Below are 57,671 nucleotides of genomic sequence, written 5' to 3'. Positions count from 1 at the left end.
TATTTTCACGAATATGTTCTAACGGATTTGGAGTAAGTTTAGTTTCGACATTGTGTTTAATTTTCTCTTTAGTCCAATCAAAACAATAGCAAACCGGTGTACTTAATGAGTCATCCTTTTGATGCACAGATATCTTTATAGCAGAAAGAGTGTATTCCTTATTTCTCGTATCAAAATAAACGACATGACAACCTTTAGTAGAACAAAAATAGTGATTTTCCATCGCATTTATAGATTCTAATACAGATGGTTTAAGCATGGATTTAATTGTTATTAGCTGTATGTTTTTAGCTTTATTTTTGCAAGACGGACAAATAATAGTGTTTGCATTACTATTTTTTTTAGGGCTACTACAACAATTTCCCATCTTTGATTCACCTCGAACAGTTTATTTTCTACAGCTAATGTTTCAGTAGTAGAACATTAGTTTGGACTCATAATTCATCTTCTTTAAAGTATAAACCATGTACTTAGGAAAAGAGGGAAGGAATTGTATCATTATCAACAAGTCAGTGAACATTCAAAAATGATTAGAGCCAACAGCTTTTTTTGAAAATTATTAATCATTATATTAAAATGGAACTAATACCAAAAAATACGAGAACTTTTTTAGGCACTCATAATTAAACTGCATCCAAATTGTAATTTCGTACTAACTGGGATGCAGTTCAAATTGTCGTTTGGGTCTAATGAAAGAAAATACTAAAAGGTGATAATTTTATGTTAGGATTTGAATGGTTCCCTAAAAGGTGGGGGAAAAGAAAAGTTTCGGAACGTTTTCTTCAAGCAAAATTTACTGAAAAAGGTAAAGGGATTACGATTACTACATACGCTGTAGATTTATATGTACTATCTATTCCTTTAGAAGTGAAAAAATATAATTCATTGTAATTTATGAGTGTCACCAAATTTTGTTGACATTTTTTTATTTGAAATTCGTGTATTTAAATAGGTTGTTTTTGACTTAAAATGTGAAAATAAATAACATCCTAAAATAACAATCAATCCTCCAATCCCTTGAGTCCAAGAGATGCTTTCTCCTAAAAATAAAAACGCTAAAATTGCCGTGAAAATCGGATTGAAATTAAGGAAAACACCCGATGTTGTAGCCCCTAATTGTTGAATACCAATACTCCAAAGTACCATACAAACAACAGTGGAGATAAGACCTGTATATAAAAGAGAAAGAATAAAAGAATGATTTACATTGGAAATGGCAAAATCCTTAAGGTTAAACGGCAATAGTACTAGAAGTCCAAATATTCCTGAATACAAAGTGGACATTAGTGGCGAGGTAGTCTTCATTGCCCATTTACTACAGACGGAATAAATTCCCCATACACAAACAGCTGCTACCATCCATAAATCACCCAAATTAAAATGAAAAGACATTAAAAAATCGATATTTCCCTTTGAAAGTACGAGAAGCACACCAAACAACGAAAATAACATCGAAAATGCTTGAAGTTTATTCATTTTTTCATTTAGAAAAACAAATGAAAAAAACGCAATAGAAATTGTATTTAATGTTGAAATGAGACCAACATTTGTCGACGTAGTTCTTTCTAATGCTAAAAATTGAAAAATATTGAACAATACCACACCTGTAATGCCCATTAAAAATAAAGGGAGAAGGGCAGCTCGAGAGGGAAGCATTTTTTTCTCTTTCCACCATACCATTGGAAGAAGTGCCACTATAGCAATGAGCCACCTTAAGCTCGTCAGTGTTAACGGAGAGGCATGGTCAACAAGAGATTTGGCCACTACAAAATTGCCACCCCAAAGTAAACTAGTTAAAAGCATTAATAAAACATAGACATTCTTCAAATCATTATCTCTCCTTTGAGTGTCTTATGTACAATCAAGTTACATTTAATAAAAGAATCATAACACTTTTGCTAATTTGGCAGTATAATATTTCGTAAGAATAATGAAAATCAAAACAATGGAAAGAAAAATAAAGTTTTACAGAATAAAATTAATAATAGCTGTCAAAAGTGACTATAATTTCGAATAAAAAAAGGAGAAAAAAATCATGAGAGATGTGGAAAGAAAATTATTAGATCGTGTTGATACTCAAATACTGGATATTTTGCAGAGAGAGGTTCAGATAAGTAATGCAGAGATAGCGAGACGGGTGAATTTGTCTCCGCCGGCAACCCACACGAGGATAAAACGTTTAGAAAGTGAAGGATTTATTGATAAACAAGTTGCCATTTTAAATCCTGAGAAACTTGGATTCGATTTACTGTGCTATGTTTTCATGAGTACCAATATTCATCAAGCTAAGGAATTAGAAGTTTTGGAAAATACCTTAAAAACAATGACCGAAATATTAGAATGTCATTGTTTAACAGGAGAGTATGATTATCTTTTAAAGGTCATTGTTAGAGATCGAAAAGAATTAGATAGCTTTATTAGAAAATTAAATAGGATGGGCATATCCCGTATTCAAACTAACTTATCATTAAGAGAAATTAAATATTCTACAGTCTTACCGATATCAGAAGATTAACAGTAGAAGTTCTTCAGTGCAATATGGATTTTAGCTTCACACAAAAAGGGTTTAGGTCAAAACTAAATTTTAGGAGGCATTATGAAAACAATCATATATATGGTGCGACATGGAGATTCACCAAAAGACGGAAATGAGAGAACGAGAGAATTGACTGAAAAGGGTAGGTTAGATGCTCAACGAATAACTGATATTTTACTAAAAGAAGGTATTGATACTGTTATTTCAAGCCCGTATAGTCGTTCAATCCAAACTGTTCAGGAAGTAGCAAATCAAATAGAAAAAGAGGTAATTATATTTGAAGATCTAAAAGAGCAACTATTTATTGCTGGAGATAAGCGAATTGCTGACGAGGAATTATTCCCTTTTTTACAAAAGTCATTTTCTGACCCAACCTATGCTTTAGAGGGAGGCGAGTCAAATGCTGACTGCCAGAAACGTGCTATAAAAGTTTTAGAAAAAATAGTGAACGAATATCAAGGTCAGAAAGTAGTAATGGGCACACATGGGGCTGTAATGACTTTAATGATGGGTTTTTATAATAGTAGATATGATTTGGACTTTTTATTACAAACAACGAAGCCAGACATTTACAGAATGGAATTCAATGGGCAAGAATTAGCCGGTGTAAAAAGGTTATGGGAGATTTAGGGAGAGGTTTTTGAAGCAATTCACCTAATAAAGTTAGGAAATCAGTAGGTGTAGCTTTGGTATTAGAGATAATATTCATTACACTAAAAGAGAAGAATGATTAAATAACTGAAGACAAAACAATGTTTGTAGGGGTGAAAATTAAATGGAGGACAAACTAAATCAGAAGTATGAAATAAAAAATTATATGAATAAACAAATTAATAAAAATCGATATATTTTAGGTGTTGCAGCTGGTTCTGGAATGACAGCTAAATATGCAGAACAAGGTGGCGCTGATTTTATCCTTGCGTTAAATTCAGGGCGGTTTAGATTAATGGGAGTAAGCTCATTAGCAGGTTTTTTACCGTATGCCAATAGTAATGATGTTGTAATGGATTTTGCATGCAAAGAGATCATTCCTACGATTAAAAAAATTCCAGTTTGTTTTGGTTTATGTGCAACAGATCCAACAATTGAATTAGATAGCTATATCGATTTGATTCAGAAAAAGGGATTTGCAGGTATTAATAATTATCCAAGTATTGGCCTGATAGATGGGCTTTTTGGAGAAGCTCTAGAAGAACAAGGGATTACATATGAAAAAGAGGTAGAAGCTATTCGTATCGCTAGTGAAAAAGGTTTGTTTACAGTAGCTTTTGTATTTAATGAGGAACAAGCTATAAGGATGGTAGAAGCGGGTGCAGATATTATTTGTGTTCACTTAGGTTTAACGAATGGGGGATCACTAGGCGCTAAAAAGATTTTATCTTTATATGCTGCCAAAAAGATGGCTGTAACTATTTTTAATAGATGTGATGAACTGAATCCAAACATTATTAACATGATTTATGGAGGTCCGGTCAATAAACCTATAGATGTTCAGTATATGTACGATGATACTACTATTAAGGGATACATCGGAGGTTCCGTTTTTGAAAGGATTCCAAATGAACAAGCACTTATACATATTACGAAATCATTTAAGCAGACGAACGATTTTCAATTGGATGAATTAATAAGTAAAATTACTGATGGTTTAGGAAGCCGAGATGATTATATTAATTTTGCAAAGAAGTATATCAACCTACATTATATGGACGAAATTTCATTGAATGAAGTCGCTGAAATATTAAGTTTGTCTCGCTCTTATTTAAGCACTTTATTTAAAAAAGAGATGGGTATTTCATTTACTGAATATCTTATTAATTTTCGGATAAATCGCGCTATCGAAATACTGAAATTTGAAAAAATACCGCTAAATAATATCGCTGAAATGGTAGGTTATCCGGATTACACTCAATTTAGTAAAATATTCAAAAAATATAAAGGTGTGTCACCTAAAAACTATTTAACTTCTATCAGCAGGTGTTTGGACACCCACTGAAATAGAGGAACTCAGTCTAAGAACGCCACGAGCTGTGGCAACGCTTGATTGACCAATATCATGTTGCTGCTGCTGCGCTTTCGCACAGACAAAACCAGTCAGTTGTTGCTGCCGCTGCGCTTTCGCACAGACAAAACCAGTTGTTGCTGCCGCTACGCTTTCGCACAAAAAACATCTGCATGCCTAAATACAAAGCCGTGTCCAGACGCAATAATGCCAAGGCATAATTGATAATATAACAAAGAGACAATTTTATAGAACAAAAACACATTAACTCACCCAAAAGAAAACGTTATTATGGAATGGAGTAATAAATGTAATCGCTTTCTTATATGATTATTTTGACGATTTTAAGATCTAGAAGGGAGAGAGATGATATGAAAACAATTGCTTTGGCTGGAACATTTGATTCAAAAGGAAAAGAATATTTGTATGTAAAAGAGTTGATTGAATCGTTGGGTTTCAATACTTTTACGATTCATACTGGTGTTTTTAATCCAGCATTTGAGCCTGACGTATCAAATGCTGAAGTAGCAGCTGCAGCTGAAGAAGATATACAGGACATTGCGACAAAGAGAGATCGAGCAAATGCAACCGCAGTTCTTGCAAAAGGGATGGAAGTGCTTTTGCCGAAACTGTATGAAGAAGGTAAATTTGACGGTGTACTTTCCTTTGGAGGTACTGGAGGGTCATCTATCGTAACAACTGGTATGAGAGCACTACCGATAGGTGTTCCAAAAGTGATGGTTTCTACAGTTGCTTCTGGTAATACGGAGCCATATGTAGGAACTAGTGACATCATTATGATTCCATCGGTAGTAGACGTTGCTGGTTTAAATGTAATTTCGACTAAAATATTTACAAATGCAGTATTTGCAATAGCAGGTATGCTTAACTTTGACAATAAAACGATCGTAAAAAAGAAACCACTTATTGCTGCAACTATGTTTGGTCTGACAACACCTTGTATTAATCAGGCTAAAGATTTCTTAGAAGCTAAGGGATATGAGGTATTGATTTTTCATGCTACTGGTGTTGGTGGTCGTACAATGGAGAATTTAATAGCTAATGGATTTATAGATGGTGTCCTTGACATAACGACCACTGAATGGGCTGATGAGTTAATTGGCGGTGTCTTGAAAGCTGGACCGAATCGTTTAGAAGCAGCTTCCAGAAAACAAATTCCTCAAGTTGTATCGGTGGGTGCAATTGATATGGTTAACTTTGGTCCATTTGACTCTGTCCCTGATAAATTTAAAGGTCGAAAATTTTATAAGCATAATCCAACAGTTACTTTGATGCGTACATCCGTTGAAGAGAATAAACAAATAGGTGATGTAATTGCAAAAAAATTAGCTTTAGCGACAGGGTACACAGCATTATTTTTACCGCTAGAAGGGCTCTCTGGTCTTGATGTTGAAGGGCAACCTTTTTATGGGTTAGAAGAAGATAGAATGTTATTTGATACATTAAGAAAAAATGTTGACCAAAGCAAAGTGGAAATGATTGAAATCAATGCGGATATTAATAGTGAAGAGTTTGCACTAGCTGCAGCAAGGAAATTGATTGAATTAATAGAAAATAAAGAGAGGGATAGCAATCATGTCAAAGAGACAAGAAATATTGAATCGTTTTAAAGAAGAAATAAAAAAAGGTAATATTCTGTTAGGTGTTGGAGCTGGTACAGGAATTACAGCTAAAAGTAGTGAAGCCGGTGGAGCTGACATGTTAATTATCTATAATTCTGGCCGTTATAGAATGGCTGGTCGTGGTTCCCTAGCCGGATTATTATCGTATGGTGATGCCAATCAAATTGTTGTTGAGATGGGGAATGAAGTATTACCAGTTGTAAAGGATACTCCAGTACTAGCTGGTGTTAATGGAACAGATCCTTTTAAAGTGATGGAAGTTTTCTTAAAGCAGTTGAAAGAACAAGGGTTTAGTGGGGTTCAAAACTTCCCTACAGTCGGTTTAATTGACGGTGTATTTCGTCAAAATCTAGAGGAAACAGGGATGGGCTATGATTTAGAAGTAGATATGATTAGAAAGGCAAATGAATTAGACCTACTAACTACACCTTATGTCTTCGATGAAGAGCAAGCAAAGAAAATGGCTGAAGCGGGTGCGGATATTTTAGTGGCCCATATGGGATTAACAACAAAAGGAACGATTGGTGCACAAACTGCATTAACTCTAGATGATTGTGTCGATCGAATTCAAAAAATTATTAATGCTGGTAAGTCTATAAATCCAGAAATATTAGCAATTTGCCATGGAGGTCCAATTGCAGAACCGGAAGATGCTGCTTATATTATTGAAAGAGTAGATGGGATTGTTGGATTCTTTGGTGCTTCTAGTATTGAGAGATTTGCTGCGGAAAAAGGAATCAAGGAGCAAACTGAAGCTTTCAAAGGTTTATAATTGAAAGTGTATTCTTATCAGAAGAAAAGACAAAGTGCCGGTTGTAACATTGAATTAAAGTTTGATTTAAATAATTTAAATAAAAAAGACGAATCCATTTTGAAAAAAGTTTGTTCAAATTGGATTCGTCTTTTGATCTCTTTTTATTTGAAATTTATTATTTTTTAGGTATCTTTGTTGCACTTTTTCTTAGCATAGTCTGCTTCATTTCGTAAAGTTTTTTACTGTTTTGTCAGGATTAATAATTATTGTTAGTGTATTTAATAGAATTGTACTGATTAATAATATGTTTACAGCAAATACGGAACTACTAGTTATATCCATAAGAGCAGACCAATCCTCAATCTTAACAAGGTGGTTATTATAAAATAATTGGAAACTTATCGATATAGCACAAGCACTGAAACTTAAAGTGCAAAAGATTAATCTATAATTGTGGACTTTCTTATTAGTACTCAAAAGACTACAAATTGGTAACAGTATTGCTATTACACCAAGTACTAGGCTTCCCAGGTTAAGAAAACCGATCATAGAACATCTCCCCCTTATTATTAAAGGACGAAAGTAATTGGAAATTGTTTCTTGTTTATGATGAATGAATTATAAAATTTGTTAGATTGTTTTTTTAATATTGAGCAATACGAAGAGTAATCTTTTTGAAAGAAGGTCTGCAAAAGTCAGCATTCTAGATGTGACTCTTGCAGTAATGATTAATATTCGCATTTTAATGTAATCCGTCTTTTAACACAAAGTCTATAACAGATTTTTGTTGAGAAAGTTTGTAATAAGCATCAAAAATTTCCGTAAGTGCTTTGGCTAAATTTTCATTTTTTACATCATGTTTCTCTAGTATTTGATTAATTAGAAATTCCATTGGTTCTAACATTAATACCACCTACCTTTCTTATAGTAGGTTAACATTTAGGTATAAACATTTTCTGAACAAAATAGAAAATGCCGCAGCGCCGTCACAAGATACAGCTCAGAAATTAAGCCAAGGGATAATTGGTCGGTTTGCAATGAATACATTATTTCAAGCACCATACATATTGAGGCGAAAAATAAACTCGAGTGACCAGCAGATTTTTTTGAATATACTATTTGAGACTAAAACAATTAAGGAGATGGTGTAGTGAGCGAAATAGATAAACGAAACAGATTAAGCGAAGAACCATTTGCTTATCAAATAACGAAAAAAGGAACGGTAGTAATAGAATACGAGGGTAAACAGATAAAAATTGTAAAGGATAGGGAGGGCGAGCGACTTATCGCAAAAATCAAAGAAGTTGCAGACAATCAAACAGCAGTACAGTTATTGTTAGCTAAAATTACAGGTAATTTTAAACGAGGTAACGAGAAAATTGGAAAAAATAAAAGAAAGTAATCTAAGACCTCGTAGTTTCATATTTCCTCTTACCAGTTTCAACACCTACTTCATAAATAAAGAGGATCATAATAAAGAAAAGAATAATTTCTTGAGTAGAGCTAGCTGACCAAAAGCCCAAATAATACATGAACACAAGAAAGATAGCTAAAAGGGTTTTAATAATCTTTAGCGTCATCCTAGATACCTCCTAATAGTTGGATAGATGATCATATAGTCAGGAAGTCTTGCTGAATAATCCGTTAAAAATGATGAATAATTATTTTACTAATCCAAACTGCAAAGATAACCCAAATAATAATAAAAAGAATACCAACAAACCAATTCTTTGGTTTTCCAGATTGTTTTAACTTATCCGCAGCTTCCTTATGATCATCAATCACATGTTGTGGAATTAATTTTAAAGCGAAGATAATTCCAAAAGGTACAATTATCAAATCATCAAGATACCCTAAAATAGGAATAAAATCCGGAATTAAATCTATTGGGCTAAAAGCATAAGCAACTATTAGTATTGCCACAAGCTTTGCATACCAGGGGGTTCTTGGATCTTTATAAGACAAGTAAAGTACAAATAAATTTTGTTTTAATTTTTTAGCAAAGGCTTTGAACTTTGATAGTAAATTTTTACTCATTGAAAAATCTTCCCCCATTCCTAGAAAGTATATATCATAAAAATACATCGAGGAAGAGAAATACTTACTGTACTTCAAATGATAATATGGAGTTAGATTTTAGTATTTATAAATTCCATTAACAAAGCACAATCATTATTAATTGTTTTAACTTTTGTAAACCCGCATTTTTCGTAACATCTAATAGCTCTTTCGTTAGAAACTTCAGGGTCTACTATTATAATTTCAGCGTCTGTAATTTTAATTATGAGTTGAATAAATTTACAAACCATAATAGTTCCATAGCCTTTATTAAATTGATTAGGATTACCGATAAATTGATCAATTCCAATAACCACTTCATTATTTAAGTAGCCTAATTCTTTTAATTCTTCCGTTTGAAGTTTATAGTATTGCATAAATCCTATTGGGGAACCGTCTAACTCAACAATGAAGGGGAGAACTAGAATTTCACCACGAACGCGTGGCTCATATTTTTTCCTTACTTGTTCTATTGAAAATGGTGAATTAATATCCCCATAAAATTCTAAAACTTCTTTCGTACTCAACCATTTAGCCATAAAGCCATAATCATTATTAGTCATTTTTCTGATGTGTATATTGGTGATAACCAAAAAAATCCCCCTTTAACTACTAGTATTGAAAAAATTTTATTCACTACCTACTTTAACATCTTTCAGCAGGTGTCCAAACATCCGTTGAAAGGAGTTTAAGCATCCTGCCGATTCCGGACGCAATTATGTCGAGGGATAATTGATATTTAGAACAACCACTCTATCTGTGGTTGGGAAGTTTCTGCATGATATCAGACCGACGACAGACTTTCCGGGCCAAGATTTCTTTGTAGTACTCGTAATCGCATGAATTATTTACCAATAGTTAATAATGGATAAAATACGTATAATAAGGATGCTATTAATATCAATTAATAGAATATTAATGAAAGATTGGAATGAATGAAGTATGGGTAAAATGAAAAGGTTAGTAGTTTGTTGTTTAATAGTAGTTATAGCAACATTCCACTTCAGTACAGGGAATAGTACTGTATATGCAAGTGGAACTGATAATCTGATTTATAATGGTAAGGTGTTAAACGGGAGACTTTACGCACCTATTCGAGCTGTAGGCGAAAAGATAAATGCGCAAGTGAGCTGGGATGGGGCAACGAAAACAGCTACTTTAACCAAAAATAAGAAAATAATCAAAATGACACTTGGCTCCAAGATACTAAAAGTCAATAATGAGCAACTCCAAATGGATGTATCGTTACTTTTAGATAATGGAAGCATTTTTTTACCGATAAGATTTATCGGTGATGCACTAGATTACAGAACTATTTGGTTGAAATCGAATCGATATGCCAGTATGTATTCAGAGCAGGAGCAGGCTGGTATCGTTGTCTATGCTCAACCACTGTTCTATGAGGACGGCTTTAAGCTGCTTGATGAAGCCATTGCTAAAGTAAAAAATGTTTCAACTGTCGCTCAAAAAAGACAGTATTTGAAGCCATACTTCACGGATGAAGTGATTAATTTAATTATTATGAGAAACTTAACCTTTACGGATATGTCAGAAACAAGTTATTATTCGTATTCTTATCCAAAAGAAACGAATATGAGCATTAGACGTTTGGTTCCTGGATCTGGAGGAAATGTGATACAAAATGTTTTACTTACAAAGAGAAATAATCAATGGCTAGTGGGTTCTCTTGAAGAAGAATTTGTTCCATACAGGCCATAGAAATTTTGTTTACTAACTACGCTTACATCTTAGGGCACTGACTGTCGTTTTTGAGACAGTAAGAAAACAACTTTTTACAGCCAGTTGTCGCTATTTAGCGTGCGACTGGCTGTTTAGTTTCGTTTGAAAACCGATAATTTGTTAGTGTCGTCGAGCAAATGATGAGGTAATTGATAAAGGGCTTAATTATCCATTTTTATACATGCATATTAAGGATTAACTTTTAGGAAGGAAGTAATTTATAATTCAAAACCGACCAATTTCTAGTTAGTTGCAAAGCCGTGGGAATTGAAGCAATCGTTGCTCCAAATACTGCAGTGTTAGTGAACGAAATAAATTAAAAAATTAACTTTTATTCGACAATTCATTGCTAACTAATAAAACTGTAAATGTAACAGATGTATCAAAAGGAAATGTAAAACATGTAGCATCTTTTGCTATCAAAGAGTTGTCTATAGCTAAAGGAATTTTAATCCGCATCAAATACACTTGAGAGATTTTGCGTGTGTCGAGGTCATTCAAATTCCGAATGCTTCAAGAAGTGCATAATCAGCATGGTGTTCCAACAAATCATTTGCCGACTTATGTTGAAGAAGAATTAAAAGTGTCTTTACACATTACTAAAAGAACATGAAGTAAAAATGAGCGCCGCAAAAGCAAATACAAGATTAATTTAATTAGGTCTACTAAAGATTAAAATGTCTCAAGAAAATAAAGCTTCTAAGCTGCAACTTAAACATGACATAAACTTGAATAGCGTCCACTCATTTCATTTTTCAAAGTAAATTTTAACGTATAGTTGTTACAATTTGAGGTCGATGTTACTCTCAATAGGAGGGCGTACTATCGAAAAACCCAAATGAAAAGTGTTTAAAAGCCATTTTAAACTTCTCCGAGTTTATAATTTTACTCCCCCACAATCAATAATCTTGGTGAGTGGTGGAGTAAAGCAGTTAATGAAATGACAAAAAGAGATGTTCAATTATACTTTTTTGCTATTCAAGGTGCATTAAACAATAACTATATTCTCATAAAATAGTTTCTAAAATGTTTTCTGAACTTGAACGACGTAAAAATCAGAGATAGATCATTCATATTACGTAATTTAATTATGTCTAACACTCCCATTCGGGGGTGTTTTTTCATTGGCAGGGGTGAGAAAAATATAAAGGTATGAAAATAGTAATAGAAATCTCTCCATTTTTTATGTATATTTATGGTTGAGGAGGAATATATAATGAAGAAATTTTTAGTGTTATTATGCATGTCTTTGTTCTTAGTTGCTTGCGGTAACTCAGAAGAAAAAAGTGCTTCTGAACCTGTCAAAAACCAAGAAGATGATTCAGAAGAAGCAAATCAAAAAGTGTCTAAAAAAGAGGGAAATACAAAACCTGAAGAATCAAAAGCCCCAACCCAAATAAAATTAGGTGAAGTGATGGTTGTTAATGATTTTGCGGAAATCACTTTGAATAGCAATAATTTTGGTCAAGTTATTAATCCGCCAAATCCAGGTGATTTCTACACATACTATGAAAATAAAGAACCAAATCAAGTGTATTTAGACAGTGTTATTACGTTGAAAAGTTTACAAACTTCGGGAAAAGTTGCAAGTGATTTTGTAAGTCTAAAAATTATTTACGATGATAAATATGAATATACAACATTTTCTACGCTAGAAGAAAATGGGGGTAAAGACTTCACTTATTCAAATATTACTTATATTGAGCCATTACAAACTGGAGTGTTGCACTTTTTAGCATCTTTACCATCTGAAACAGAGAATGATGGCAAACCATTAAAAGCCGTTTTTACAGTTAATGGTGAAACATTCGAACAAATAATTAGATAGATTCACCTTTTAAAGACACTCACCTCTGTTGTGTACCCCAATTTGTATCCCAAATAAGTAATGCATAACGGGTAAAAAAGGATAACACTATTTTTTTCCAAATAAAGAATTGGATAAAAATTCTTTTTATTGTAAAATTAAATATCCTATTTTTTTAATATCTAAAATGCAAATACCCCGCCAAATCAATATTTTTACGCTATAATGTAGGACGAGGTGAAGAAAATGTTTGTAAGTGAAAAACAAATTGAAATTCGATATGCTGAGACCGACCAAATGGGCGTAGTGTATCATGCGAACTACATTATTTGGATGGAAATAGGTCGTTCACAGTTAGTTAATGATGCAGGCTTTGAGTATGCAGAGTTAGAAAAAGATGGTTATGTATCGCCAGTGATGGATTTATCCATTTCTTATAAGGCAGCAATGCATTATGGCCAAGTGGCAACGGTCCGTACATGGGTGGAAAAGCACGATCGTCTACGTACAACTTATGGCTATGAAATTTTACATGAAGATGGCACGATTGCAGCGACTGCTCAGTCCGTACATATTCTAGCGCAAAAAGATACGTTACGTCCGGTGTCCTTAAGTAAAATTGATCCGGCATGGGATGCAAAATACAAAGAAATCGCATGCGAGACGAAATAGGAGTAACATATATGGAACTATTATTAGCGATAGGTGCAATTATGGCATGTCTTGGTGTCGTGCTAGGCGCTTTTGGAGCACATGCATTAAAAGATAAATTTGCGTCCCCACACTACGCAGCCATTTGGGAAACTGCAGTGCAATATCATATGTACCATTCATTAGGTTTACTGGGGCTTGGTATTTTATCGAGTGATGCTCTTTTAGGAGCTTCTAGTATGCTTTCTTGGGCAGGTTATTTAATGTTTGCAGGTATAGTGTTTTTCTCGGGTAGTTTATATGTATTGGCGGTTACAGGTGTGAAAAAGCTTGGAGCGATTACTCCGATCGGTGGTCTGTTATTTATCATTGCCTGGGTGCTAGTGGCTATTTCCGCATTTTCTTAGAATATCCACTATAAATCGAGTGAGGTAGTTCCTATGGAGCTATCTCATTTTTTATAAAGAAGTAAAAAAATGAAACAAATTGGTCTATTTGTGCGTATTACATAATGATTAGATTATTTTAGCATTTTAGCTTATTTCAACGGTTGCTCAAACATCCGCTGAAATACAGGAATTCAGGTTAAGCACTTCATGTCTGAGAATATGCCTGAGTGACCAACGTCGTGTGGGTATAAAGCCTGCAGACGCAATTGTATCGAGGTATATTTGATATGGTAAAATAAGTCTTAAGTATATAAATTGAAGGTGGGAATAAATATGGGTTTATTAAAAGCAGGAGTTGGTGCATTAGCAGGTGTTTTAGAAGATCAATGGCGTGAATATTTCTATTGTGAATCACTGTCCGCTGATGTTCTTGTGGCAAAAGGTTTTAAACGTACTTCTAAACGAGGGTCAAATAAAGGTAATGACAATATTATTAGTAATGGTTCTATTATTGCTATAAATGAAGGGCAATGTATGATGATTGTCGAGCAAGGGAAAGTAGTGGAGTTTTCTGCTGAATCTGGGGAGTATGTTTATGATACATCAACAGAGCCTTCGATTATGTATGGCAGCGATTTGTCTGAAGATATTATGGAAACATTCAAGCAGATTGGTAAACGCTTCACTTTTGGAGGAGAACCTGCAAAGGATCAGCGTGTGTACTATTTCAATAAAAAAGAAATCGTAGGTAATAAATATGGGACACCAGCACCGGTCCCTTTCCGCGTGATCGACCGTAATATCGGCCTAGATATTGATATTGCTATTCGTTGTCATGGCGAATATTCATATAAAATTGTCGATCCATTATTATTCTATACAAATGTTTGTGGAAACGTAGAGCGTGAATTTACAAGAGATGCCATCGATAGTCAATTAAAAACGGAGCTGATGACTGCGTTACAGCCGGCTTTCGCACATATTTCTGCAAGCGGGGTTCGCTATAGCGAAATTCCGGCTCATACTGTAGCTCTAGCGGATGCCCTAAATAAAGTATTATCAGAGAAATGGCTATCAACTCGTGGTTTAGCAGTTGTATCTTTTGGCATCAGTTCTTTAAAAGCATCTGAAGAAGATGAAGCAATGATTAAACAACTACAACGAAATGCAGTGATGCGTGATCCAGGTATGGCTGCGGCTCATTTAACGGGTGCTCAGGCAGAAGCAATGATTGCAGCATCCAAAAATGATGGTGGAGCAATGGCAGGATTTATGGGCATGAATATGGCAGCTCAAGCAGGCGGTGTTAATGCAGGACAGCTTTACCAAATGAATGAGCAAAATAAACAGGTAGCCCAGCAACAACAAACGGCGCCGAATTCAGGTACATGGAAATGTGCATGTGGCAACGAAAACACTGGTAAATTCTGCTCGAATTGTGGGACACCAAAACCTGCAGAAGAAGGATGGACTTGTACTTGTGGTGCTGTCAACAAAGGCAAATTCTGTGGCGATTGTGGTGCTAAAAAACCTTCAGGAGCATTACAATACGTTTGTGATAAATGTGGATGGCAGCCAGAAGATCCTGCGAACCCACCAAAGTTCTGTCCTGAGTGTGGCGATGTGTTTGATGAGAATGATGTTAAGTAAGGAGATGGCTAATGATGCCAACGCAAGATGCAGAAAATTTTAAACAAGTAAAGCTTGATTTTGATGCTGAGTGTCCATCATGTAGTGCATCTATTGAATTCAACCCCGCAACTGGCAAACTTACGTGTCCGTATTGTGGCTATGAGACTGAAATTGCAGCCCCAGAAAAGCAAGAGGAAAAAGTTGCCCAGGAAATGGATTTTGCAATGGCTGAAGAACGTGGGAATTTTAACTGGGGTGTTGAGAAAAAAACAGTTATTTGTAAAGCCTGTGCGGCAGAAACAATTTATGATGCGTTACAGGTAGCCGATAGTTGCCCGTATTGTGGTTCTAATCAAGTTATGGAGGCAAGTGCTAAAAATACACTAGCTCCGAACGGGGTATGTGCATTTGAAATAACAGATAAGCAAGCAGGAGAGAACTTTCAAAGTTGGATTAAGGGAAAATGGTTCACACCAAAAGCAGCAAAAGAAAGTGCAAAGCCTGATTCATTTAAAGGTGTTTATCTTCCATATTGGACTTTTGATACTAAAACAAGCTCAAGGTATTCTGCAAGTTACGGTAGACATCGAACAGTTACAGATAAAGAGGGAAATACCCGAACTGAAACAGATTGGTATTCCACAAGTGGTTTTTATCAGGAATTTATTGATGATCATTTGATTAGTGCAACAGCCCGTTATGATCGAAATATGATGAGAAAAATAGAACCTTTTAATTTACTCAACAATAAAGCTTATAAACCAGAGTATGTATCAGGCTTTTTATCAGAACGCTACAGTATTGGTTTACAGGACGGATGGAGTCAAGCGAAGAGGGAAATTTCAGATCATCTGGAGGCACAAATTACTTCGAAAATACGATGGGAACATAATGCGGACGTAGTATCTAGTTTACATTTCTCAACAACGCATGATGATATTACATATAAATATCTAATGTTACCAATTTGGCTTTCTTCATTCCGCTACAAAGAAAAGGTTTATCGATTTATGGTGAATGGACAGACAGGTCGAGTAGGTGGAGATGCCCCGATTTCACCACTTCGTGTAACAATTGCAATAATCTTATCATTAATTACAATTGCTATTATTTGGTATTTCTTTATGTCAGAATAGTAAGGAGCAGTATTCCTGTGGGTTAATCCATACGTTGGAATGCTGCTTTTTATCTACTTTCTGGCAATAATTGATTTAGTAGTAAATGCGTCTGCACAAAAAATAAATGGGTGAACGGCTGAATCATTGTAGGAAATAGGATGAAAACTTCTAGTTATCACGGCTTTCACATCAGATAGTTGCATAAATTATAATAGGAAGAAATTCTAAGGGGTTTTACACATTACTGCATGAAAAAGGCGAATCCATGTGTTCGTGTGGCGCTAAATAAAAATATATGTACTTAAGCAACCTATTTTATGGGTAAGTCGTTATGAAAGATGGAATGTCAGAAAAACGCACGATATAGAGTACGTCTGTGGTATGAAAAAGAAATGTTATTTCGTCAAAGTAATGGTACTTCTTATGACCCTTTATTGTTAAGTACTGATGAACATAAAGCGTATGAAAAAAATGATTAGGCACTAATTCTTTTTATTAATACATCATCTTGGTAGGATCTTGTTAAACTTCAGGACAATTTATTCCATAAAATAACGTCATGTGAAGTTGCCAATTTACTTTAAACAAATTATTATACATTCAGAGAGCTTTTTTCATGAAATGAGCTGTGAATGTAATGTTATTCTTGGATAACATCATGTATGGAGGTTTCGACAATGGATGCAATTGAAGTGTTAACAAATTTAGATCAAATACATGGGTATTTTCAACCTATATTTAGCGCGGATGCGCATACGGTGATTGCCTACGAAATTTCCGGACAGTTAGAAATTGAAGGTCAACAAATTAATTTAAAAGACTTTGTGAATAACGAAGATATTCCAGAAGAATATCGTATCGATATGGAACATAAAATTTTACACGCTGCATTAGCAAAAGTAAATGAAATCGGACAGGATATTGATATTTATATTCCAAGTAACCCGAACTTACTGATGGAGGATTTCGGTGAAAGTCATTTTAATATTATTCAACAATACATCAGTGAAGAGGATTTACATCGTATTGTGTTAGTTGTTTCTGAGCATCGTTTTTTAGGTGACATTAATAAGTTGCACCATGCAGTACGATACTTTACGACTTTTGGTGTCAAAATTGCTATTCAGGAAGTAGGAGCGGAGAGTCATCTAGAGCACATTGCTTTATTATCACCACAAATCTTAAAGGTCAATATTCGTGACCTAAATTATGATTCTTGGTCCGCACAGTCAGATATGATATCAGCAATAGGTAGCCTAGCTTATAAAATTGGTGCAAATCTTTTATTTGAAGGAATCGAAACAGTTTATCAATTACAATTTGCCTGGAAAAACGGAGGCCGATTTTATCAGGGCCGATACTTGGCAAATTCTGCATTAACATTCGTAGAGAAGGATATTTTAAAAGAGCGTTTTAAAGAAGAATGCCAACAATTTATTACCTCTGAAAAGAAAATTTTGGAGGCACAATATTTTGAGTTGAAAAAGTTGAGGGAGGAGCTAGAAGCGATCGTCCATCGTGTTAAGCCTTCTAGTGACAACATCACACATTTAGAGCATCTAGCGCAGTTGTTGGATAGTTATTCGTTCCGAGTATATATCTGTAATGAAGATGGTTTCCAACTATCCCCAAACGTCATGCGTATTGACGGTCAGTGGGAATTGCAGCCTAGGGCGATCAATAAAAACTGGAGTTGGCGACCATACTTCCTACAAACAATCATTAAAATGCGCAACGATCAAAGCGGAGAAATTTCGGAACTTTATCGAGATATCGAGACAGGAGAAATTACAAGAACATTTTCGATTGCAATAAACGAGCATGAGTACTTGTTCGTCGATCTTTCGTATGATTATCTTTATGAGCATAACATCTTTAGATAGTGCAACAAATGCTTATATATCAAGGTTTCTGGGGTACAAGATTAACTTGTACCCCTAATTTGTGTAAAGATGATTACTTGAATTTTATTGGATAAAAGAATTGTTTTTTTTTGCAACGGCGTAACAGTAACTTCAGCAAATCAATTTATGGGCAGGAAATCTTTTGATTGAATGCTTATTTTTTATGGTAAAAAACGATGTAACTCTACCAATACATTAAAAGCATTGCTGTTAAGAGACTTAGAAAAAAGCTAAATGTAGGGGAAATTAAAGGAAAGAGATGAAAATAGATATGAGTACCACTCACATTGTTACTAGTTATTTTGTTAGTAGCGTGTAACAAAGAAAGCGACAGTGGTAAGAAAACCGATAATGCTGATCAAACAGCAGAGGAAACACCATTAAAAGTCGATAAAGGACTTTTAAACGTTGAAGTTACAATACCAGCTTCGTTTTTGGAAGGTCAGGACATCGAAACTGCGATTACTGCAGCGAAAGAAGAAGGGGTTAATGAAGTCATTAAAAATAGTGATGGCTCTTTAACATACAAAATGCCTAAATCAGTTCATAAAAAAATGTTGAAAGAGCTGGAAGAAAGTGTTTTAGAAACGGTAGAAGAAATTAAAACTAGTGATGATTTTACTTCTATTAAAGATGTAACTTATAATAAGTCCTTTACGGAGTTTACACTAACTGTAGATAAGGAACAGTTTGACAACGGATTTGATGGTATGTCATCTATGGGACTTGCTATAGTGGGTATGTATTATCAACTTTTCAATGGAATGGATCCGGAGAAGTTTAAAGTTACTGTTAACTTTAAAGATGAGGCAAATGGAGATGTATTTAACTCAGTTGTTTATCCTGATGATTTGAATGATAAATAAACTGGAGAACACTTAGTATGGAATGATCCTCTTTAAATTGGGCATATAAAAATGACTATATAATTCTAGTCACTTACATGTCCTTTTGAAGGGGATATTTTTATAAGGTACGCAATATTTGAGTGAAAAAAATTTCAGTAGCTAAATAAAAAGCTAAAAGGTCAATCTATGTGGGAAAGCCACCGAAAAAGTCGATTAATACCAAAATTTTCGGTATTAATCGACTTTTAATACTTAATATAATTGAAAAACTTAATCAGTTATAATATCCAATTATTTAAATTGGATTGAGAAGGTTTGCGTTTTTATTGTCCTTTTCCCTGAATTTCTTCATTGAAAAAGTGGATACCTGTATGTCCTCCACCTTCAGCAACCATTTCGTTTGATGCTATTTTTGTTGGAGATGTTCCAGCTCGTGTCGCTGCTTGAGCAGTTATCCGCTCTGATATGTTTTCGTCCATTTCCGCAGTAGTTAAATAGGATCCTAATTTAGTTTTTGCATTATTGAGCATACTTAATGCTTTATCACGGTTTTCTTTTTTACTTAAATAAGTAGCTATTAAAGCTAACCCTGTAATTACAACACCTGTTCTTCGTTTCGCCATTATTAACCCCTCCCCAAAATATTGTACCTGGTTCTATATTTTTTCTTTCCCCTATTTTAAGAGGACTAAACATAGTGAATAGAGTACAACAGCAAATTTCGACGTGAATTTGAAACGAATCATTACAATTTTAGAAGAAAAAGGTAGTAAAGGAGAATAAAGAAGACCAATTCTTGTTCAAGTTCATGAGCAAGAATTGGTCTTTTAGCATTAAAAACTGGATGTTTTTCAGTCCCTTGAATATACAGACAGCATCTTTAAAAAACAATATTAAAAAGTTTTAAACATTATTGATATTGCGATTTAAGAACTGTGTTGTCATTACATTCTACCTGGATTAAATGAAGAATCAAAAAAGGATAATGATATTATGAAATTTATTAACGATGCACCAAAAGCAGTGATATGAGAATATCTCACTAACATCCGCTGAAAAGTCTAAGAACGCCACGTCCTGTGGCAATTTATTTGTGCGAAAGCAAAGCGACAGCAACACGGTTTTATCTTTGCGAAAGCGAAGCGTCAGCAACAACAACAACAACAACAACAACAACAACAACAACAACAACAACAACACAACAACAACACACGACTGAGTGGCCAACATCACGTTGGTCCAAAGGCTCTGCGGAAGTCACAGAAATCGAAAGGGAGTTCGCAAATAATGTTAGCCTAAAATCATCGCATAATTGATGTAAATTATTTTAACGGAATTCCAAGTCCTAATGTAGAAGCGATCGAGACAATAGAGCTAATAACACCTAGTATACTAGTTAACTTCTCTAATGGTTTTTTAGCTTTCTCATTATCTCCATTTTCAATATGAGTTTTAAGAAGTTCAAAATGAGCTTCTGCAATTTCTCGTTGTTCATCTGCTAGGTGCTGAATTTCTTTTTGAAGCTGTTGTAAAGCATTGATAATGTCACTTGGCGGGCTAGCTATCCCTTGACTGAGTGTACCATTGTTTTCAATAGTTATATTACCTTTGTTTTCTCCAAAAGTTAGACCACCATATTTACTAGATTCACCCATATAACCATCTCCTAATATAATAGTAACTTTCCCAAGTTTTGATACTTTATCCAATACTTGATCGGAATTTTCTTTTGTTAAAATATCGATAATTTCTCTTAAACTCTCAGGTTTATTGTGTTTAGTTAACCCGACATTTTCCTTTTTATTAGTAATTTTTTTTTTGAAAAACTTTGTCTGAAATCCTCACTTAATTCAATGATTGGAATAGCGTTTAAAGGATCAAAACAGTTCTCTGTACCACAATATTTGCATGTAACGGAATCGATATTTTCAAGCTCGGATTTACTAGCAGTTAAAATACTTCTACTACATTCCTCACATTGAAATTCTAATTTTATAATGAGCGCTTCTTGTTTTTCTAATTCAGATAATTGATCAATAACTAATCCAAGAGGCAAGTTAGTTATTTTTGCAATATAACTATGGTAAAATTTATCAATTTTACTGATAGCGATTACCTCAAGTGCATTATCTATTTTTTGAGAAATTTCCCATGGCTTTAAATTGCTCAATACTTTTACCTCGCAGAATAAATTTGGTAAATCAATTTTTCTCTAATATAATCCAATACAGGTTCAGACGCAAATACATTGAACTTAAATGTCTTTGTATTTACACCGATTCGAACAGAATATTCTTGTTTAACCCCATCAACACTATGTTCAAATAGTATAGATCCTTTTTGTTTGGAAAGATAAGGCTCTAAATAATTGTATAAGGGTAAACCTCTTAGTTCTCTAATGCTACCTAATCCAATCGTTTCAAGACCACTTAACAGTAACAAAGTAAAAGGTGTTGTTTCTAAAATACCGGTGATATGTTCGCAATTTAAATTTTGCTCTAGAACTGATAATTCACCATTAGTATAGTATTCATCAATTGCAGAAAGTATACTCACAATGGATTGACCCTGTGTTTCTTCAAATGTATTGACTAATCCTGCTGGTCTTCCTGTAGCATCAATCAGCCTTCCTTGAAGGGAATCCGCTAAAGTCGCAAGATTACCACCGTAATTATCCAATAAATCATACTGTTTGAATTCGTATTGTTCATCAACTACTTTAGTTAACCAGGCAATTATTTTTTTTGCAACGGCAGAACTTGCTCGTACTTCAATTATTCCCTTAAGTTCATCAATGTAAACGGTTGTAATTTCGTGTTTAATGTATTCTCTACGGTTTGCTAAAAAGTAATCAACATTAACACCTGTTCTATGAATGAATCGTAAATAATATATTTGTGAACCTTCGATATCAGCACCAGCAATAATGGTAGGATCAATAGGGACATTTTCGCTATTTGGTGTAACTACTGTTTCGAAAGGATTAAATGGCATTTTATTAATAATACTTTGTTTAAAACCTGTTAAATCAGTTTTATTTGTCGCCTGGTACCAAGCTAAGGAAACTGCTCCAGAGAAAATATTATCGCTGATTATTTTAAGAACATCGCCATCAATATGCTCAAAAACATCCCAAACTCTGCTAGCTAATTCATTTACATTGCCATTGGTATCTAAAGTCATTTTATTACAAATCTCTTTAAGTAGAGTTTTGCTTAATCTATGCAAGTCTTGGGGGAAAATTAAAGATTTAATAGTGTTCATTTAACACCCTCCAGAATTATATTCTGTGTTCAATGAAAGTATGCATTTTACTTAATAAATATAATAGTATATGTATGAAAAACCCAAAAAATGACAAAATAATGTTGGTTGACAAGAAAAGATGGACATATATAGACCAAGGTAGATGAAATTAGGAACAAAAATGTTAAAAAGTGGATGTTTATATAAAACGTCAATTCAGTACTTCACCCAAAATTAAAAAGTCACTCCTTAAAAAATGAGTGATTTTTCTTAATTATTCGGCAAAATGAAATTAGGGTACATAGGAGAAGCTGGTTCTCAAATGTACCCCACTTGATTTTCCTTTAAATACTTTAAACGATGAATGTTAGTAAAGTTTTGTTCCTACTATTAATGAATCTCTGTTAATTCTGAATTCAGAACTCTTTGAGCAGTAATAATAACACCCGAAGCTGTTCTACCATAAACGCTGTATAATCCGCCATTTTGATCAGGAACGATTTCAACTTCATATTGAGCCGAACCTATTACACTTCGAGTTATAAAAGTAGAAGCATTGGCATTTACAGCAAATGCAGTAGTTGATAGTAATCGTCTTGTACCGTTAAGTCTAAAAACTCTTACTACTCCAGTTAGTGTACCTCCAGTTAGATTGAGAATTTTTATACGAACGCTAGCTGCATTAGCTGGTTGATTTCCTGTATTTTCAATTGGTCCAGTAGTTAAAGGCAATTTAAATTCACCTCCTTCTATAAAATAGATTTATAATCTGCAGATTACATTTTCATTGTATGCAGTATCTATAGTAATGCTCTAAACGTATTCATCAATTTTCTATAAAAATGTAGAAATTGATATTTATATTTTTCTTCTTTAGCTATCGAATGAGCTATGACTTTCTACCATTTGGGGGGGTGTCACCTAATTTTTACTTTTGCAGGTATTGAGGATATTGGGCGTTATATGAGTAAATCAGATGCGTAACAGTACATATTACTGCTTCTCGATAGGGCGGGGTGAGGATATAATTTATTGCTAGGAGTTCCTATTCTGGTATAATTAACTGCTAGAGAGGATGATCAGTATGAGTAAAAATATTGTTGTTATAACAGGGGCAGGCAGTGGTTTAGGTGCAGCACTTGCTAAAAAGTATTCGACTTTAGGCTATCACATTTGTTTGCTTGGTAGAACAAAATCAAAGCTTGAGAATACGGCTAAAATGTTAACTAATGGCTATTCTATTTATGAGGTGGATGTTTCTTCAAAACAAATGGTTACTCAAATAATTCATTCTATACAGGATGAGTTTGGGTCCATTCCATTGCTAATTAATAATGCGGGTGTTGGCTATTTTGATATTGCTGAAAACTTGAATGAGGATTCAGTTCATCAAATGATTGATATTAACTTAAAAGGAACAATTTTTTGTTCACAAGCAGTATTAAAAGGTATGAAAGAACGTAATGAAGGAACAATCATCAATATTGTTTCAACAGCTGGTCTAGAAGGAAAAGTTACGGAATCTGTTTATTGTGCTAGTAAATTTGGTGTACGCGGATTTACCGAGAGTTTAGCATTAGAATTAAGCGAAACAGCGATTAATGTATGTGCTGTATACATGGGTGGTATGAGAACAGAGTTTTGGGACGGGATTTTCACTGAGGAAAAAACTAAAACATTAATGGATCCTAATGACATCGCGGATATTATTATGGATAATATAAAACCAAGAAAAGCGTTAGCTGTAACTGAGGTTGTAATTAAAAATCGACGATAACACAATGATCTGAATGAAAATGACCAGGCACTGCATTTAATATTGTGCCTGGTCATTTTCTATTCCATTTAATATTTCATCAAATGTTTAGCATTCTAGCCGGCTATATGTCAAACATTATCTTTTTAGCCATGCCAATAAGGGGCGAGTAGCATTGCTTAAAGAATCTTTTTTTGTCATTGCAACTGCATCTTAGTATACTGGTAGCCCATTATTTTGAAAAGCTTCAACGGCTGCTTTTATAACTTCATGAAAATGCCTTTGGTTTGCTAGTATTTGATGGAAAAAATACTCTGCTTTTGGATAACTATTTAACCCTAAAAAACCTTACTTAACTTGATAAACCATTAATCAATCATGTGAAAAACCGAAAATGCATTTCATATTTCGATGAAAATTGAAATATTTCTCTTGTACTATAAAAATTGAAAGTACCGATTGGAGGAGAAAAAATGACTCAAATTGCTAAAACAGAAATTATTCATCCAAAAATTTTATACTACGGGACACCTGTGATTTTATTAACTACACTGAATGAAGATGATACCGTAAATATTAGCCCTCTTTCGTCATCATGGGCGTTAGGGGATTGTATAATATTAGGAATTGGGCATGGAGGAAAAGCTATTGAAAATTTAGAACGACATCCAGAATGTGTAATTAATGTCCCAGGACCTTCATTATGGGAGAACGTAGAAAAATTAGCTCCATTTACAGGGAAAAATCCCGTTCCAGAATTTAAGAGAGTGAATGGATTTTCATTTGAAAAAGAAAAATATGAAATTAGCAACTTAACACCAACCGAGTCTAAATCAGTAAAGCCTTCAAGAATTGCAGAGTGTCCAATTCAACTGGAGGCAAGGGTAAAACATATTCGAATCCCTGAATATGCCTCTTTTTTTGCCATTGTTGAGACACAAGTTTTACATGTCCATGCCCATAAGGAAATTATTGTTGAAGAAAATTATATTGATCCAAATAAATGGAGCCCACTAATTTATAATTTCCGACATTATTTTGGACTTGATCATCAGTTAGGTAAAGCCTTTAGAGCAGAAATTTAACTATTATTGGATATCGTAGAAAAGATCAGCACTCATTTTTTATGAGCGACTGGTCTTTTAGTGACTTTTATTAAAGAACATTAAGTTACAAAACTGTCATATTGTGATTTCTTTAGTCATGTAAAACGATTGTTGTGGCCCGAAATGCTTGGTATAGTTAACGATGCTGTTATGATATTTTATAACCCTATACCTAGCATTGATTGCTTAAAGGAGAAATGAAAATGAAAGCACTATTAAAAATCTATTTGTCTATAATCGTTACGATTGTGTCCTTTTATAGTTTTACGCCTACAATCGTAAACGCAGATGCAAATGAAAAAATTCAAAAGATTGATCAGTTTATTCAAGAGCAAAAGGCGATTAGTAAAATTCCAGGGATATCGCTAGTAATTGTTGAGAAGGGGAAAACGGTTTATGAAAAAGGTTTTGGATACGCCGATGTTCAGTCAAAAACACCAGTAACCTCCAATACATTATTTGAACTAGGATCTACATCGAAAGCCTTCACTGGATTTGCCATTTTAAAATTGGAAAAGGAAGGGTACCTAAATCGCTCTGATGATGTCCGAAAGTATATCCCGTGGTTGGAGTTGGAATATAATGGGGAACCTCAGGAGATTACTATTAATCAGTTACTGTATCATACAAGTGGTATAGCTACGAACACAATATCAAATATTCCGAAAAGTAACGAAGAGAACGCACTTGAATTGACTGTAAAAAAATTGCTTGATCAGCCATTAAATAGACAGCCAGGTAGCTCATTTGAATACGCAACAATCAATTATGATGTTTTAGGACTCGTTATTGAAAAGGTTTCAAAACAACCTTTTGATATGTATATCAAACAGCAAATATTAGAGCCAATCAATATGAAAGATTCATTTGTTGGACTTCATCAAGTTAAATCTAATGAGATGGCGTCAGGATATAAAATAGGACTGATGAGAGAACAGGAATACACACCACCTATCTATCGTGGAAATATACCTGCTGGATATATTATTAGTAACACTAACGATATAGCAAACTGGTTAAAGCTCCAGTTAGGAAATAGTCAAATTAATTCGTTTGAGAACAAAATTATTCAAGAATCGCATATCCCAGATCAATCTGTAAAGCCATTCGATAAGGATACATACTACGCAAGTGGGTGGGAAGTTATACGAAAAGAAGATAAACAATATATATTCCATGCTGGTGCAAACCCTACATTTTCATCTTATTTCATCATGCAGCCCGATGAACAATTAGGAGTAGCCGTATTATCCAATATGAACTCGAGCTATACAACTGAGATAGGGCAAGGTGTGATGGATTTATGGGAAGGGAAAACGGTAAATACTATTCATGCTGACAACCTTCAGAATTTGGATAAAACGCTGTCACTTATATGCGTTATTGTTATAGGCTTTGGAATGTTTTTAAGCGTTCTATTACTACAATCCTTGAAGAAGGTTATTAAAAAACAACGAATTAGAGTAGCTTTAAATATGAAAAGGGCTTTATTATTAGTTTTTCATTCTTTAAGTGTTGCAATAATTATTGCACTGATCATAATGTTCCCGAAAGTTTTACCTGGGGGATCAAATTGGGAGTTTATTAAAGTATGGGGTCCAACGTCAATTACTGTGTTATTTTATAGTGTAATAGTGTCAAGTGTGATTTACTATTTAGTAGGTTTGGTGAAAATCTTTACGAAAAAGGAAAAGAATTAGAAATGTAGAGATTTGATTGTTCAAGAAAATTATGGTAATGTGAAAATGACTTTAGGTGAAGGGGGAGAATCCGAATGAAAAAAAGATCAATACGTTTTTTATCTATGGGTATCGGATTCTCAACTGCTGTTTTTTTCTAAAATGGAGTTTTTAGGGACGAGTCTGCCCTTTTTTAGAAAAATAAAAACCTAAAGGAGATTAACATGAATACTAAAATAACACGCAAAAATCCAATCCAAGTACCTAGCCCTGTTGGCAACTATAGCCACCTCACAATAATTCCTAAGGATTCAACAATGTATGCATTATCTGGACAGATTGGAGTAGGAGCTAGCGGTGAATTGCCATCGACACTAACAGAGCAGGTTAAAAATACATTGAAAAATATTCAATTAATATTAGAGGCAGAGGGACTTAACGCAGACAATGTGGTGAAGGCCAATATTTGGGCAACAGAAGAAATAGATTGGGATGACTTCTATAAACAATGGGAGACGATGTTTGGAAATCCTTATCCATCTATGACGATAGCTTATATTACTGCTTTAGGACTTCCTGACATTAAATTAGAAATTGATATTTGGGCTGCTAAATAAGCAAAGTACCGACAAAATCTTGAATGATTTTGTCGGTTTTTTTATAGAAATTTTGGGGGGGATATGAAAAAAGGCCACTTTTCCTAAGCGGAAAGTGACCAAAGAAAGATTTAATAATGATGGGGGTGTGTTTCTTGCCCAAGGTATGAGCAAGTTGGAAGCAAATTAGGTACACTACCATTTTATGAAAAAGAAAAGATGGCTGTTAGGTCTTTGCCTAAATCAATTACTTTTTTTAGGTATGTTTTTAGATTTAGTAGAAGTTTTAAGCAAGGAAGGGACTGTCCAATACGTTCCCATGCGCCATAACCACTCAAATGGACCAAATTTAAAGTATTTTAACCAAATCTTACTGAATAGCAATTGGAAAATGTAAATGCCTATACAAATCCATAGAGATTGGATGAAACGAATATTGCCAATAAGGTGAAAAGCATTACCAATTATTAAAATCAGCGCGGTTTGTCCTAAATAATTTGTTAATGCCATTCGACCATAGTCTTTTAAAGGTGAAAGCAAAACTTGACATAAAGGACGTTGCAGTAAAAGCATTAATAATCCTACATAAAATGCTGATACAAATGGGCTAAATTGAAGCCCAATAAGTGTAAACTTTTCAATGTTTGTCACATGTACCTTAAGCTCATCTTCTGTCATTTGATCAAAGTTCACCATTGCCTCTGGGACATAATGCCATTGATACAGCAATCCCCCTACGCTAATAAAGAACATAATAACTGTCAAGATAACTATTCTTTTACGATTGTCATGGATTTTTTCAAAAATTCGATACTGCCCAGCAGCTAATCCTAGTAACATTAGAGGGAACGGCATAGCAATTTTGAAACCAAAATAAGCGGTTACTGCTAATAAAATAAGCCCTATAGTCAGGTTTATTTCTTTACGAACTTTGTAAAAAGGTAACGCTATTAGCCCGAATATTGCATAGATGGTTAATGCTTCTCCAGGTTGGAAATAAAAGTGTACAAGCCCGATTAACAATAAAATAATAATTCTTCTAACAAATAAAAAGTAGGCATTTTCATTTTTAGCTATTGCACGGGAAATGAAAATATAAAAGCCTACACCAAATAAAAATGAAAAAATGGTGAAAAACTTACCTTCCACAAAAAGTGTTAAAAACCTATTGTATGCAACATCTACAGATGTGTCAGGTAGATTAATCCACATTAATCCTGGAATATTAACTAAAATAATTCCTAATAAAGCAAACCCCCTTAAATAATCTAGTGTATCAATACGTTTGTTTAAATCAATTGGTTGCATGTTTCTCACTCCTCATTTACAAAGTATACGGAAGTTATCCATAAAGTAGTAACGATGAATGTTACGCCAATCTTACAAAATCGTCATATAACTTTAATCATTTTCTGGATACATAGATAAAATGTCTTTTGCCTGCTGCCGTAAAATATCGACTAATTCTTTCGGTTCTACAATTTGTGCATGCATGCCAAGCCGATAGAAAAGGGGGCTAATAAAATTAAGCTCACCTTTATCTATAATGGCATTAATATAACCGGTGCCATCTTCTTTGATCACGACCAAATCTTCTAGGTTTGGTTCGCTTTTGCATTGTCGCACACCTTCTCTTGATAATAGTACATGTAAACGGATAGGTTGTTTATTTTCATAATTGCTACTAAACCATTCCTTCAAATTTACAAATACCTCTTTGTTTTCTTCACTTTCTATAATGGAAACAATTCGGTCTACACGAAACAGTAATATTTTTTGTTTTGTGAAATCAAAGGCAGGCATATACCACAATCCATCATGAGCATACACACCAATTGGATGAATATGTTTCGTAGTTGTACCTGATTTTGATTCATAGTGAATATGTAGGTTTTTGTTTTCAATAGCTGCCTCTAAAACGTCTTTCAATAAAGGGGTTTCAATCGCCCGTTTAGGATTCCAAAACGTGATGTAAGATTGAAGTTGATCTACTTTCCGCTTTGCCTCTTCCTGAAGCGAGCTATAAAGCTTATGAGAAGCGGATTGTATTTCTGTATTAAAGGGTAAATCACGGTAATAATGAAGTGATTGGAACGCAAAGAAAATCGAAACTGCCTCATCTTCTGTAAATAAAATAGGGGGAAGAAGTCTGCTCGATAGGACAGTATAGCCACCGTTCCGCCCTTGTTCTGCATAAATAGGTAAACCCATATCACTTAAATCTAAAATATATCGATGGACCGTGCGAATCGATATATTGAACTCATCTGAAATTTCTTGTGCAGTAAATTTCTTTTTTGCACTTACAAACAGAAGGATATCTAATAGTCGTTTTGCTTTTGACATTTTCTCACCTTTTTTCATTTAATCATGCCAGTAGTTGTCATGTTTTTTGTTTAGTATAGATCTTGTTCAGAAGTTTTTCAAAAGTTTAAGGAGATGATGTTATGTCACGAGAAATTATTTTATATATTGCAACTAGTTTGGATGGATATATTGCGAAAGAGAATGATGATTTACAATGGCTGGAAGAAGCAGAGGGGGAAGGGGATGCTGGATATTCAGATATGTATCAATCCATTGATACTGTTATTATGGGTAAAAGAACGTATGATTGGGTTGTAGACCATATCGAGTCTTTTCCATATCCCGATAAGAAATGTTATGTATTCACAACTTCACTAAGTGGTCAAAACGAACATGTTGAGTTTGTAAATGAAGATATTGTAGCGTTTACTAAAAAGTTAAGGGAACAGGAAGGGTCTAAAATTTGGATGGTTGGTGGAGCGGGAGTTCTCGACCCTTTTATAAAGGAACAGTTAATAGATGAAATAATTATTACGATTACACCGCACTTATTAGGTTCTGGCATTCCATTGTTTAAGGATAGTAATCCATTTCAAGACCTGGAGTTAGTAAATACACAACGCTTTGGGCAAATGGTGCAAATGCATTATAAGGTGAAGAAAAAGGTTAGATAATCTGCCACAAAGGTTGATTTTCACTCCGAGTTTGCGCTTTCCGTGGGCTTGGCTTCACTCTCCTCGTCACTACGTTCCTGCGGCGCTATCCGCGCAAGCTCATCCCGCAGGAGTCGCCACTCTCCGCGAAAATCAACAGTTTCTCATCAGTTAAGCTGAAACCAAAATTGTAGGGCTGATGATACTATACCTGAAAAAAGAGGCTATTTGATAAACCTCTTTTTAATAGGAGGAAAGCGAACGGTAGATTTCCCCCATGATTCCCTTCATTTGATGCATACCTGTGTCAGTATTGCTCATCATAACAATCGCTTGTTCAATATATGGATAGGCGACTAACATACATTGAAACCCAACACCCCAGCCAAGAGAGGTAAACTCGAGTTTGTCGTCCGTGCCATCTAGAAATACACCGAGACCTGTCCATTCTTTACAGCCTTGGGAGCGGAATAGTTCTTTTACTTGTTTGGACGCAATGCCAATTTTACTTTGTCCTTTGACGGCATTCATAATATCCAATAATAATTTTGTTAAATCGCTTGGGGTAGTCCATATACCACAAGCGGCAATATAAGGATAAATAGAATATTTCCCTGGAATTACAGCTCCATTTTGATCATGGCCACATGCAAAATTATCTAAAGTCGATGTTGAAAGAGAGGTAGTACATGTACTGTTTGTCATGCTTAGTGGTTTAAATATAAAAGTGTCCATGAGATAAGAAAAAGGTTTTTGAGTTATATCTTCTAGTAATAGTTGAATAAGACAAAAGCCTGCATCAGAATAGTGAAATTCACTTTCAGGTTCATATGTCACTTCAATGGTAGTAGGGCAATATGAGGTTGTACCATTCAATATTTCTACCATGGACGGTATTTCGTTGAAAGATTCTAGTTCCATAAAACTGCCCTCAGGGTCCACAATACCAGATTGATGACAAAGTAAGTTGCGTAATGTAACTTTTTTATGCTTCGTCAATGGATTGTCAGGGACCTTCCATGAAACTAGTTTTTTATTAACATCTTCATCTAAATCTATAATTCCTTGTTCTACGATTTTCATTACTAAAATGCTTGTTAGAAACTTACTGATGGAACAAGCGTTGAAAATGGAGTGCTCATTAACTATTTTATCTGTACCTGCTTCTAGAACACCAAAATGTTCCTGCTTACTGATTTTTCCCTTTTCGATAGCTACAATGCTTAAACCTGTTATATGGTAATTCTCCATGCGTTCACGAATGTTTATCATCTAATATTAAGCTCCTAGTTTTTTTTCTACATTATAACAGAACGGGGGAACTGGTGTTTGCGGAATGAGTATTTATTTTTTCAATTGTGCATGTACAATCATACAAATACTATCTTTTGTAAACTCACTTTTGTTCCATGACCCATATAGATGTAACAAGTCGAATCCATTTTGTTCTAATAACCTCTTCAATTCCATTGGATATGTATAACGAATTCGAATTGAATCTTCGAAAGTTGAATGTTCTAGCTTATTGATAGAACGACCAGTTAAGATCTGTGTGATAGGGTCATATTCTTCATGATGTTGAATGGTTAGTTTTTCTCCTTTGCTAGTAACCAAGCTTTCCTCGTATTCATCTACAATAGAAAGCTCGCTTAGAATTGGGTTTCGCGTATCGAATACAAATTCTCCTCCAGGATGTAAGTGTTGTTTAACGGATTGGAATAAAGCATTTTGACTATCATTACTTAAAAAATGTTGAAATGAATTACCTGTCATATAAATAAAATTTGATGTGATTGGTAAATGAAGTTGTGTGCAGTCTTGCACAGTGAAATGTACACCAACATTCTCTTTTTTCGCTTTTTCAATGGCTTGCTGAATCATCCCTTCATGAATATCAATTGCATAAACCTCATATCCTTGCTTGGCAAGGGGAATAGCTAATCGACCTGTCCCACAAGCTAATTCAATAATCGTATCGTTCTTTGTTTTTAGGTGATTTTCAATATAATGTAAATCAACTTTATAATTTTTATAGAGTTCATCATATTCAATAGGGTTATTATATTTTTCTAAATTTCCATAAAACTCATTTTGAAACATATAATTTGGCTCCTTCAACTTTAATTGTAAGAATATTGTATAATGAATATAATATTCTTACAAATTAGGTTCTTTTTAAAAGATTGAGATGATGTTTATTGAAACGTATGCTATGTATATTGATTGAAGTGGAGGCTGGGCAACTCATCCTGTGATAATGCCTTGTGACCAACGTCGTGCTGTTGTTGTTGCTGTCGCTTTCGCGCAGATAAAACATTTGCTGCCGCTTCGCTTTCGCACAGATAAAACCCTCTGCTGCCGCTACGTTATCACTACGCTTTCACGCAAAAAATATCTGTTGGCCCGAGACCCTGGAGCGAAGCGGCTCGTCAGACGCACCCAGGAAGCTTTGCTCTGTGCGAAAAGATGGATAGAACATCCAAAATCGTGGATAGAATCTCTGAAAAGATGGATAGAACTTGAAACGACGAATAGAATCGTCAAAGCGACGAAAAGAACCTCCGAACCAACGGATAGAATCTTGTGAAAGCGAAGCGTCAGCTACAAAGCGACCAGCCGGAACGGAAATCAACCACGCTATGTTGATGAGCCAAAATAATCAAATGAATAGGAGGGTTCGTTTGAATAAGGAGTTTCCGCGTAAAATACATATCATTGGCTCTGTTGGGAGTGGAAAAACAACTTTAGCGAAAGAATTATCCGAGAAATTAGACATGTATTATGAATTAGATAATGTTGTTTGGATCAGGCAAAAATCTGGTGATAGTAGAAGGACCGATCAACAAAAAGTGGATTATTTAAAAAATATAACTTTTACTAATGAGTGGATTATTGAGGGAGTTCATAATGAGGACTGGGTAGCACAAAGTTTTTCAAATGCAGACTTAATTATTTTCTTAAATACGAATTATTACATACGAGTCTATCGAATAATAAAAAGGTTTTTATTACAAAAACTTGGGTTGGAAAAGTCCAATTACAAACCGAGCTTCTCAATATTTATAAAAATGTTTAAATGGAATCGTCATTTTGAGGAGATTGGCAAACCCAATTTTTATCAAAGATATGGACTGTATAGATACAAGCTATTAGTCGTACAAGTAAAAGGAAGATTCTTTAAAAAAAGCATATCCAATAAATAAAGGATACGCTTTCTTCTATGTGTACTTTAAGCATTTTTCTTCGTTTTCGTTGTTCGTTTTCTCGTTGCGGGCTTTTTCGTTTTCTCTAAAGAGGCTTGGAGCGCTGTCATTAAGTCCGTGACATTATCTGGGACCGGCCGTTTCTCGTTAGCTGAAATTGTACTCGTAGCTTTCTTCTCCTCTATAAGCTCCATTAATTCATTGCGGTAATCATCTGTATATTTTTCAGGATTAAATTCGGTCGTTAATTGATCAACGAGCATCAGTGCAGTTTCTAGCTCTTTTGGAACTATATTTTGTTCGCTTGGCACATTTGGAACATCACCAACACTTCTTACTTCATCAGGGTAATGAATCGTTTCCATCACTAAAGCGTTTTGATAAACGCGTACGATTGCTAATTGCTCTTTTGAACGGATAATAATTTTAGCAACGCCTATTTTTCCTGATTGCTCTAAAGTTTGGCGTAGTAGGGAATAAGCCTTTCCGCCAGTCGAATCAGGGGACAAAAAATATGTGCGCTCAAAATAAATAGGGTCGATTTCTGTTAATTTCACAAAATCAATGATTTCAACGGCCTTATCTTCATTTTCCTTCCGCAAGCTCTCTAATTCTTCTTGATCTAATACGACAAACTTATTTTTGGCATATTCATACGCCTTTACGATATCCTCATCTTTTACTTCTTGGTTACAGCCTTCACAAACCTTTTTATAGCTAATAGGGGTATGACATTCTTTATGGAGCTGTCGTAATTTAATATCTTTATTTTCAGTAGCGGCATGAAGTTTTACCGGTATATTGACAAGACCAAATGAGATACTGCCTTTCCAAACTGTATGCATTTGAATCACCTCGTTTTTCTTACTATGATATATTTTGCTTATTTTTATGTATCTTAAAGTGAAATCGTCAAAAACTGAAAGTAAAAAGAAAAGTAGGGATTCATATGAAACCAATGCTTTTAACGGAAGTGCTTGAAACGCCAATTGGTGAGGAATGGATGTACGAAACAAAATATGATGGGTTTAGATGTATGTTAGTGTGGGACGAACAGCCAATGTTAATAAGTAGAAATGGCAATAACTTAAATAACTTGTTTCCAGAGATACTCGATTTTTGTAAAAGTCTATTTAATAAAGTTAAAAAGTATTTACCACTTACATTTGATGGTGAATTAGTTTGTTTAATAAATAACTTTAACAGTGATTTTTCGCTCGTCCAACAAAGAGGGAGGATGCAAAACAAAGATGTTATTGCTACGCATGCAAAAGCTTTTCCTTGTCATTATATAGCTTTTGATTTACTGAGCATAAAAGGAGAGTCGCTAACAAGTAAGTACTTAAAAACACGCAAACAGCAACTTTCTAAGCTTTTTACGACTTTAAAGCTCCCGGTGACTGTCAATTATGAGGATCAGCGTTCTTTGCAAGTGATTAATAGTGTGGAGCAAAGTGAATCTCTTTGGCAGGCTATTAAGGTTTACAACGGAGAGGGCATGGTTGCGAAGAGGAAAACGAGTAAATGGGTTGGGGATATACGCTCGACACATTGGTTGAAAATAAAAAATTGGAGATATGTAACGGTGATCGTTACGAAATACGATCATAGCAATGGTTATTTTCATGGCAGTATGTATCAACAGGATAAGCTAGTTGAAGTTGTTAGTTTTAAACATGGAATGTCGGAGGAAGAACGTAAAACACTTATTGCTTTTTTTCAGGCAAATGGGCAGAGGAATAATGAAACATGGGAGTTGGAGGCATCCATCTGTGTCGATATAGCATGTATTGATTTTGATGGCAGTAAATGTCGAGAACCGCGTTTTCATGCATTTCGACTGGAGATGTTGCCAGAGGATTGTCATTGGCAGCATATGCAGCGTCAGCTTTTTCCTATTCCAGACACTGTTCAGATAACGCATCCTGATAAGCCAGTTTGGCCTGAAATCGGTATTACGAAAGATGGATATTTGCACTATTTGCAATTGATTTCTCCGTATTTGCTACCTTTTTTGCGAGATCGACCGCTTACGTTAATTCGATTTCCTCATGGCGTGCCGGGGGAGAGCTTTTATCAAAAAAGTAGTCCAGAGAAAATACCTGCATTTGCTTCAACAGGATGGATGGACGATATTCATTATCTTGTATGCAACAATCTTGAAACATTACTATGGCTTGGCAATCAGCTTGCATTAGAGCTGCACATACCTTTTCAAACGTTACAAACAGAGCATCCTACTGAAATTGTCTTCGATTTAGATCCACCTTCAGTCGATCAATTTTCGCTTGCCGTTTCTGGGGCACTGGATTTAAAGGAAATGCTCGATTATTTTAAGCTTCAATCTTTTGTGAAAACATCAGGGGGTAAAGGATTACAACTATATATACCATTACCTGAAAACGCCTTTACTTATGATGAGGTGCGCGTATTTACTGAATTTATCTGTCGTTTTTTATGTGAGCAAAAACCAGAATTGTATACGATCGAGCGTTTAAAGAAGAATAGACATCAAAAATTATATTTAGATTATGTGCAGCATGCAGAAGGCAAGACGATTATTGCGCCCTATTCAACTCGGGGCAATGAGAAGGGATTAGTAGCAACGCCATTATACTGGGAGGAGGTTAATGAGTATTTAACACCTGATCAATTTACGATTCCTGCTGTACTGGAGCGTATGAAAAAAGGGAGCAATCCATTTAAAAATTTCCGCGAAATAGGGGAGAGCCAGGATTTTCACTCGGCTTTAGAACGTTTAAAGGAGCAATGATACATTCATAAGTTGAACATGTAGAGTGGAGCAAAACCTCAAGAAAAGCAAAAAGCATCAGCTTTAGTGGCGATGCTTTTTAACTAGATTATAATTTTATTATGTAATCTAAGTCTTTTGAACAGATTTTAATTTCGTTTGCTAAATCAAAAATTAATATTAATACTTACTAAGGGTGACTTGCTTAAATGTTTGGTTGCCTCGGATATGGTCGCCATGCCAATGACTGTTAACAGCCGATGTAACAGCTTGGTTTGTTATTTCTTCAGCTATGAGCTTTTAGTCTGCAGATGCTTGTAGCTTAAAGTGTTTATTATAAAACACATCATTCATTTAGTTCACCTCTTTTTAATTTACTTAGCTATATCTTCTTTATTCGATGATGATTAAAATAATCTCTAGATTCTAATAAAGTTGTTCTGTTTTTTACTAAAAGATTTATTTATTTTTTTAAACACTGTTAGTCTAATGGAGCAGTAATTCACACAAAGGGGTGAATTGAAATGAAAATAGGGAATTTACATGCCGGATTTGGTCTAGATTCTAATGGGTTTATTGTAAGCGATGTGAGCAAAGATAAAATTGAAGATGTCTATATGACTAGCATTCAATCATCTATCGAGAGTCTTAAACGTATATTTCATCAACAATTGCATAGTGTTTATGTGTACGTTAGTGTAGCAAGAGGAGAAGCGATTGTAAAAAAATCAGATCTAGACCTTATTGCGCTGTTTGAGCCCAAACTGAGTTCCGTTAAGTTGTCTGAATTAAAGAAACTTGCTGAAGAACTGTCACAAAATTATCGTTCTCTAGTTCGTGAAGTTGGTATAGCTGTAGCATATTACGAGGATGCGGTTACCCCAAAAAATTATTACGAAAATGCATTTCTAAAGGAACTCTGTGTTTGTGTGTATGGAGAGGATTTAGGAGAACGATTTGGTCCGTATAAACTTACATAAGAGATAGCAATTTGTTTTAATGGTGATATTTACGAAGCTCTTAATCGGACGTTAAAAAGGTTAGAAACAGCTTCTACGGAAGATTTTAAAATATTTACACAAGGTTTCTCTCGTAAACTCATCCGAACTTACTATTCAATGGTAATGGTACGTTCTCAGATTTGGACGACACGACTTCACGAACAGTCTGAAGTCTTTATTCATCACTTCCAAGAAAAAGAATCTATTATTTGTACGCTACTAAATTGGATAGATGAACCGCCGTCGGACCGAGAAGCTGTATATGAGTTGTTTAAGCGTGAGGGTGAATGGGCTAGTGCAAACTTTTCAAATGAAGCTAAAATTCCTTATGAAATGTAGTGTATTGCTTGAATTTAATTTCTTTTAGTAAATGTTCTTTTGTAGCGAAAGCGAAGCGTCAGCTATAAACGCTTCGCTTTCACACAATAAACATTCACTCCGGGTTCTAGTTACGTGAAGATAAATCAATTCTCTTGTGTCTGATTAAATTTCTTGAGTCCGATAATATTTCCTAAAATCGTGAAAATAGCAGTTCCTACGAGAACGATCATTAATTCGTTGTTATCGAAATAATGATACGAAGTTAATGAATTATTAACATGTCTCATATAAAGAACTATTGCATAGGTTGAAAAGAAACTGATAGTGGCTCCAAGTGTAAAGCCACTGATATGCAACCAGTTGTTATATTTCTTTAATAAGAAATGAGATAAAAACACAAGAATGCTTGGCAATAACAGGATATAGTAGTCAATTGTGTTCCTAATAAAGATGTTTAGTATGTAATCTTCGTCTAATCTGTAGTGATATGAAAAGTTAACCATTGGTATAACTTTGATCAACCAAAAACCGATTAATGTACCAAAAATTATCGGTTTGATCGTTATTTTTTTTATTAAAAAATAACAGATAATAAAGGAAATAATCACAGTGATAGGTGACATTAAGTAAATACCAATTTGGTAATACCTATATTGATCATCACTATTAAAATGATAAATTTCTGCTAAAGAAAAAGATGCAAGAACTGCGGCAATAGCAGTAGCTAAATAAGATGTTACATTTAAAAAAATTTTCAATTGGGTTACTCCTTTTTTGTTAAGATTGTTGCTGTAAAACAAAAAAGACATCATTCAACTATATAATGCATAGAGAGCACTCAGTCTTTCTCGTTTGGTATTTCGTGAATCGAATATTTAATGAGAGCACTCGCTAGTTAAACAACAAATGTTTACCTCACTTACAATTACAAAACATATACCAGTAACATCAACAATAACAATCGGTTTAAGCGGTTCAAAAATGAATGATAAAAGAATAGGTAATGTCCCATCCAAACTCCTAAAAGTAAGGAACTCGCTTTTTCTCACCTCTTTTAATAATAACTTTAGGATAAATAAAGAGTAATTCTATTACTATTTTGCTCAATTATTAAAAAAACGTCTTCACTTGTTGGAGAAAAGTCACCTTTCCAATTTCATTCCATAGAATACTTTACCTATCAAATCTTAACAATTTTTTGCATTGTTTTATATATGTAATTTTTTCCATATTCAACGAGGATAGTAATGAGTTTATTTTGGAGTATTGAATAGTTTCTAAAGAGAAATTGCCTCTTTTTAATCAGTCTCAATTAATTATTATCATCTTTGATTAAAACCACAAAAAGACCACCTCGTATGAGATGGTTAACCTTTTTGGTCATATAATCGCGGTAAGTTAGAATGGGTTAGATGAAAATAAAAGGATAGACCAGCGCTATCCTTTTATTTAGAAACAAATGACAGCCCTTAAAACAGGAAGGGGCAAACGATTTCTCTCAATCAAGTATTAAGAAAGTCGCCGATGGGTTTTCTACTGAATCTTTAAACAAATAGTGTTTAAGGACCATTCTATACGTCGTTCTTTCCTAGATAATCAAGAATCCCCATTGCAGAAACAATGGTATCGAACGGGATTGTTTGATAAACGGGATGATTTTCTGCGATACCGTTTTCCTGTAAATAGTTGTGTAATAGTGCCTTCAAGCGACTATCTAAATAATGTACTTGTTCTTTAAAATCACTAGATACCGTTAACACTTTTTTTCCTTCAGCTAGAAATAGCGGCGTCCAATAGCGCACTTGTCTGTAAGCTTCAGCCGGATTTCTATATGCACCGAAATGACCGAAATACAATTCTGAAGCATTTAACTTTTCATAAAGCTGGATAGATTGCTCCATCGTTTGTGGGTCATACTGATTCGGTGAAGTGGAGGGAATAATTAAATCAATTGCTTCGCTCTCCATTTCTGGATAACGTACACCAGTAGTATCTCCAACAAACAATCCGTTCGTAGCAGAATAATGCATTGATACATGGTGCTTTGCATGACCTTCTGTATGATAAAACGTTAGCTGATGCTGACCTAAAGATAGTACCTCCTCATGGCCGATTTCTATAATGCGTTCAGAATCAATAGGTACAATCGGATCAAATAGACGATCGAATTCTGCTCCGTAAACACTCTTAGCACTTGCAATTAGACGACTTGGATCTACCATATGAGATACACCTCGTGGATGGACAACGAAAGTGGCATTTGGACAGCTTTGTAAAAATAAACCTGCTCCACCAGCGTGGTCTAAATGGATATGCGTAACAATTACATATTGAATATCCTCCAGAGTAATATGTAATTCATTCAAACCTTCTACTATATAAGGCATAGACGGACTAGCAGAAGTCTCGATTAAGGCAATTTTTTCATCAATCAGCAAATAAGAGCTTGTACGTTGTTCTCGATTTAAATCGTGTGTATCAATACAATAAAAATTTGGTGCAAGTTGTTGGACTCTCCCCATTAAATAATCCCCCTTCATTTCTGTTGAGTACGAAATATTCTCTGATATGCATTTTTTATCTATAAAAAGTAGTGGTTATACTTTATAATAATAGAAAATTATACTGAATGTCCATTCATTTTTTAGGAGGATTTATTAATGGAGAAAAATATCCGCTATGATACACAAAAGGTCCATCGAGTTAATTTAGCCATCATTGCAATTTTGGCTGCGCTAATTTGTGGACCGCTCATATTATCAAAGGGCATTATGTTCTTATTTGTTGGACTTGCCGTTATTGCGTTAGCTATATGTAATTACTTTTTACCAATTAAAACGTATGTTAAAGGCTTTATTTTCGGAATGATTCCTTCAAGTGTTGTCTTTACGTTATTTTTAGTTGAAAGCTTTTCATTAAATAAACATTATATTTTACTTTGTTCGGTGGCCATTATCGCTCTGTATTTTAAGAAAGAATTACTAGTGTTTTTTGGCGTGCTAACAAACATCAGCTTCCTAATTCTTTATATTGTTAAGTCTGAATCATTACTAGGTCCATTTAATGATATTACGGTATTCATTACGCTTCTAGCGATTATGAATGGTGTTATTATTGCATTATATTTAATCGCAAAATGGGGCAATGAACTAATTGAGCATGCTGCAATTCAGCAAGATGAAGTAAAAACGTCATTAAATCAACTTGAGAATACGTTTCAGGAAATTGAAAAAAGTAGCCAAGCATTGGATGAGCACGTTACACATTTCCAACAAACAATGCAGCGTATATCAGGGTCTAGTAAACAAATTATTTTAGCTACTGAGGATATTTCCGCAAGTATTCAGCAAGAGTCATCTAGCTTACAAATGATTCATGGCACGATGAAGGAATCTGTGCATTTTGTCAATGAAACATTCTCCATTTCAAAGGATACTGTTTCAAAATCTACTGATTTGCAGCAAGAGATTCTAGTAGGGTGGGAGAAAATGCAGGATGCGATGATGCAAATGGGCGTAATGAATCAAGCGATGAGTTCTACTGCCGAAACAGTGAATGAGTTACAGACTAGCTTGAAAACAGTAGATAGTTTATTAAAGGGCATACAACATATTGCAGAACAGACGAATCTACTTGCTCTTAATGCTGCAATTGAAGCGGCAAGAGCGGGGGAGCATGGTAAAGGATTCGCCATCGTTGCTGATGAAGTGCGGAAATTAGCGGAAGAAAGTGCTGCTATTACGGTAAGTATTACGAATGTAACGAGGACTTTGTTCGAAAAATCAACAGAAGCTCATCAACGCTCTGATGACGGTGAAAGAGCGTTACAACAAGGGGAAATGCTTTTACAAGATGTGAGCAACTTCTTCAATGTTCTAAAAGATTCATTTAATAATGCCAATATAGATTTAACTAGAGGGATGAATGAATTAAGCAGCGCTATTTCTCAGTTTGAAACAATCCAATTCCAGATTGAAAAACTTAATGACATGACCGAACAAAATGCAACTTCCACAGGAGAGATTGTGCATTCGGTGGAGGACGAACATACTATGCTTGAAATGATGACGAATACAACTAGTCGTATTCAGGAATTAAGCGATACATTAAAATCGCTTGTTATGAAAAAAGAAAGAGAATCTTTTTATGATTCTAATGGAAATTAGATTGACATAATTATTATTAGTAAGGGGAGGTGTCGTCTAAATTCTTTTCAAAGGAGAGGGTTTTTATTATATGAGTTCTTATGATTAGAAGAAAGGCTTTTTTTAATTTCAGACTAAAGATGGATGTAAATGGAATGTGTTTTTTATATATTATTTCATAAATAAAGGTGGAATAGGAGAATATTGAAATGATAAAAGGTTTATATGAAGCACATTTACCAGTTAGTAATTTAGAAAACTCGATTGTATTTTATCAAAAATTAGGGTTGGAGCTTGCTTACAAAAAAGGAAAGGTAGCTTTTTTCTGGATCGTTAAAGGGGAAAGCTGGTTAGGTTTATGGGAAAGTGATAGCGTTGAATTAAAATACCATCCATCTATCCGACATTTGGCGTTTAAAATTGACGAAGAAGATCTTAAGCGTGTAAAAGAGTGGTTGTCTTCAATTGGCATTGAAGTTCGCACTGAATTTGGCCTTACTTCCGAACATCAACCTTTAGTATTATCAAATTATCCTCATGCACATGCAGCAATTTACTTTTCAGACCCGGATGGTAATTCATTAGAATTCATTACACCATTGAGACTAGATGATATGGAGAGTTTTAATGAGATGTCTCTTGAAGAGTGGAGAAAATGTTATTCCGTCTAAGCTTTTAGCGAATTTTGTGGAATTCTTTAGTGAGAAATTCCATTACAGTTAAAGAGCCTTATACCATGAACGGTAAGGCTCTTTCTTTTGTGCAGGTGATATTATCCATTTTTCAATGCGTTACTGTCATGATTATATTTAAAAACGATGGCAAAAATGATGGCCAAAACGAACGTATAACCGCCAAAGAACAACCAAATATTTTGCCAATTTCTTACGCCCTCAACTGTGAAATAATCAACTACTTTGCCACTAATTACCGCTCCTAAATAGGCGCCAATACCATTGACCATCGTACTAAATAATCCTTGAGCACTGCCTCGAATTCGATGATCGACTTCTTTTTCAACAAAAATCGCTCCCGAAATATTAAAGAAATCAAAGGCACAACCGTAAACGATCATTGATAACAGCAATAGTAAAAATCCTCCGCCAACAGGGCTTCCATACCCAAAGAAAACAAAACGTAATGTCCATCCAATCATACTGATGAGTATTACTTTTTTAATGCCATACTTACTTAAAAAAAACGGAATGGTGAGAATGAAGAATACCTCTGAAATTTGTGACACTGATAATAAAATAGCTGGATATTTAACAGCAAAGCTATTTTTATAATCAGGGTTCAATGCGAAGTCGTGTAAAAATGGATCACCGAATGTATTAGTAATTTGTAGCGCAACACCTAGTAGCATAGAAAAAATTAAAAACAAAGCCATTTTTTTATCTTTAAAAAGAACAAAAGCATCAAGTCCCAAAAGGCTTACCCATGACTTGTCCTTTATTTCATTGGAAGTTGGGCATGCCGGAAGAGAAATTGTGTAAAGTGCAAGAACTAACGAAGAGCCGCTAGCAATAAATAATTGAATATTACTTAATTCAATTTTGGCAAGACTAATAATCCACATCGCAAGAATAAAACCAATTGTCCCATAGACACGAATAGGAGGGAAGTCCTTTATAATATCAAACCCTTTGTTCTCCAAACTAAAATAAGAAATCGTATTCGATAATGCAAGTGTTGGCATATACACGATTGAGTTAAAGAACATTACCCAAAACATCATCGTAGGATCGGAAATTTGAGCCGCAATAAATAGGGTAATCGCACCGAGAAAATGCAATATTCCGTATAAAACATTGGCTTTTACCCAACGATCTGCAATTATACCTATAAGACTGGGCATAATAATGGCTGCAAGACCGTTAGAACTATACACGATTCCAACTTGCGCGCCGGTAAAATTCAACGTATTAATCATATAAGAACCGAATGTAACGAGCCAAGACCCCCAAATAAAAAATTGAAGAAAAATCATTATTTTAAGCCGTAATTTTATATTCATTTTTTCCTCCTATAGAAGGTGATGTGGTTGTTCTGAGGCAATAAAAATTCACTGCTTTGGATTTAAGAACATAACTACAGCATTTGCTCCTTATGTCCGAATCATACGAATTTATTGGAGTTTCTTTTGAAGGTTTGTCCTATATAAAGTCACAGAATTGTTTTGGTGAAAAATGCGATAGTATATACCCTCTTTAGTAACTGGCAAGAACGTGGAGAAATACAACAAGGAGGGATTAGGAAGATATCTACTGTACATTCCAATTTTAGAACGTGATTTTATATTAGGGCTAGTTCTTGAATTTTTTGGTAGGCAATCTAGTAACTAAATAATATAATTAGTAAGTGACGTTTTAGAATTTATAGTTTAGGAGTAGGTTCTTTGGAAATGTTTATTATGGCAATAGTGGTTACGTTAATTTTCGGCAGTTTTTCATACATGCTGTTAAAAAATACTGAAGATTTTTTAAAGATGAGTTCCTTTTCAGAAAAATTCATTAAGAAATCATTTTTAAAAAAGTTCGTAAAGTTTATGGGCTGGTGGTTTTTAATACTAGTGATATGTGTATGGATTATAGCAATCCTCTCTTTATTTGAATGAAAATATGTGTAGTAGTTGAAAATAATGTATGTCCAGTCATTGTTACACATAGAACGAGAAAACTAAGGGATAGCATTCCTTTACATATTTTTTTCAACAAAGTGAAGTTACTCATTTGAAAAATAATGAGTAACTTTTTTTCTATTTTCAATTACTTCAATAAAGGACAATGGGGCTCATTTTTAAACGGATGATGAAGTAGCCGAAAGGTTGATTTTCGCGGATAACTGTTTGTATTTTAAGAAAAGTCTTACGTTATTTCCGCTCATATTTATATTTTACATATAACCGAACAGTTATGTGTAAAGTGAGGAAATGATCATGCCAAATGTTTATCGAGCATTAGGTGATTCAACGAGACGCCTTATTTTAAGTATTCCGAGATAGCTGAAGCATTTGATATCTCTCAACCAGCTATTAAGAAGTATTTCAGACCTACTCACAACGCGCGTATTAATTGAGAAATTTAGTTAAATTGAAGCTTCGGTACAATCATAACCTACATGATTAAATGTAACTGGCACTTAATAGAATGGCTCTCAGACGTATTGAAAATCCAGAATTCTCCGTCTCGATTCGTCTGAGAGCTCTTTAAGTATATACGGGAGAGTCTAATACAAAAATCTTATAACAAGAGATAAATAGGCCGCAGAGTTTTCTTTAAGAAAGCTTTGCGGCCTATTTATGTTTTAAGCCTCGTGGCATAACAGTTGATATGAATAAGGAATATTATAAAGTGAGTAATACTTAATTCTTATTAAAATAAAAACTCTGAAAAGCCGCTTCCAGAGTTTTTGAACATTTTAATGCTATGTGTTGAATTATTTACTTAACCTTTTCGTTCATACGACTAAAAATGGTTGCTAATATAGGACCTGATATATTATGCCAGACACTGAAAATCGCACTTGGCACCGCGGCTAATGGAGAGAAATGTGCAACCGCTAAAGATGCACCTAGGCCCGAATTTTGCATTCCAACTTCAATAGCAATAGCTTTCTTTTTCGCTAAGTTCATACCGAAGATCTTTCCAAATAAATACCCGATTAAATAGCCTAAACAATTGTGTAAAACAACAACAGTCAAAATAATTAAACCAGTTTCAGCAATCTTTTGTTGATTGCCTGCAACTACAGCAGCCACAATAGCAACGATGGCTACTACAGAAACAAGTGGCATCACTTTCACACTTGCTTTAGCTTGCTTGTTAAAGAACTTTTGTACAATGAAGCCTAATGCAATCGGAATAATAATTACTTTGACGATCGACATAAAAAGTGCACTAGGTGCAACATCTATGTACTCACTTGCGAATAAATAAATAAGTCCAGGTGTGATGATTGGAGCTAATAAAGTTGTGATAGATGTAACTGTCACCGATAATGCCACATCCCCTTTAGCAAGGAATGTCATGACATTTGAAGATGTGCCTCCTGGGCAGCAACCTACCAATATAACTCCAATTGCGATTTCTGGTTGAAGATTGAACAGTTTCACCAGTAAAAAGGCTAATGTTGGCATGATTAGAAATTGACCAACTACACCAACTGCCACATCTTTCGGTCTAGTTAAGACTTCTTTAAAGTCCGCAACCGTTATGGTTAATCCCATACCGAACATTACAATACCTAATAATGTCGTGATATACGCTCCAATCCAAGAAAATCCACTAGGGATAAAAAAGGCAAGCGCTGCAAAAAGGAGCACCCAAATTGCAAATGTATTGCTAACAAATTGACTAAAACGTTCTAAAACTTTCATGTAACACCTCGATGTAATATTTTGCTAACATAGTAAACTATAAACTAATTACAGAATTTAATCAATAATGGGAATAATCAGTTAATATAGTATAGTTCGTTATCATACTTTCAATATTAGAATTTTATTTTGAGTAGTTATGTGAATTAGGTAAGGGAATTAGAAATTAAATTTGACAAAATGTTTTTTGAAATTTCGAAAAACAATGACCGAAACCTATTTAAGTGGTAAAGTATAGAAAAAATGAATGGAGAATTTTGTTATGGAAAAATTAAAAAGGGTTGAATTAAAGCATTTTTCAAGTGAATATATGAAAGAATTGAACTCTTTTATACTTACAGAGGAACAAAAACAATTTTCTGCACTTCCAAGCAAATTTGAGGAAATTAATGAGGGACAGTATCGTATTGTTATTTTAAGTGATAATACACCAGTTGGTTTCTTTCTCCTAAATTCAAATGAGAGAGTAAAGAAATACTCTAATAATTTGAATGCTATGTTATTAACGGCACTATCAATTAATCATACCGAACAAGGAAAAGGCTACGCAAAACAAGGAATGACATTACTAGTTGAGTTTGTTAAAAAAGAATTTCCGAATTGTGATGAAATTGTTTTAGTTGTAGACAAAGATAATATACCAGCACAAAAACTTTATTTAAAAGTAGGATTTGAGGATACAAATGAGAGATTAATAGGACGTATCGGTGAAGAAATTATTATGAGACAATCAATAAAATAATAGTAGACCACAAATAAAAGTAAGTTTACTTTTTACTATCTTCCTTCGTCACCAGAGTCGATGCTACATTTTGTAGATTAACACTGGTTTTATGTATTGTGGAAAGTCTAGCATCAATCCTTGAATATTAGCTTCATAAATATGTATCAAATTGCGCAAGTGTATGATTTGTATCAAACGTTTCATTTTATGTATGAAATTAATGATTAAACTCAGGTAGGTCGGTGCTGTAAGTATTTCCTCACGTGGAACAATTAATTATCAGAACAGATCGACCGACGACCAACTTGCGCTTCCATCTTAAGTTGGAGGCTTTTTCTTTTGATTTGAAATCAGCATCAAATAGCAAATAAGGGAAATGCGCACCTATTAATAGTCAGATGAGATTTTAAAAAGTTATTACATATATTTTGTTTCCTAGATTAAAATTAGTGGTGAGTTATATAGATCTGAAATTAAGTCATTCCGTTTGAAAAAAAGATGTATCGTTTAAAATAAAGTTATAACATTTGGAAAAATTTGATAAAATTGTGTCGCAATCCTTTACAAATGGCACCGCAAACGGAACATATTGAGAGTGTTGTGCTTGCGACAAGAAAACAGAATGAGTAACGAAGGAAATTAATGTTATTTATACTTTGCTACGGGGGTACTTATGAAAACTCACTATTATTTAGGCTGGTTTAACAATTTTTTCCCAGAGAATCTGGGCAGGGTGTTACAGGAGGATATAACTGATAGGAAATCGCTTGCTATGATTAGCTCTAATCCTTTTTTTTATGAAGATGATGGTGCTACTGAACGCTCTTGGCTTGACCAGGCCGGCATTATGTTTAATGAATATCATTATTTAATTAATTATCGCGTACAGAAGGAAGATGCCCAAACCATAATTCAAAATGCTTCAGTTATTTTCTTGTTGGGTGGAAATACTCTTAATCAAAATGGGTTTTTGGTGGAGTATGAATTGTCGGATTTGATTAAAAAAAGCAGAGCCGTTGTGATGGGAGCAAGCGCTGGTGCAATCAACATGTCAGCTAAATGGTTATGCTCGAAAAACTTTGGCTATAAAGTTGAAATAAACTCTGTTTACGACGGAATCGGCCTTGACAATTTTTCCATCCTGTCTCACTTTGATCTTGAAAATAACTTTGCGTTGGTTCAAGACGAACTATCTACCTTATCGAAAAAAATGAATATTTATGCGTCGAACAAAGATTGCGCTGTACGTGTAAAGGGAGACAAAATCGACATTTTAGGCAATGTTTATTTAATTTCCCACTCAAAGATTCAGAAATTGGATCAGACGCTCTAGTTGTGGTGAACAGCTATGGTTTAACTGGATTAATTTCTTTATGCAAAGCTTCTATTTTAAACCAACAATTGTGTACCAACAAAAAATAAGCAAACTTTTTTATGAAAAATGAGTCAACTGAAAATATTTACAGCGTGTTATGATTATTCTTTTCCAAAACACGCTCTTTTCTTTGATCATTTATCAAGGTTATTAGTATCAATTTGATCAAACTTTATTTTAAAGCAACACTAACAGATATTGAAATAAGAGTTTCTAATGAAGAAAGTTATAAAATGTGCTATAACTTGAATAAACATTGATATATTAGAAATGAAACGGACAAGCTATTGCTTATTTATATGAACCAAAAACCAGGCGCTCATATTAAGTAAGTACCTGGCTCTATGTTTTTTCACTTTCACCAATCCATATGAATTATTTCAGATATTTTTTACTCATAAATTATCGCTTCTTCTTTTATTAATTATTTCTAGTACGGTGTTAACTATGAAAAGAATAATAATAAAGATATACAGTGCTAAGAAAAAATAGTCTGACATTGTTAAATTATTAAAATCTGTTGTACGAGGTATTAAAATCGACAGAGATACGATGATGAGGATATTAAATATTCGTGTGAGTGTCATTCGCATAGTGTTAGTGGATATGTGAAATACTAAGTACAAAGGACGCATTAATCTCTACTTTTCTGTTCAACATTTTTGCTGTAGTAGTAATTAGAATATACGATAAAAAGTCTTGTAAGCTAGTAATTAAACGTAATCCACTTTGTTCACTTCCTTTTCTTTAATAGTTATATTGATTGTGAATCATATTTACTTGGATTCGGCTGGTCTGTTCGAGTAGCCAAGTAAGACCAATCTTACGACAGATTACCTCTCCTTTTGAACATAAACATCGTTTGGATGAGATAGTACTAGTACATTAGAAGCTTCAACAATCAGGTGTTTTGCTATTCATTAATGAACCTCCGTATAATTCTACAAATTTATTTTATTAATCATAAGTTTTACTTTTAGATTTAAGCATTCTAGTAGTATTTTTTCGATTTTCTATATCCTCCCTTAAAAATAATCTATCTCGACTTAATTCTTTTAACGGAACTAATTTACCGCGTTTTACAAGCGAATTTAACGCCTGACGAGATATATTAAGTTCCTCTAACGCTTCTGATGTATTTAATATTTCAGATTGTACTAATTTAATAAATTCATCTTTTGTATTGAACGAATAGTTTTGTGTCATTGAATTTCCCCGCCTAGAGATTTTTGCTTTTCCGTATTGTAATGATAGTTGTGCCAATTACTATCAATGTTGCTATAGTTATAACTAAAGATACATAAGCCAAACAGTTCACCTCTATTAAATTGAAGATAAGATTCAGCTATCCCAATATCATATGATATTAATAAATTAGGATATTTTTTTTCTAGTCTTTTTAGACACTCAGCATAATCTTTACTTTGATATACTTGTGCTTAGATTAAGTGGTGCAATTGGATGAAAGATGTACAGACAAGAGTTTTATTGCCTGCTTGGACTTTCAGAAAAGCGGAAAATATTGATAAAATTAGTCGCTTGTTGCTGGAATGTAAGACTAAACTTGTCATTTCTTGCGCTTACCCGGGAAATTATTTCTAATTTCCTAACCTAGGTAACCCTTTTTCCATATGCAATACGCGCTAAAAATTATTTCTATTGAAATTGATGAAGCTGAATCAGATGGCGAATTCGTAAATGTTGAAGATAATACGGAGGATCGCAAGATATTTCGTTCAATAGGATATTCTGACGATGAAATTGATAATTTTAAACCATATGATGACGAATCATTTATAGATTTTGGATTTTTCGTTTGGGACTACCCAAACTGGTTTAATGGTGAAATTTTCTATAAGGAGGATTTAGATGATTAACCGGGTTGTACCTAAAGAAAGTTTTATTCAGAGCACTTACAGTTGAGGTGATGATTGAATGGGTGCCAAACAATACGAAAAGAAGTCGAACAGCGTAGATCAAGGCTAATCAATCAATAGGTCTGCATAGCCTTTCTCGAATGCCGAGGATGTCCGAAATGAAAAGCTTTTGATTAAACCAAGGAATGTAGAAGATGCAATATTTATAAGCTGATACGAAACATTGGGAAGGAGCTTGAGCAGATTAGTAATTTGCATAGAAGAGCATAGTGAAGATTTGAAAGTAAGTGTTCCGTATAATTATTGTTCTTTTTTTGGTTTTACAAAGTATGAAATGAACATAACAAAAACGCCTATAGAGATGTATATTAAAGCAACAGATTTATTTGGAATAGATGAATTGTATTCGAAGGTACCTGATACTCTGCTCCATCCGCGTGAAAATAAAACGATGCGTAAAATTAATATGATATATCCAATCAATAGAATGTGTTTTCATTATATAACAACTCCTGGTTAATAACTTAGGGGATTTTTGGAAAGAAATGCGTGTTGTTCTTTCAATGGAGTTAGAGCAAAGTGAATTGAATCTTGGAAGCGGATTTGACCAAAAAGAGATTGATTCGCTTATAAAAAGTCTGTTGTAAATGGATACTCGATCTTTATATTGTCATTTATTTTTTGTATCAAATTAGGGGCACTTATGATTATTTCGGGATACATAGCTCATGAAGTTCCATCGTTTGAAGACTACACAATTACCGTTCCTTTTTTGTATTAATGATTTGTATCAGTTGTATATGTTTATCAATTTTGTATCCATGAATCCAGAGAATAAATGGGTCCCATGCCCAATTGTTCTGCTTACGAGGACGGGATATGATAGAAAATAATTCAAAACTATCTATATTATAGAATTCCGAAAGCAGGATGCACATTACCAAGAAGCGTCTGGTTCATGAATTCTGTATCAAAGATAAGGGTTGTTGAGGTGTTTGCAAGAGAACTCTTCAAAAGCAATGCTGTCAGAATATATGAAGAGGAACGAAAAATCAATCTATACAAAGGAGCAAAAGTTGAACATGGGTCTCACTCTGGAAACGATTCTAGACAAAATGAAACAGGAAATCGATAAATGGATGATCAATATTAGCGATAAGGACGCGGAACAAATCGTAAAGCGTACTTCGCTACAGGCGGGAATACATGATTACGCTCTGCTCGAATATGTCAAGGGCAGGGTGAAGGTGCGGGAAGCGGAGAACTTTTTAACGTTGCCAGAAGTCAAGAGTGGCAAATCTTCGGAAACGCTGACCGAGGAACAAGTAAGAGAGCGGATTGTCCCAGAGCTTGCTTCTTACATACGGCAAAAATTGGACGAGTTGTCGCCGGCATTGTTCAATTGTCCATTTACTTTTAACGGCAAGTTCCGGACGCGAGAAGGAGATGCTACCGTTCGTATTCTGGAATATATCGACGAAACGAAGAAGAAACAATTACAGAAACGAATCTCCTTTTATATCGCGGATAAGCTCGAAGCGGGAAAAAATCCGACTAAACCTTTGGAGACGTTTTTCCTCTCCAAGCACCTGTTGGACGAGAGACTGTTCCCAGATTTAGATGCAGTCCATATCATCTCTATTTTCGAGAAAATTCAATATGTGAATAAAGAGAACAAACATCTTTCAGAACATCGCCGTTATCTGATTGGTGCTTTGCGGAATTGGTTGTATAATCACTGGTTGCCCTATTATTTCGAAAATATGGGAACACAATGGCAAAAAGAATATAAGAAAAAAAGCGATGCCCGTCTTGAAAATACTGAGCAAGGTCCGATCGAACTGGTCATCTATGCTGCATCCTTGATTCTGAAATATGAGCCATCCCACAGAAGAACTGAAGGGGTGGATATTTTGAATTGTGCTATCGAGTTGGGAAGCGACCGAGCGAAACGTATGACAAAGAAAGGCAGTGGAACGTTCGCCAAGGAAGATGTCAGCTTTTGCGACGAACTGGTGAAATACACAGCCAACGATGTGTTTGCCGAGGTGACCATAGCCATTAAGCAGGAAACGGAGGAGAGTTATGCGCGTGCGCTCAGGTTTCTAACGCGCTTGTTAAGCATGTGCTTCCCCAAAAGCTATAAAATCAAGCTGAAATCTGGTGTCAAGAAATGGCTACCGATCAAAGGATTGGCCAAGTCGGGCACGCATCGTTTCTTCGCCAACGCTCTGGAATATCCGAATTTGTATCCCTTGGTGGAGGACTATGCCCGTGTTGCGATGGATTCGTTCGAATGGTATACGGATACAGAGGGTGAAAAGAATTGCATGCCAGGTAGTTATGCAGTCTTCGGCCTCGGATTGGCGGATCAGACTTATTTTCCGTTAGTAGAAGAATATATGGCAATGGTTGACGAAGAACACCAGTCCGTTCAGAACGACTTCACGGTCGCTTTTGCTGAGTGGCAAGGCGTAAACGCGGAATCGATTCCTACGCTAGTGAAGTGTATGCTGCATAGCACGGATTCTATGAAACTGAAAATCAAAACCGATATGGAAAATGAGAGGCATATCATGCTACTTCTAAATCAGGTTCGTGACCTTCAGGATTACGAGGTCGAGCATATCGTATACTTAATCTGGGGCGGACCGGACAAGCTGAAGAAAATAGCTGCCAAAACCAAAGGAAATCGAGGAAAGTGGCTCACTGAGTTGGCGCAGGCCGCTAGCCGCGGATAAATTGGCTATTGCGATAGGACAAAGGGTTAAACAGAATAAGTATTGTAGCTGCAAAATAGAAGATGATCAGCAAAGCAAATTTAGCCGAGCTGGACTTTTTAATTTACTTAGTCATCATTAACCATAAGTCTAAAGCCCAACATGGTATCAGTCTATCACTGTATTTACGAGTAAATAAAACTTTGATATTCTATTTATGGGAAATATTTCTTTGTGAAGGGAGTAGTCAGGGTGTTAAAGTGAAAAATTTTTTAATTATGGGGGCATTAATTATTGTTTTAGGAAGTGTATATCTATAAAGGAGGAAATTCTTTTATGAAAAATAAACTATCTGCGGTGTTAGCCGCTACATTAGCGTTAACGATGAGCCTACCGACAGGGGCTATGGCGTCTTCTAGCAGTCAGACTACGGTGGTTGCTAGCCAAGAATTAGCTAGTCAAGAACTGAAAAAGATTGCAGCAGAGAAGGCTGCGCTACTTACAAAGTCCTATGAGACGACTAGTGTGCAGTATGCGTTAATTGATAATGGCAAACTTATTTTGTCGGGTCAGACAGGCAAGAACGATATGAATGGGAAACAGCCGCTGACCAAAGATACCTTATACGGGATTGGTTCAGTCAGTAAAATGTATGCAACGGCGGCTGTGATGAAATTGGTCGACGAAGGAAAAGTTGATTTGGATGCTCCTGTCGTCCGCTATGTTCCTGATTTCAAGATGAAGGATGAACGGTATAAACGCATTACGGTGCGTATGCTGTTGAACCACTCCTCCGGCTTGCAAGGAAGTACGCTTAGTAATTCATTTTTATTTAAAGATAATGATACCTATGCCCATGATAATTTGTTGCAGCAATTGTCCAACCAGCATTTGAAGGCGGATCCTGGCGCGTTCTCGGTATACTGCAACGACGGTTTTACGCTAGCCGAGATTATGGTGGAAAGAGTTAGCGGGATGAGCTTTACCGAATTTATACATCAACGGTTTACAAAATCTTTAAAGCTAAATCATACAAAAACGCCGCAGGACAAATGGGAAGACGATACGCGAGCTGGCCTTTATTTTCCAATGTACCAAGGGCAGCTTCCTACTGAATCGGTGAATGTGATTGGTACGGGAGGGATCTCTTCCACAGCAGAAGATATGGTGCGATTCTCACAAATATTTATGGGATATGAAAAAGGAATCCTCTCTGATAAAGCAGTCAAGGCGATGGAGCAAAAGGAATATAAAAAAGGAATGTGGCCCGGGGATGGAGAGAATAGTGTCAACTATGGTCTTGGCTGGGATAGTGTGAAACTATATCCATTCAGTGAATATGGGATAAAGGGCTTGGCAAAAGGAGGCGATACGGCACTACAACATGCTTCACTGGTCGTACTTCCTGAACAGAAGATGGCAGTGGCTGTGTTGTCATCCGGCGGTAGCAGCGCTACAAATCAACTGATGGCGACTGAAATACTGCTCGCTGCACTCAAAGAGAAGGGCACAATTAAGGATATCAAGCCGAACAAATCCTTTGGTAAGCCGATCAAGGCCAAAATGCCTCAAGATGTAGCGAAGAAAGCGGGTTTTTACGGCCATAGTTACGGTCAATTCAAAATAGAAATTACGAAGACTGGTGAACTGATCTTACTATCTAATCCACAAGTAAAATATGTTTATACTGCGAATGGAAGCTTTATTAATGAGAATGGTACCTCCAAGCTCAATTTCGTCACTGAGAAGAATGGACGAACTTATTTGAAGGAGAGCACCTATTCTTCGCTGCCAGGTTTAGGGCAAATAGCGAGTACTCAATATGTAGCCGAGAAACTTGAAGACAATGTGCTATCGAAGGAAACCGCAGCCGCATGGGCAAAGCGGGAAGGCGTCAAGTTCTATCTTGTGAGCGAGAAATTTAGTTCTGTGCAATATTTGGCACCAATGATGCCCGTACAAATTAATAGCAAGGAAGGCATGGAGGGCTATTGGGAAAGCCAAAAAATCACAGGCCCTAACACGGCGATGCATCAGCTCCAAATACCTGGGGTGTTTGGTCGTGATACGACGGAAGCCCGTTTCTATACAGAAAGCGGCAATGAATATATAGAAATGTCCGGGTCGTTATACGTAAGTGAATCCAACTTAAAAACGCTGGATGCAGGCCAATCATCCAAAGTTACGCTGCAAGCAAATGGGCATGCGAAATGGTTTACGATCCCACAAGCGGCAGCAGGGAAAACGATGACCGTGGCGTTGCCATCAAAGAGTTCGTTCGCTGTGTATGATGAGAATGGAGTATGTATTAATTTTAGCGTTGTAAGCGGCAATAACAAAGTAAAACTGCCGAAGAACGGAACAGTTGTATTTGCTGGTGCACCGAACTCGGAATTTGAAATTACGTTGAACTAACTATAATTCTAGAACTATTTCAACAAAACCAGTAAGATACAGAGATAAATCGAGCTCATTTGACTGCATTCTTGACTCGGAAATATGTAGAAGATAATAAACAAAAGCCACTAAAAATGAACTAGATCCCAAGAGTTAGACCGAAAATCTAACTTTTGGGGTCACTATCATAGTGGCTTTTTTTATTTTGAAACAAAATGGAAATAAAGTATATAAAACTGATAAAATTTCTACTATAAAACGTACCTTGTCTAAATATAAAATCAACTAATAACAACAAAATAAAACGAAAAGATAAAAAATTTCATATGAATGCAAATATAATTGAATATTTTGAACAGGTGGTAATTACTGACTATGAAACTGCGTTTTTTGTACTTAAAATACTGAAAAAACAACAGTCAATTTCAATAGAACTATACAAATTATTCCTGAATACATCAAACATCTTACATTTATTTCTATGTACAAAAATTTGATAGGAGTGACTACAATCGTGTTTCGAAAATGATGAAATATATCTTTATTGCACATTTATTAGTAGAACGGTGGAATTACTAAATCACGGTTTATCCAGAAATTACCAAAATGCGCTATCTTGATGAATGAGTATGGAAAGAGGCTATTTGCAGGCGGACGGAAATCAATACCATACAAGACCTTTGAAAATGAGTATATAGAGGTTAAGTCGAAGAATGGATATACGCTGCATTATTTGAATGCGTTAGTTGTATAACGTATGAATACGGTTCGCAAGGAAGTAAAACAGCGTAGAGTAAGGCTAATTAATCAGCAGGACCACATAGCTTTTCTCGAGTGCAAGCATGTTCGAAACGTAGAGCTTATGATCCTATTAAAAAGTGTGGGAGAAGCAAGACTTATAGGCAACTACGGAGCATTAGGAAAGAGCTTGAGTAGATCAGTCGTTTACGTAGGTGGAGTAAGTGAAGATTTGAAAGAAATTGTTTAGCAAAAAGGATGGTGAATAAATGACTATCGCATGTCGTCATTGTAATGCTAGTGAAGGGTTCTTTGTGAGAGCGCGAGTATCCGGCTCAGCAACTACTTACTACACAAAAACAGGTGATTTCATGGCTGACCAGAGTAGTATGTATGGCAATTTATCATCAAGGAGGCACAGTAGCTTACTGTATGAATTGTCATAAGGCTATGGGAAAAAAGAAGATTTCGAGTCGACGATGTTGAAAAAGAAGCAACTTTTTACTAAACAATTTGAGGATTGTGTCTGATAAAATTTGTGTAACAGGGAAAGAGGTTCATTTTCTTGAGTATTTAAGTTTATTTAGTTCCTTTGTTAAATATTGAACTTGCTTTTCTAATTCATCTATTTTATTTGAGGAGCTATTATTGTTGGTATTTGATTGTTGGGATTGAGCTTCCTCTAGAGCCATCATAGCTGCAATAGTAGATAGGCCGTCACCTAATGTAGTAATTAGTCCAGCAATTACAGCAAGCTTAGCAGCATCATTTTCGCCATTTGATAAAAGGTCATTCATATTAAAACTATCTTTGCGTTTACTCAAATGTTAACCTCCCTAAATTAATCAATACTATATCTTATTCTGTATCCTATTTTAAAATTCGGGTGTTTAAATTAAAATGTTCGGTAACAAAATGGGGAAATAATGAAAGTTACTTTTTTAGTAGGAATGAATGAACAAGATGCTCAAGAAAAGAGACGTTTGCACTTGAGCAATTAGGAATTGATAAAAATCTAATAGGCGATGAATTCCAAGGAGGCTGTTGATGAGAGTTATAACGAATAGGCTTGGAACAGCTATACGGAGGTTTTGACTTTGTAGATTAATGACAAAAATAGCCGCAGCGTTTGCAGACGCTACAGCTCAGAATTGGTTTATGCCCTTGTATTCAGGCTAGTCAGATAAGTCATATAACACAACTTAGGAGGGCAAACCTATGAAATAAGGGCAAATTAAAGTAGAGAATTTACTTCAGTGGATTGAAAATTATCGATGGATGGTTAAAACCATTGCGGAAGCAAGGCAATCGTAGATATTTTCTGAATTATTTTTCAAAATAAGAAAGGTATATATTAAAAAAATATAGAATTCCACAGTGTATTAAATGTATTTTTAAAGGAGGATGTATTTGTGACTATACCTGACTACAGAACACCAATTAAAAACCAAATCGGTGGTGTGTTTATTCCAGTACGTAACCTAGAGAAAGCAAAAGAATGGTACGGAAAAATACTTGGTTTGGAAAGAGGAGAAGATTATTTTGACCATATATTCGTGGCTCCCATGGAAGGTACAGCTGGATTAATTTTAGATGCCATGCCAAAGTGGAGAAA

At 34.9% G+C, this 57,671-nt stretch carries 58 protein-coding genes (2 of these 58 only partly in view); 35 read left to right on the top strand and 23 right to left on the bottom strand.

Features of this window, described 5'->3' with window-relative positions:
• Positions 1-367: the 5' portion of a putative iron-sulfur cluster-binding metallochaperone gene (locus tag ABNX05_RS01935; RefSeq protein WP_349658143.1), read on the bottom strand. Its footprint begins 92 nt before the window's first position; 367 of the gene's 459 nt are visible here — the first part of the coding sequence; it begins with the start codon at positions 365-367; the stop codon falls past the left edge of the window.
• Between the two features lie 353 nt (positions 368-720).
• Here ABNX05_RS01935 and ABNX05_RS01930 point away from each other — a divergent pair, with 353 nt between their 5' ends.
• A complete protein-coding gene (locus ABNX05_RS01930) occupies positions 721-891 on the top strand; it encodes a hypothetical protein (RefSeq protein ID WP_197140659.1) in 171 nt (56 codons plus the stop codon).
• Here the strand turns inward: ABNX05_RS01930 and ABNX05_RS01925 are convergent.
• A complete protein-coding gene (locus ABNX05_RS01925; protein ID WP_349658304.1) occupies positions 883-1,803 on the bottom strand; it encodes a DMT family transporter in 921 nt (306 codons plus the stop codon). The two genes, ABNX05_RS01930 and ABNX05_RS01925, sit on opposite strands and share 9 nt — an antisense overlap.
• A gap of 232 nt (positions 1,804-2,035) precedes the next feature.
• Between ABNX05_RS01925 and ABNX05_RS01920 the strand changes: the two genes are divergently transcribed.
• The 3 genes from ABNX05_RS01920 (at position 2,036) to ABNX05_RS01910 (ending at position 4,532) form a co-directional block, all read left to right on the top strand.
• Complete coding sequence (locus ABNX05_RS01920) at positions 2,036-2,515, top strand: Lrp/AsnC family transcriptional regulator (protein WP_349658142.1); 480 nt, start codon at positions 2,036-2,038, stop codon at positions 2,513-2,515.
• An 81-nt stretch (positions 2,516-2,596) separates the two neighbouring features.
• Positions 2,597-3,166, top strand: a complete 570-nt coding sequence (locus ABNX05_RS01915; RefSeq protein ID WP_349658141.1) for a histidine phosphatase family protein — start codon at positions 2,597-2,599, stop codon at positions 3,164-3,166.
• Positions 3,167-3,311: 145 nt separating this feature from the next.
• On the top strand, positions 3,312-4,532 hold the full coding sequence (locus tag ABNX05_RS01910) for a phosphoenolpyruvate hydrolase family protein (RefSeq protein WP_349658140.1): 1,221 nt from the start codon (positions 3,312-3,314) through the stop codon (positions 4,530-4,532).
• Here ABNX05_RS01910 and ABNX05_RS01905 read toward each other — a convergent pair.
• Positions 4,497-4,700, bottom strand: coding sequence for a hypothetical protein (locus ABNX05_RS01905; protein WP_349658139.1), 204 nt, complete (start codon positions 4,698-4,700; stop codon positions 4,497-4,499). The genes ABNX05_RS01910 and ABNX05_RS01905 overlap by 36 nt on opposite strands.
• 209 nt (positions 4,701-4,909) lie before the next feature.
• Between ABNX05_RS01905 and ABNX05_RS01900 the strand changes: the two genes are divergently transcribed.
• Positions 4,910-6,169, top strand: coding sequence for a Tm-1-like ATP-binding domain-containing protein (locus ABNX05_RS01900; protein ID WP_349658138.1), 1,260 nt, complete (start codon positions 4,910-4,912; stop codon positions 6,167-6,169).
• Entirely contained in the window at positions 6,135-6,953 is an 819-nt protein-coding gene (locus tag ABNX05_RS01895; protein ID WP_349658137.1) for a phosphoenolpyruvate hydrolase family protein, read from the top strand. The genes ABNX05_RS01900 and ABNX05_RS01895 overlap by 35 nt, the downstream gene beginning before the upstream one ends.
• Before the next feature lie 724 nt (positions 6,954-7,677).
• Here ABNX05_RS01895 and ABNX05_RS01890 read toward each other — a convergent pair.
• A complete protein-coding gene (locus ABNX05_RS01890) occupies positions 7,678-7,839 on the bottom strand; it encodes a hypothetical protein (RefSeq protein ID WP_349658136.1) in 162 nt (53 codons plus the stop codon).
• A gap of 246 nt (positions 7,840-8,085) precedes the next feature.
• On the opposite strand from ABNX05_RS01890, the gene ABNX05_RS01885 reads away from it, so the two are divergent.
• On the top strand, positions 8,086-8,337 hold the full coding sequence (locus ABNX05_RS01885; RefSeq protein WP_349658135.1) for a hypothetical protein: 252 nt from the start codon (positions 8,086-8,088) through the stop codon (positions 8,335-8,337).
• A 1-nt stretch (position 8,338) separates the two neighbouring features.
• Here the strand turns inward: ABNX05_RS01885 and ABNX05_RS01880 are convergent, their stop codons facing one another.
• The 3 genes from ABNX05_RS01880 to ABNX05_RS01870 form a co-directional block, all read right to left on the bottom strand.
• Positions 8,339-8,515 (bottom strand): hypothetical protein, encoded by a 177-nt coding sequence (locus tag ABNX05_RS01880; protein WP_349658134.1) that lies wholly within the window; start codon positions 8,513-8,515, stop codon positions 8,339-8,341.
• A gap of 64 nt (positions 8,516-8,579) precedes the next feature.
• Positions 8,580-8,972, bottom strand: coding sequence for a YkvA family protein (locus tag ABNX05_RS01875; RefSeq protein WP_349658133.1), 393 nt, complete (start codon positions 8,970-8,972; stop codon positions 8,580-8,582).
• A gap of 92 nt (positions 8,973-9,064) precedes the next feature.
• Entirely contained in the window at positions 9,065-9,586 is a 522-nt protein-coding gene (locus ABNX05_RS01870; protein ID WP_349658132.1) for a GNAT family N-acetyltransferase, read from the bottom strand.
• A 358-nt stretch (positions 9,587-9,944) separates the two neighbouring features.
• On the opposite strand from ABNX05_RS01870, the gene ABNX05_RS01865 reads away from it, so the two are divergent.
• The 8 genes from ABNX05_RS01865 to ABNX05_RS01830 all read left to right on the top strand — a co-directional run bounded on the left by ABNX05_RS01865 (position 9,945) and on the right by ABNX05_RS01830 (position 19,100).
• Positions 9,945-10,712 carry a copper amine oxidase N-terminal domain-containing protein gene (locus tag ABNX05_RS01865; RefSeq protein WP_349658131.1) on the top strand — a complete coding sequence of 256 codons (768 nt, stop codon included), beginning with the start codon at positions 9,945-9,947 and terminating at the stop codon, positions 10,710-10,712.
• A gap of 1,237 nt (positions 10,713-11,949) precedes the next feature.
• Positions 11,950-12,561: a hypothetical protein gene (locus ABNX05_RS01860; RefSeq protein WP_349658130.1), complete on the top strand. Its 612-nt coding sequence runs from the start codon at positions 11,950-11,952 to the stop codon at positions 12,559-12,561.
• Between the two features lie 225 nt (positions 12,562-12,786).
• Complete coding sequence (locus tag ABNX05_RS01855) at positions 12,787-13,212, top strand: acyl-CoA thioesterase (protein ID WP_134024032.1); 426 nt, start codon at positions 12,787-12,789, stop codon at positions 13,210-13,212.
• Between the two features lie 11 nt (positions 13,213-13,223).
• Positions 13,224-13,598, top strand: coding sequence for a DUF423 domain-containing protein (locus ABNX05_RS01850; protein ID WP_079563230.1), 375 nt, complete (start codon positions 13,224-13,226; stop codon positions 13,596-13,598).
• A 315-nt stretch (positions 13,599-13,913) separates the two neighbouring features.
• Positions 13,914-15,230, top strand: a complete 1,317-nt coding sequence (locus ABNX05_RS01845; protein WP_349658129.1) for an SPFH domain-containing protein — start codon at positions 13,914-13,916, stop codon at positions 15,228-15,230.
• Between the two features lie 14 nt (positions 15,231-15,244).
• Positions 15,245-16,348, top strand: a complete 1,104-nt coding sequence (locus ABNX05_RS01840) for a TFIIB-type zinc ribbon-containing protein (RefSeq protein WP_349658303.1) — start codon at positions 15,245-15,247, stop codon at positions 16,346-16,348.
• A gap of 659 nt (positions 16,349-17,007) precedes the next feature.
• Positions 17,008-18,213: an EAL domain-containing protein gene (locus tag ABNX05_RS01835; RefSeq protein ID WP_349658128.1), complete on the top strand. Its 1,206-nt coding sequence runs from the start codon at positions 17,008-17,010 to the stop codon at positions 18,211-18,213.
• A 308-nt stretch (positions 18,214-18,521) separates the two neighbouring features.
• Positions 18,522-19,100, top strand: coding sequence for a hypothetical protein (locus ABNX05_RS01830; protein WP_349658127.1), 579 nt, complete (start codon positions 18,522-18,524; stop codon positions 19,098-19,100).
• A gap of 305 nt (positions 19,101-19,405) precedes the next feature.
• On the opposite strand, the gene ABNX05_RS01825 is transcribed toward ABNX05_RS01830, so the two are convergent.
• On the bottom strand, positions 19,406-19,705 hold the full coding sequence (locus ABNX05_RS01825; RefSeq protein WP_349658126.1) for a YbyB family protein: 300 nt from the start codon (positions 19,703-19,705) through the stop codon (positions 19,406-19,408).
• A 468-nt stretch (positions 19,706-20,173) separates the two neighbouring features.
• Between ABNX05_RS01825 and ABNX05_RS01820 the strand changes: the two genes are divergently transcribed.
• Complete coding sequence (locus ABNX05_RS01820) at positions 20,174-20,398, top strand: hypothetical protein (protein ID WP_349658125.1); 225 nt, start codon at positions 20,174-20,176, stop codon at positions 20,396-20,398.
• Positions 20,399-20,404: 6 nt separating this feature from the next.
• On the opposite strand, the gene ABNX05_RS01815 is transcribed toward ABNX05_RS01820, so the two are convergent.
• The 4 genes from ABNX05_RS01815 to ABNX05_RS01800 all read right to left on the bottom strand — a co-directional run bounded on the left by ABNX05_RS01815 (position 20,405) and on the right by ABNX05_RS01800 (position 23,060).
• Complete coding sequence (locus ABNX05_RS01815; RefSeq protein WP_349658124.1) at positions 20,405-20,737, bottom strand: hypothetical protein; 333 nt, start codon at positions 20,735-20,737, stop codon at positions 20,405-20,407.
• Positions 20,738-20,862: 125 nt separating this feature from the next.
• Entirely contained in the window at positions 20,863-21,252 is a 390-nt protein-coding gene (locus ABNX05_RS01810; protein ID WP_349658123.1) for a hypothetical protein, read from the bottom strand.
• Between the two features lie 5 nt (positions 21,253-21,257).
• Positions 21,258-22,346, bottom strand: coding sequence for a hypothetical protein (locus ABNX05_RS01805; RefSeq protein ID WP_349658122.1), 1,089 nt, complete (start codon positions 22,344-22,346; stop codon positions 21,258-21,260).
• A 372-nt stretch (positions 22,347-22,718) separates the two neighbouring features.
• Positions 22,719-23,060, bottom strand: a complete 342-nt coding sequence (locus ABNX05_RS01800) for an ATPase (RefSeq protein ID WP_349658121.1) — start codon at positions 23,058-23,060, stop codon at positions 22,719-22,721.
• Positions 23,061-23,412: 352 nt separating this feature from the next.
• On the opposite strand from ABNX05_RS01800, the gene ABNX05_RS01795 reads away from it, so the two are divergent.
• From ABNX05_RS01795 to ABNX05_RS01780, 4 genes are all read left to right on the top strand, one after another.
• A complete protein-coding gene (locus ABNX05_RS01795) occupies positions 23,413-24,105 on the top strand; it encodes an SDR family oxidoreductase (protein WP_349658120.1) in 693 nt (230 codons plus the stop codon).
• A 452-nt stretch (positions 24,106-24,557) separates the two neighbouring features.
• Positions 24,558-25,169, top strand: coding sequence for a flavin reductase family protein (locus tag ABNX05_RS01790; protein ID WP_349658119.1), 612 nt, complete (start codon positions 24,558-24,560; stop codon positions 25,167-25,169).
• 218 nt (positions 25,170-25,387) lie between these two features.
• On the top strand, positions 25,388-26,890 hold the full coding sequence (locus tag ABNX05_RS01785; protein WP_432760110.1) for a serine hydrolase domain-containing protein: 1,503 nt from the start codon (positions 25,388-25,390) through the stop codon (positions 26,888-26,890).
• A 203-nt stretch (positions 26,891-27,093) separates the two neighbouring features.
• Positions 27,094-27,486 (top strand): RidA family protein, encoded by a 393-nt coding sequence (locus ABNX05_RS01780; RefSeq protein ID WP_349658117.1) that lies wholly within the window; start codon positions 27,094-27,096, stop codon positions 27,484-27,486.
• 222 nt (positions 27,487-27,708) lie between these two features.
• Here ABNX05_RS01780 and ABNX05_RS01775 read toward each other — a convergent pair whose 3' ends face one another.
• Positions 27,709-28,773 (bottom strand): DUF418 domain-containing protein, encoded by a 1,065-nt coding sequence (locus tag ABNX05_RS01775; protein WP_349658116.1) that lies wholly within the window; start codon positions 28,771-28,773, stop codon positions 27,709-27,711.
• Positions 28,774-28,866: 93 nt separating this feature from the next.
• Positions 28,867-29,811, bottom strand: coding sequence for a helix-turn-helix transcriptional regulator (locus tag ABNX05_RS01770; RefSeq protein WP_349658115.1), 945 nt, complete (start codon positions 29,809-29,811; stop codon positions 28,867-28,869).
• A 101-nt stretch (positions 29,812-29,912) separates the two neighbouring features.
• Here ABNX05_RS01770 and ABNX05_RS01765 point away from each other — a divergent pair, with 101 nt between their 5' ends.
• A complete protein-coding gene (locus tag ABNX05_RS01765; protein ID WP_349658114.1) occupies positions 29,913-30,446 on the top strand; it encodes a dihydrofolate reductase family protein in 534 nt (177 codons plus the stop codon).
• A gap of 222 nt (positions 30,447-30,668) precedes the next feature.
• Here ABNX05_RS01765 and ABNX05_RS01760 read toward each other — a convergent pair whose 3' ends face one another.
• Together ABNX05_RS01760 and ABNX05_RS01755 are read right to left on the bottom strand one after the other, a co-directional pair.
• A complete protein-coding gene (locus ABNX05_RS01760) occupies positions 30,669-31,697 on the bottom strand; it encodes a serine hydrolase domain-containing protein (protein WP_349658113.1) in 1,029 nt (342 codons plus the stop codon).
• Between the two features lie 72 nt (positions 31,698-31,769).
• Positions 31,770-32,525 (bottom strand): class I SAM-dependent methyltransferase, encoded by a 756-nt coding sequence (locus ABNX05_RS01755; RefSeq protein ID WP_349658112.1) that lies wholly within the window; start codon positions 32,523-32,525, stop codon positions 31,770-31,772.
• Between the two features lie 581 nt (positions 32,526-33,106).
• On the opposite strand from ABNX05_RS01755, the gene ABNX05_RS01750 reads away from it, so the two are divergent.
• Complete coding sequence (locus ABNX05_RS01750) at positions 33,107-33,628, top strand: AAA family ATPase (protein WP_349658111.1); 522 nt, start codon at positions 33,107-33,109, stop codon at positions 33,626-33,628.
• Between the two features lie 26 nt (positions 33,629-33,654).
• Here ABNX05_RS01750 and ku read toward each other — a convergent pair whose 3' ends face one another.
• Positions 33,655-34,473: a non-homologous end joining protein Ku gene (ku, locus tag ABNX05_RS01745; RefSeq protein ID WP_349658110.1), complete on the bottom strand. Its 819-nt coding sequence runs from the start codon at positions 34,471-34,473 to the stop codon at positions 33,655-33,657.
• Between the two features lie 104 nt (positions 34,474-34,577).
• Here ku and ABNX05_RS01740 point away from each other — a divergent pair, with 104 nt between their 5' ends.
• From ABNX05_RS01740 to ABNX05_RS01730, 3 genes are all read left to right on the top strand, one after another.
• The gene (locus tag ABNX05_RS01740) at positions 34,578-36,401 is read left to right on the top strand and encodes a DNA ligase D (protein WP_349658109.1); all 1,824 of its coding nucleotides are present in this window, start codon (positions 34,578-34,580) and stop codon (positions 36,399-36,401) included.
• A gap of 503 nt (positions 36,402-36,904) precedes the next feature.
• Positions 36,905-37,360: a nucleotidyltransferase domain-containing protein gene (locus tag ABNX05_RS01735; RefSeq protein ID WP_349658108.1), complete on the top strand. Its 456-nt coding sequence runs from the start codon at positions 36,905-36,907 to the stop codon at positions 37,358-37,360.
• Between the two features lie 144 nt (positions 37,361-37,504).
• Entirely contained in the window at positions 37,505-37,720 is a 216-nt protein-coding gene (locus ABNX05_RS01730; protein ID WP_349658107.1) for a hypothetical protein, read from the top strand.
• Positions 37,721-37,845: 125 nt separating this feature from the next.
• Here the strand turns inward: ABNX05_RS01730 and ABNX05_RS01725 are convergent, their stop codons facing one another.
• Positions 37,846-38,460 carry a hypothetical protein gene (locus ABNX05_RS01725; protein WP_349658106.1) on the bottom strand — a complete coding sequence of 205 codons (615 nt, stop codon included), beginning with the start codon at positions 38,458-38,460 and terminating at the stop codon, positions 37,846-37,848.
• Between the two features lie 813 nt (positions 38,461-39,273).
• Positions 39,274-40,224: an MBL fold metallo-hydrolase gene (locus tag ABNX05_RS01720; RefSeq protein WP_349658105.1), complete on the bottom strand. Its 951-nt coding sequence runs from the start codon at positions 40,222-40,224 to the stop codon at positions 39,274-39,276.
• Positions 40,225-40,362: 138 nt separating this feature from the next.
• Here ABNX05_RS01720 and ABNX05_RS01715 point away from each other — a divergent pair, with 138 nt between their 5' ends.
• Both ABNX05_RS01715 and ABNX05_RS01710 read left to right on the top strand, forming a co-directional pair.
• A complete protein-coding gene (locus ABNX05_RS01715; RefSeq protein WP_349658104.1) occupies positions 40,363-41,868 on the top strand; it encodes a methyl-accepting chemotaxis protein in 1,506 nt (501 codons plus the stop codon).
• A gap of 188 nt (positions 41,869-42,056) precedes the next feature.
• Positions 42,057-42,518 (top strand): VOC family protein, encoded by a 462-nt coding sequence (locus tag ABNX05_RS01710; protein ID WP_349658103.1) that lies wholly within the window; start codon positions 42,057-42,059, stop codon positions 42,516-42,518.
• Positions 42,519-42,619: 101 nt separating this feature from the next.
• Here ABNX05_RS01710 and ABNX05_RS01705 read toward each other — a convergent pair whose 3' ends face one another.
• The gene (locus ABNX05_RS01705) at positions 42,620-43,864 is read right to left on the bottom strand and encodes a nucleoside permease (protein WP_349658102.1); all 1,245 of its coding nucleotides are present in this window, start codon (positions 43,862-43,864) and stop codon (positions 42,620-42,622) included.
• Positions 43,865-45,289: 1,425 nt separating this feature from the next.
• The gene (locus ABNX05_RS01700) at positions 45,290-46,225 is read right to left on the bottom strand and encodes a bile acid:sodium symporter family protein (RefSeq protein WP_349658101.1); all 936 of its coding nucleotides are present in this window, start codon (positions 46,223-46,225) and stop codon (positions 45,290-45,292) included.
• A gap of 262 nt (positions 46,226-46,487) precedes the next feature.
• Between ABNX05_RS01700 and ABNX05_RS01695 the strand changes: the two genes are divergently transcribed.
• Both ABNX05_RS01695 and ABNX05_RS01690 read left to right on the top strand, forming a co-directional pair.
• Positions 46,488-46,967, top strand: coding sequence for a GNAT family N-acetyltransferase (locus ABNX05_RS01695; protein ID WP_349658100.1), 480 nt, complete (start codon positions 46,488-46,490; stop codon positions 46,965-46,967).
• Positions 46,968-47,622: 655 nt separating this feature from the next.
• Complete coding sequence (locus ABNX05_RS01690) at positions 47,623-48,282, top strand: Type 1 glutamine amidotransferase-like domain-containing protein (protein ID WP_349658099.1); 660 nt, start codon at positions 47,623-47,625, stop codon at positions 48,280-48,282.
• A 999-nt stretch (positions 48,283-49,281) separates the two neighbouring features.
• Here the strand turns inward: ABNX05_RS01690 and ABNX05_RS01685 are convergent.
• Entirely contained in the window at positions 49,282-49,587 is a 306-nt protein-coding gene (locus tag ABNX05_RS01685) for a helix-turn-helix domain-containing protein (RefSeq protein ID WP_432760109.1), read from the bottom strand.
• A gap of 368 nt (positions 49,588-49,955) precedes the next feature.
• Between ABNX05_RS01685 and ABNX05_RS01680 the strand changes: the two genes are divergently transcribed.
• The 5 genes from ABNX05_RS01680 to ABNX05_RS01660 all read left to right on the top strand — a co-directional run bounded on the left by ABNX05_RS01680 (position 49,956) and on the right by ABNX05_RS01660 (position 56,502).
• Complete coding sequence (locus ABNX05_RS01680) at positions 49,956-50,201, top strand: hypothetical protein (protein WP_349658098.1); 246 nt, start codon at positions 49,956-49,958, stop codon at positions 50,199-50,201.
• Between the two features lie 334 nt (positions 50,202-50,535).
• Entirely contained in the window at positions 50,536-50,721 is a 186-nt protein-coding gene (locus ABNX05_RS01675; RefSeq protein ID WP_349658097.1) for a hypothetical protein, read from the top strand.
• Between the two features lie 475 nt (positions 50,722-51,196).
• Positions 51,197-52,942 carry a DUF6138 family protein gene (locus tag ABNX05_RS01670; protein ID WP_349658096.1) on the top strand — a complete coding sequence of 582 codons (1,746 nt, stop codon included), beginning with the start codon at positions 51,197-51,199 and terminating at the stop codon, positions 52,940-52,942.
• A gap of 315 nt (positions 52,943-53,257) precedes the next feature.
• Entirely contained in the window at positions 53,258-55,336 is a 2,079-nt protein-coding gene (locus ABNX05_RS01665) for a serine hydrolase domain-containing protein (RefSeq protein ID WP_349658095.1), read from the top strand.
• Positions 55,337-56,325: 989 nt separating this feature from the next.
• Entirely contained in the window at positions 56,326-56,502 is a 177-nt protein-coding gene (locus ABNX05_RS01660) for a hypothetical protein (RefSeq protein ID WP_349658094.1), read from the top strand.
• 111 nt (positions 56,503-56,613) lie between these two features.
• On the opposite strand, the gene ABNX05_RS01655 is transcribed toward ABNX05_RS01660, so the two are convergent.
• On the bottom strand, positions 56,614-56,880 hold the full coding sequence (locus ABNX05_RS01655) for a translation initiation factor 2 (RefSeq protein ID WP_349658093.1): 267 nt from the start codon (positions 56,878-56,880) through the stop codon (positions 56,614-56,616).
• 588 nt (positions 56,881-57,468) lie between these two features.
• On the opposite strand from ABNX05_RS01655, the gene ABNX05_RS01650 reads away from it, so the two are divergent.
• A protein-coding gene (locus ABNX05_RS01650; protein ID WP_349658092.1) for a VOC family protein crosses the window boundary here: on the top strand, positions 57,469-57,671 show its 5' portion. 187 nt of this gene lie beyond the right edge of the window; only the first 203 of its 390 coding nucleotides appear in the window; its start codon is at positions 57,469-57,471; the stop codon falls past the right edge of the window.

This window comes from Lysinibacillus zambalensis (assembly GCF_040183165.1).
Lineage (GTDB): Bacteria > Bacillota > Bacilli > Bacillales_A > Planococcaceae > Lysinibacillus > Lysinibacillus zambalensis.
The sequence above is the reverse complement of the archived record's forward strand: the minus strand, read 5'-3'. Positions and strand labels throughout refer to the sequence as shown.

Coding starts and splice junctions, on each gene's coding strand:
- ABNX05_RS01930 (WP_197140659.1), top strand. CDS start 721: ATGTTAGGATTTGAATGGTTCCCTAAAAGGTGGGGGAAAAGAAAAGTT.
- ABNX05_RS01925 (WP_349658304.1), bottom strand. CDS start 1,803: ATGCTTTTAACTAGTTTACTTTGGGGTGGCAATTTTGTAGTGGCCAAA.
- ABNX05_RS01920 (WP_349658142.1), top strand. CDS start 2,036: ATGAGAGATGTGGAAAGAAAATTATTAGATCGTGTTGATACTCAAATA.
- ABNX05_RS01915 (WP_349658141.1), top strand. CDS start 2,597: ATGAAAACAATCATATATATGGTGCGACATGGAGATTCACCAAAAGAC.
- ABNX05_RS01910 (WP_349658140.1), top strand. CDS start 3,312: ATGGAGGACAAACTAAATCAGAAGTATGAAATAAAAAATTATATGAAT.
- ABNX05_RS01900 (WP_349658138.1), top strand. CDS start 4,910: ATGAAAACAATTGCTTTGGCTGGAACATTTGATTCAAAAGGAAAAGAA.
- ABNX05_RS01895 (WP_349658137.1), top strand. CDS start 6,135: ATGTCAAAGAGACAAGAAATATTGAATCGTTTTAAAGAAGAAATAAAA.
- ABNX05_RS01890 (WP_349658136.1), bottom strand. CDS start 7,839: ATGTTAGAACCAATGGAATTTCTAATTAATCAAATACTAGAGAAACAT.
- ABNX05_RS01880 (WP_349658134.1), bottom strand. CDS start 8,515: ATGACGCTAAAGATTATTAAAACCCTTTTAGCTATCTTTCTTGTGTTC.
- ABNX05_RS01875 (WP_349658133.1), bottom strand. CDS start 8,972: ATGAGTAAAAATTTACTATCAAAGTTCAAAGCCTTTGCTAAAAAATTA.
- ABNX05_RS01865 (WP_349658131.1), top strand. CDS start 9,945: ATGAAAAGGTTAGTAGTTTGTTGTTTAATAGTAGTTATAGCAACATTC.
- ABNX05_RS01860 (WP_349658130.1), top strand. CDS start 11,950: ATGAAGAAATTTTTAGTGTTATTATGCATGTCTTTGTTCTTAGTTGCT.
- ABNX05_RS01855 (WP_134024032.1), top strand. CDS start 12,787: ATGTTTGTAAGTGAAAAACAAATTGAAATTCGATATGCTGAGACCGAC.
- ABNX05_RS01850 (WP_079563230.1), top strand. CDS start 13,224: ATGGAACTATTATTAGCGATAGGTGCAATTATGGCATGTCTTGGTGTC.
- ABNX05_RS01845 (WP_349658129.1), top strand. CDS start 13,914: ATGGGTTTATTAAAAGCAGGAGTTGGTGCATTAGCAGGTGTTTTAGAA.
- ABNX05_RS01840 (WP_349658303.1), top strand. CDS start 15,245: ATGCCAACGCAAGATGCAGAAAATTTTAAACAAGTAAAGCTTGATTTT.
- ABNX05_RS01835 (WP_349658128.1), top strand. CDS start 17,008: ATGGATGCAATTGAAGTGTTAACAAATTTAGATCAAATACATGGGTAT.
- ABNX05_RS01825 (WP_349658126.1), bottom strand. CDS start 19,705: ATGGCGAAACGAAGAACAGGTGTTGTAATTACAGGGTTAGCTTTAATA.
- ABNX05_RS01815 (WP_349658124.1), bottom strand. CDS start 20,737: ATGGGTGAATCTAGTAAATATGGTGGTCTAACTTTTGGAGAAAACAAA.
- ABNX05_RS01805 (WP_349658122.1), bottom strand. CDS start 22,346: ATGAACACTATTAAATCTTTAATTTTCCCCCAAGACTTGCATAGATTA.
- ABNX05_RS01795 (WP_349658120.1), top strand. CDS start 23,413: ATGAGTAAAAATATTGTTGTTATAACAGGGGCAGGCAGTGGTTTAGGT.
- ABNX05_RS01790 (WP_349658119.1), top strand. CDS start 24,558: ATGACTCAAATTGCTAAAACAGAAATTATTCATCCAAAAATTTTATAC.
- ABNX05_RS01785 (WP_432760110.1), top strand. CDS start 25,388: ATGAAAATGAAAGCACTATTAAAAATCTATTTGTCTATAATCGTTACG.
- ABNX05_RS01780 (WP_349658117.1), top strand. CDS start 27,094: ATGAATACTAAAATAACACGCAAAAATCCAATCCAAGTACCTAGCCCT.
- ABNX05_RS01775 (WP_349658116.1), bottom strand. CDS start 28,773: ATGCAACCAATTGATTTAAACAAACGTATTGATACACTAGATTATTTA.
- ABNX05_RS01770 (WP_349658115.1), bottom strand. CDS start 29,811: ATGTCAAAAGCAAAACGACTATTAGATATCCTTCTGTTTGTAAGTGCA.
- ABNX05_RS01765 (WP_349658114.1), top strand. CDS start 29,913: ATGTCACGAGAAATTATTTTATATATTGCAACTAGTTTGGATGGATAT.
- ABNX05_RS01760 (WP_349658113.1), bottom strand. CDS start 31,697: ATGATAAACATTCGTGAACGCATGGAGAATTACCATATAACAGGTTTA.
- ABNX05_RS01755 (WP_349658112.1), bottom strand. CDS start 32,525: ATGTTTCAAAATGAGTTTTATGGAAATTTAGAAAAATATAATAACCCT.
- ku (WP_349658110.1), bottom strand. CDS start 34,473: ATGCATACAGTTTGGAAAGGCAGTATCTCATTTGGTCTTGTCAATATA.
- ABNX05_RS01740 (WP_349658109.1), top strand. CDS start 34,578: ATGAAACCAATGCTTTTAACGGAAGTGCTTGAAACGCCAATTGGTGAG.
- ABNX05_RS01735 (WP_349658108.1), top strand. CDS start 36,905: ATGAAAATAGGGAATTTACATGCCGGATTTGGTCTAGATTCTAATGGG.
- ABNX05_RS01730 (WP_349658107.1), top strand. CDS start 37,505: ATGGTACGTTCTCAGATTTGGACGACACGACTTCACGAACAGTCTGAA.
- ABNX05_RS01720 (WP_349658105.1), bottom strand. CDS start 40,224: ATGGGGAGAGTCCAACAACTTGCACCAAATTTTTATTGTATTGATACA.
- ABNX05_RS01715 (WP_349658104.1), top strand. CDS start 40,363: ATGGAGAAAAATATCCGCTATGATACACAAAAGGTCCATCGAGTTAAT.
- ABNX05_RS01710 (WP_349658103.1), top strand. CDS start 42,057: ATGATAAAAGGTTTATATGAAGCACATTTACCAGTTAGTAATTTAGAA.
- ABNX05_RS01705 (WP_349658102.1), bottom strand. CDS start 43,864: ATGAATATAAAATTACGGCTTAAAATAATGATTTTTCTTCAATTTTTT.
- ABNX05_RS01700 (WP_349658101.1), bottom strand. CDS start 46,225: ATGAAAGTTTTAGAACGTTTTAGTCAATTTGTTAGCAATACATTTGCA.
- ABNX05_RS01695 (WP_349658100.1), top strand. CDS start 46,488: ATGGAAAAATTAAAAAGGGTTGAATTAAAGCATTTTTCAAGTGAATAT.
- ABNX05_RS01690 (WP_349658099.1), top strand. CDS start 47,623: ATGAAAACTCACTATTATTTAGGCTGGTTTAACAATTTTTTCCCAGAG.
- ABNX05_RS01680 (WP_349658098.1), top strand. CDS start 49,956: ATGCAATACGCGCTAAAAATTATTTCTATTGAAATTGATGAAGCTGAA.
- ABNX05_RS01675 (WP_349658097.1), top strand. CDS start 50,536: ATGAACATAACAAAAACGCCTATAGAGATGTATATTAAAGCAACAGAT.
- ABNX05_RS01665 (WP_349658095.1), top strand. CDS start 53,258: ATGAAAAATAAACTATCTGCGGTGTTAGCCGCTACATTAGCGTTAACG.
- ABNX05_RS01660 (WP_349658094.1), top strand. CDS start 56,326: ATGACTATCGCATGTCGTCATTGTAATGCTAGTGAAGGGTTCTTTGTG.